Here is a 57,671-nt window from a genome sequence, read left to right as displayed (position 1 = left end):
GTCCGACGGCGGGGTGGTGTCCCGCAACCGCACCCTGATCTTCGCCTGAAGGGCGACCTCCCGGGCGTCGAAGGCCATCTGCGCCTCGGCGACGCTGGAGAACGACCGCCCCTCGCCGAGCGCCCCCTCGGCCAGGCGGGACAGGTGGAACACCCCGGTCACCATGTCGAGGCTCGGCATCGCCAGCGGCCGGCCCGATGCGGGCGAGAGAATGTTGTTGCTCGACAGCATCAGGATCCGCGCCTCGGCCTGCGCCTCGGCGGACAGCGGCAGGTGCACCGCCATCTGGTCACCGTCGAAGTCGGCGTTGAACGCCGTGCAGACCAGCGGGTGGATCTGGATGGCCTTGCCCTCGACGAGCTGCGGTTCGAAGGCCTGGATGCCGAGGCGGTGCAGGGTCGGCGCCCGGTTGAGCAGCACGGGGTGCTCGGTGATGACCTCCTCGAGCACGTCCCACACGACCGGGCGGGCCCGCTCGACCATCCGCTTCGCCGACTTGATGTTCTGCGCGTGGTTGAGGTCCACCAGGCGCTTCATCACGAACGGCTTGAACAGCTCCAGCGCCATCTGCTTGGGCAGACCGCACTGGTGCAGCTTGAGCTGCGGACCGACGACGATGACCGAACGGCCGGAGTAGTCGACCCGCTTGCCCAGCAGGTTCTGGCGGAACCGGCCCTGCTTGCCCTTGAGCATGTCGGACAGCGACTTCAGCGGGCGGTTACCCGGGCCGGTGACCGGCCGGCCGCGGCGGCCGTTGTCGAACAGCGCGTCGACGGCCTCCTGCAGCATCCGCTTCTCGTTGTTGACGATGATCTCGGGCGCGCCGAGGTCGAGCAGCCGCTTCAACCGGTTGTTCCGGTTGATCACCCGGCGGTACAGGTCGTTGAGGTCCGAGGTGGCGAACCGGCCACCATCGAGCTGCACCATCGGGCGCAGATCGGGTGGGATCACCGGGACGCAGTCGAGCACCATCCCCATCGGGGAGTTGCGGGTGTTCAGGAACGCGGAGACGACCTTGAGCCGCTTGAGCGCGCGGGCCTTCTTCTGCCCCTTGCCGCTGCGGATGGTCTCGCGCAGCGACTCGGCCTCGGCGGCCAGGTCGAAGTCGGCCAGCCGCCGCTGCAGCGCCTCGGCGCCCATACCGCCGTCGAAGTACGCACCGAAGCGGTCGCGCAGCTCGCGATAAAGCAGCTCGTCCGGCTCCAGGTCCTGGACCTTCATGTTCTTGAACCGGTCGAAGACGCGGTCGAGATCGTCGATCTTACGCTGCACCCGGTCCCGGAGCTGGCGCATCTCGCGCTCGGCCGACTCGCGGACCTTGCGTCGCGCGTCACCCTTGGCGCCCTCGGCCTCGAGCTGTGCGAGGTCGGCCTCGAGCCGCTTCTGCCGGACTTCCACGTCGGCGTTCTTCTTGTCCTCGAGCTGCTGCTTCTCGACGCCGATGCGGGCCTCGAGGGTCGGCAGATCGCGGTGGCGGGCGTCCGTGTCCACCTTTGTGATCATGTACGCGGCGAAGTAGATGACCTTCTCGAGGTCCTTCGGCGCGAGGTCCAGCAGGTAGCCGAGGCGGCTCGGGACACCCTTGAAGTACCAGATGTGGGTGACCGGCGCAGCCAGCTCGATGTGGCCCATGCGCTCACGGCGGACCTTGGCCCGGGTCACCTCGACGCCGCAGCGCTCACAGATGATGCCCTTGAACCGGACCCGCTTGTACTTGCCGCAGTAGCACTCCCAGTCCCGGGTCGGACCGAAGATCTTCTCGCAGAAGAGCCCGTCCTTCTCCGGCTTCAGGGTGCGGTAGTTGATCGTCTCGGGCTTCTTGACCTCACCGTGCGACCACTGGCGGATGTCATCCGCGGTGGCGAGACCGATGCGCAGTTCGTCGAAGAAGTTGACGTCCAGCAAGACTGTCGCCTGCTCTCTCTTTCTCGGTCGGGACGCTGGAGNCGGATGGAGCCGCCGGGGGCCTCGCCGCCCATCAGGGCGGGTGCGTCGGACCCCCGGCGTCCGTCAGACCTCCTCGACGCTGCTCGGCTCACGCCGGGACAGGTCGATCCCGAGTTCCTCCGCCGCACGGAAGACGTCCTCGTCGGTGTCACGCATCTCGATCTGCACGCCATCGCTGGAGAGCACCTCGACGTTGAGGCACAGCGACTGCATCTCCTTGATGAGCACCTTGAACGACTCCGGGATACCGGGCTCCGGAATGTTCTCGCCCTTGACGATCGCCTCGTAGACCTTGACCCGGCCCACGACGTCGTCGGACTTGATGGTCAGTAGTTCCTGCAGGGCGTAGGCGGCGCCGTAGGCCTCCAGCGCCCACACCTCCATCTCGCCGAACCGCTGGCCACCGAACTGCGCCTTACCACCCAGGGGCTGCTGGGTGATCATTGAGTAGGGACCGGTCGACCGAGCGTGGATCTTGTCGTCGACCAGGTGCAGCAACTTGAGGATGTAGATGTAGCCGACCGCCACCGGGTAGGGGTACGGCTCACCGGTCCGGCCGTCGAACAGCTTGGCCTTGCCGGAGGAGCCGATCAGCTGGATGCCGTCGCGGTTGGGCAGGGTGGAGTCGAGCAGACCGGTGATCTCCTCCTCGCGGGCACCGTCGAAGACGGGGGTCGCCACATTGGTGCCGGCCGAGGCGGCGTCCGCGCCGATGCCACGCAGCCGCTCCTTCCAGTCCTCGGTGCCGGAGTCGACCTGCCAGCCGGTCTTGGCCACCCACCCGAGGTGGGTCTCCAGGATCTGGCCGATGTTCATCCGCCGAGGCACACCATGCGGGTTGAGCACGACGTCGACCGGGGTCCCGTCCTCGAGGAAGGGCATGTCCTCGGCCGGGAGGATCTTCGCGATGACACCCTTGTTGCCGTGCCGGCCGGCAAGCTTGTCCCCGTCGGTGATCTTTCGCTTCTGGGCGACGTAGACCCGGACCAGCTCGTTGACCCCGGGCGGGAGCTCGTCGCCGTCCTCGCGGGAGAACACCCGCACGCCGATGACCTTGCCGGACTCACCGTGCGGCACCTTCAGCGAGGTGTCACGGACCTCCCGGGCCTTCTCCCCGAAGATCGCGCGCAACAGGCGCTCCTCGGGGGTCAGCTCGGTCTCGCCCTTGGGCGTGACCTTGCCGACCAGGACGTCGCCGGGCGAGACCTCGGCGCCGATCCGGATGATCCCCCGCTCGTCGAGGTCGGCGAGAACCTCCTCGGCGACGTTCGGGATGTCCCGGGTGATCTCCTCCGGGCCGAGCTTGGTGTCGCGGGCGTCGACCTCGTGCTCCTCGATGTGGATCGAGGACAGCACGTCGTCCTGGACGAGACGCTGGGACAGGATGATCGCATCCTCGTAGTTGTGCCCCTCCCACGGCATGAAGGCGACCAGCAGGTTCTTGCCGAGCGCCATCTCACCGTTGTCGGTGCACGGGCCGTCCGCGATGACCTGGCCGGCCCCGACCCGGTCGCCCTCGTTCACGATCGGCTTCTGGTTGATGCAGGTGCCCTGGTTCGACCGGCGAAACTTCGCCAGCCGGTAGGTGCGCCGGGTGCCGTCGTCGTGCATGACGGTGATGTAGTCGGCCGAGAGATCCTCGACCACCCCCGCCTGGGCGCAGACGACCACGTCGCCGGCATCCTTGGCCGCGCGGGCCTCCATCCCGGTGCCGACCAGCGGCGCCTCGGAGCGCAGCAGCGGCACCGACTGGCGCTGCATGTTGGAGCCCATCAGCGCGCGGTTGGCGTCGTCATGCTCGAGGAACGGGATCATCGCGNTCGCCACGGACACCATCTGCCGCGGCGAGACGTCCATGTAGTCGACCTCGTCCGGCGGGATGAACTCGACCTCACCGCCCTTGCGGCGGACCAGGACACGGTCCTCCGCGAACGAGCCGTCGGGCCGCAGCGGGGTGTTCGCCTGCGCCTTGACGTGCCGGTCCTCCTCGTCCGCGGTCAGCCAGTCGANCTGGCCGGTGACCCGGCCGTTCTCCACCTTGCGGTACGGGGTCTCGATGAAGCCGAACGGGTTGACCCGCGCGAACGTCGACAGCGAGCCGATCAGGCCGATGTTCGGGCCTTCCGGCGTCTCGATCGGGCACATCCGGCCGTAGTGGCTGGGGTGCACGTCACGGACCTCGAAGCCGGCCCGCTCCCGGGACAGACCACCGGGGCCGAGCGCGTTCAGGCGGCGCTTGTGGGTCAGACCGGCGAGCGGGTTGGTCTGGTCCATGAACTGCGAGAGCTGGCTGGTGCCGAAGAACTCCTTGATGGAGGCGACGACCGGCCGGATGTTGATCAGGGTCTGCGGGGTGATCGCCTCGACGTCCTGGGTCGTCATCCGCTCGCGGACGACACGCTCCATCCGGGCCAGGCCGAGGCGGACCTGGTTCTGGATAAGCTCGCCGACGGTGCGTATGCGCCGGTTGCCGAAGTGGTCGATGTCGTCGACCTCGTACTCGGCCGGGTCGGCACCCGCGTGCAGCTTGACGACGTACTCGATCGTGCGCACGATGTCGTTCTCGGTGAGGACACCGACGTCGTGGGCAACACCCAGGGAAAGCTTCTTGTTGACCTTGTAGCGACCGACCTTGGCGAGGTCGTAACGCTTCGGGTTGAAGAAGAGGTTCTCCAGCAGGGTCTGCGCCGACTCCCGTGTCGGCGGCTCACCCGGGCGCAGCTTGCGGTAGATGTCGAGCAGCGCATCGTCCTGGCCGGCGGTGTGGTCCTTCTCCAGGGTGATCCGCATCGACGGGAAGTCACCGAACCGCTCGAGGATGCGGGCCTNGTCCCAGCCGAGCGCCTTGAGCAGCACCGTGACGGACTGACGGCGCTTGCGGTCGATCCGCACGCCCACGGTGTCGCGCTTGTCGATCTCGAACTCCAGCCAGGCTCCCCGGGAGGGGATCACCTTGCAGGAGTACAGGTCCTTGTCGGAAGCCTTGTCGAGGCTGCGCTCGAAGTAGACCCCCGGAGAGCGCACGAGCTGACTGACCACCACGCGCTCAGTGCCGTTGATGACGAAGGTGCCCTTCGGGGTCATGAGCGGGAAGTCACCCATGAACACCGTCTGGCTCTTGATCTCGCCGGTGTTGTTGTTGGTGAACTCGGCCGTGACGAACAGCGGGGCCGAGAAGGTCATGTCCTTGTCCTTGCACTCCTCCACGGAGTACTTGGGCGGTTCGAACCGGTGGTCCCGAAAGGACAGTGACATCGAGCCGGAGAAGTCCTCGATCGGGGAGATCTCCTTGAAGACCTCCTCGAGACCCGAGGTGATCGGAACGTCGTCACGGCCGGAATCGATGGCCTCCTGCACCCGCTCCGCCCAGGCGTCACTACCGATCAGCCAATCGAAGGACTGCGTCTGAAGAGCAAGGAGATCCGGGACCTCGAGGGGCTCGATGATCTTAGCGAACGAGATGCGGGAGGAAGAGCGCGAGGCGGCCAAGGTGGTCCTTCCGGTGGCCTGATCGTCGGGCTGGCGTCGCGGACGTCAAGTATCCGTCGGGGAATGGTCAGGTGATCAGTGTCTCGCTACGGTTGTCAGGAACGGCGGCGGGGGGTGCCCCACCGGTGAGATGATGGCCGCGGGACGTGGAGGCCGACCCCCGGGCGTCCTGCGTAGCGGATGTGCGGCCGACAAGCCGACAACGGGCACGCGGAAGCCTCGCCACGGCATGTGCGCGCGGCGACACGAGTGTCCGCTGAGAACAACGGATCGGTGTATGGGCAAGGGTCTCGCTCAGGGTCCTCGGTGTGGCAGCCGTACAGCCGTGCCACACTCCGGCACGACCAGCGCGCCCCCACATCGTCCCGGACTGACCGCGAGTACCGCTCCGGACCACGTAACCGGAACCGCCTCGCGGTGCATACCAGCCCCCGAACAGGGCCGACCATCACCAACGGCACGACGTCGACGAGGCCGATACAACGAGAAGGGCAGCGCAAACTAGCAGTGTAGCCGAAGGGCACACCGCTGGCAAGGACCTGCGTGATGGGACCACGCAGGGAGGACGTAGCGCACCGCATCCGCTCCCGACGAGGGTTCGCAAACTTGATGGAACTCCGATCCACAGAGGCCGTCAACCCCCTTCGGAAAACGTCACGAACGGACCCGACCTGCCCATCTGTGCATCGGGCCGCCTGCGGTGGACCTTTCGGGCCTTCCAGACAGCACGTGCCGGGGCACCGCAGAGGGGTGCCCCGGCACGGGGGTGTCCGCCACGGCCACGCCGGGTGGCCGCAAGGGACGCCCCGTCCGGCGACGGGCATCGNCGGACGGGGCGTCCAGGGCAGCGGGGTGCTGCCAGTACTGCTCGGACTGCCGGTACTTACTTGACGGTGACCGTGGCGCCGGCGCCCTCGAGGGCCGCCTTCGCCTTGTCCGCCGCCTCCTTGGCGACCTTCTCCAGGACTGGCTTCGGAGCCCCGTCGACGAGGTCCTTGGCCTCCTTCAGCCCGAGGCTGGTCAGCGCGCGGACCTCCTTGATGACCTGGATCTTCTTGTCACCGACGGATTCAAGGATGACGTCGAACTCGTCCTGCTCCTCGGCGGCCGGCGCCTCGCCGCCCGCACCACCGGCGGCCGGAGCGGCGGCCACGGCGACCGGAGCCGCGGCGGNGACACCGAAGGNCTCCTCGAACTGCTTCACGAACTCCGAGAGCTCCAGCAGGGTCAGTTCCTTGAAGGCGTNCAGCAGCTCTTCGGTCGACAGCTTCGCCATGGTGGCGGTTCCTTCCTCGTCATGCCTGATTCGGGGTGGCCTGCTCGTGACTGCGAGCGACCTGATTGTGATCTCGGAGCGGCACCATGGTGGCGCCGCTCGGCTATTCGGCGGCAGCCTCGGCGGCCGGCTGCTCGGCGACGCCGGCGGACTGGCCTTCGCGCTGCTCGCGCAGCGCCTCGGCGAGCCGGGCCACCTGGGACAGCGGAGCGGCGAAGAGCCCGACGGCCCCGGCCAGCGTGCCCTTCATCGCCCCGGCCAGCTTCGCCAGCAGGACCTCGCGGGACTCAAGATCCGCAAGCTTGCGAATCTCGTCGGCGGTCATCGGCTTGCCCTCGACGAAGCCGCCCTTGAGCACCAGTGCCGGGTTCGCCCGAGCGAAGTCGCGCAGGCCCTTGGCCGCCTCGACCGGGTCGCCGCTGACGAAGGCGACGGCGGTCGGCCCGACGAACAGGTCGTCGAGTCCGGTGACCCCGGCCTGCTCCGCCGCAATCTTGGTCAGGGTGTTCTTGACCACGGAGTAGCGCGTGCCCTCGCCGAGGGCACGCCGCAGCTCGGTGAGCTGGCTCACCGTCAAACCGCGGTACTCCGTGAGCACCGCAGCGGTCGAGCCACGGAACTCCTCGACGATCTCCGCCACCGCGGCGGTCTTCTCAGCTTTCGCCATGGGGCTCCTTCGGGGTGTCGGCTGGTCATACGGAAACGCCCCTGGAACATGACGAACGCCCCGGCGCAGGCGCACGGGGCGTGAAGGGCGGCGGTGGCGCTACCGGGTGTGTCACCCGGCTGCGTGCATCCGTCACGGAACTTCCCGTCCGTCACCTGCGCGGGCCGCCCGGGGAACCCGGGGCCTTCGGCCGTCGGTCGAACCGGACGAGGAGTGGCCCTCGACGGGAACGGAGACGGCAACCAGCGGTCTTCGGTGTGGAACTGGATATCAGTGTACGCGACTGTTCGTCGCTGTTCTCGCCCCTGTTCGCTCGCCCGGCGGCCGCACGCATGGCTTCGTGCGGCGATGCCTCCGGACGAGCGAGAGCCGCCGGACGGCTCGGATCAGGCGGCGGCACCCTCGTCGAGAAGGTTGCGGGTGCGGTTCGGGTCGACCGGGATACCCGGGCCCATGGTGGTCGTGAAGGTGATCTTCTTCAGATACCGGCCCTTGGCCGCGGACGGCTTCACCCGGACGATCTCATCCAGGGCAACCGTGTAGTTCTCGATCAGCTGGGTGTCGGTGAAGTTCGTCTTCCCGATGACGATGTGCAGGTTACCCTGCTTGTCCACCCGAAAGTTGATCTTTCCGCCCTTGATGTCGGAGACGGCCTTGCCGATGTCCAGCGTCACGGTGCCGGTCTTAGGGTTCGGCATCAGGCCGCGGGGGCCCAGGACCCGAGCGATCCGACCAACCTTCGCCATCTGATCGGGCGTCGCGACGGTCGCGTCGAACTCCAGGAAGCCCTCCTGGATCCGGGCGACCAGGTCATCGCTACCGACGATGTCGGCCCCGGCCGCGCTCGCCTCAGCGGCCTTCTCCCCGGCTGCGAAGACAGCGACGCGGGGGGACTTCCCGGTGCCGTGCGGCAGGTTGACCGTGCCACGGACCATCTGGTCGGCCTTGCGAGGGTCGACCCCGAGCCGGATCGCAACCTCGACCGTCGCGTCGTACTTCGTCGTCGAGGTCTGCTGCGCGAGGCGGACCGCCTCCAGCGGGCTGTAGAAGTTCTCCGGGTTGATCTTCTCGGCCGCGGCACGGTAGGCCTTGCTGCGCTTCATACTGTCTGTCTCCTCGTGGTGATGGCGGACGGCCGTCGAAGGGACGCGGCGACGTGGACACATCCTGTCCACCCGGCACCTGCGCCCGGCCGCCCTCCCACTGGTCGGTCCGGTGGTGGGGGGAACGCGAGNGCGTACTACTCGCCGACCGTGATACCCATGGATCGAGCGGTGCCGGCGATGATCTTCTCGGCGGCCTCGATCGAGGTGGCGTTGAGGTCCGGGAGCTTGGTCTGGGCGATCTCGCGGATCTGCGCCGTGGTGAGCTTGGCAACCTTGTCCCGGTGCGGGGTGCCACTGCCCTTCTCCACGCCCGCGGCCTTGAGGATGAGCCGCGCGGCCGGCGGGGTCTTCGTGACGAAGGTGAAGGACCGGTCGTCGTAGACGGTGATCTCGACCGGCACGACGTTGCCGGCCTGCGACTCGGTCGCCGCGTTGTACTGCTTGCAGAACTCCATGATGTTCACGCCATGCTGACCCAGCGCGGGGCCGACCGGCGGCGCCGGGGTGGCCTTGCCGGCGTTGATCTGGAGCTTGATGATCGCAGTGATCTTCTTCTTCTTGGGAGGCATGTGCTCGTCTTCCTACCGGGGTTCTACGGAGCGGATCAGATCTTCGCGACCTGATTGAACTGCAGCTCGACGGGCGTCTCCCGACCGAAGATCGAGACCAGCACCTTCAGTCGCTGGGCGTCGAGGTTGATCTCGCTGATGGTCGCCGGGAGCGTGGCGAAGGGGCCGTCCATGACGGTGACGGACTCGCCGACCTCGAACTCCTGCACCCGGACGGTCTCGACCTTCTTCTCCTTCGGCACAACCGGGGCGAGGATCGAGAGGACCTCCTCCCGGCGCAGCGGGGAGGGCCGGTTGGTGAGCCCGACGAACCCGGTCACACCCGGGGTGTTACGGACCGCCGACCACGACTGATCGGTCAGATCCATCCGGACGTAGATGTAACCCGGGTACTTCTTCTGCTGGACAAGCTGCCGCTTGCCGTTCTTGACCACCGGGACCTCCTCGGTGGGCACCTCGATCTGGAAGATGTAGTCCTCCATGTTGAGGCTGGAGATCCGGGTCTCGAGATTGGTCTTGACCTTGTTCTCGTACCCCGCATAGGAGTGCACGACGTACCACTCGCCAGGCGCGTCCTCGATCGCCCGCCGCAGGTCGGCATCGTCGTCGTCGGCATCGTCGTCGGTCAGGGCCGGCGGCACCGTCCCGACCGCCGGGGAGACCGGGAAAGCACCCTCGGGGGTGGGATCGGCCTCGGCGGTGGGATCGGCCTCGGCGGTGGCGTAGACGTCGCCGAGCTCGGCGCCGGCGTCCGTGCTCGCCACCTCGTCGTGCTCGAACGCCGCGAGGGGATCGAGACGGGCGAGGGCCTCCCCCTGCTCGGAGGAGGCGTGCTCGGGCGACTGGGACACGCGGACGATCCTTACTCTCGTGAACACTTCTGCTGCTGTGGACCCGCGAAGCGGCGCTGCGCGGGCGTGGGGCCGGACGGGCAGCCAGCTCGCCGATGGGCAGCTCCAGCGACCACCGCCTGCTTCGGCCCCGGCCTGTCCGGCGGTGGGACCCGTCAGCCGAAGATCGCGAGGACCGCCTTCGTGAGGCCGAAGTCGAGGGTAGCCACGAACGCCGTCATCACGCTGACGAAGACAAGCACGACCAGCACATAGGTGATCAGCTCACTCCGCCCGGGGTAGACGACCTTCCGCAACTCCGCCATGACCTCGCGGATGAACACAAGTGGCCGATACCGACGTCGACCCGCGGCACGCGTAGCCCGCTTGGGGCGCGGTGCCGCGTCACGGGTATCGGTCGCCACTCAACNNNNCNCNCTCCGTCATCGAACCAGCGTCATCGAACCAGCCAACTGTCGAACAGCGCAGGGGCGACAGGACTCGANCCTGCAACCGCCGGTTTTGGAGACCGGTGCTCTACCAATTGAGCCACGCCCCTAGACACACACCCGGATCCTTGCGACCGCTACGCCACCATACCCCGGCTATGCGCTACGTAGCGCATAGCCCAGCCGCACGGCGATGTACCGGAATGGGTACCCGAGCGGATCGAGCATACCCCTTTGCCGCCTGGACTCCGCGTACGGCGATCGCGTCGAGGGGGTAGCGGGGGGCGAGGGGGCTGGCAGCCTGTCACGGAGGTTCGAATGGATGCGGCCGGACGGGCCGGAGGACCGTTGCCGGAGGGTCCGGACGGATCCCACGGTACGTCCGACGTGCATCCGACACGCGTGTGACAGCCGTGGCAGCATGGCGGCCATGAGCAGGATCTCGCACCGCATCGGGGGAATCGCCCCCTCCGCAACGCTCGCCGTCGACGCCACCGCCAAGGCGATGCGCGCCGCGGGCCGCGACGTGATCGGGTTCGGCGCCGGGGAGCCGGACTTCCCAACCCCGGACCACATCGTCGCCGCCGCCGAGAAGGCATGCCGTGAGCCCCGCATGCACCGCTACAGCCCGGCCGCGGGCCTGCCGGAGCTGAAGCAGGCCATCGCCGAGAAGACCGCCCGAGACTCGGGGGTGATCGTCTCGCCGAGCCAGGTCCTGGTGACCAACGGCGGCAAGCAGGCTGTCTACGCGGCGTTCGCGACGCTGCTCGACCCGGGGGACGAGGTGCTCCTGCCCGCCCCGTACTGGACGACCTACCCGGAGTCGATCCGGCTGGCCGGGGGTGTCCCGGTCGACGTCGTCACCGGTCCGGAAGCCGGGTACCGGGTGACGGTGGAACAACTGGAGGCGGCACGCACCCCGCGGACCAAGGTTCTGCTGTTCAACTCCCCGTCGAACCCGACCGGCGCCGTCCACACCCCCGAGGAGGTCCGCGCGATCGGACGGTGGGCCGAGCAGGCCGGGATCTGGGTCATCAGCGACGAGATCTACGAGCATCTGGTCTACGGCGAGACAAGGTTCGCCTCCGTTCTCGCCGAGGTACCTGAGCTCGCCGAACGCTGCATCATCGTCAACGGGGTCGCGAAGACCTACGCGATGACGGGATGGCGGGTCGGTTGGCTGGTCGGGCCGGCGGACGCCGTAGCCGCCGCGACCAACCTCCAGTCCCACGCGACGTCGAACGTCTCGAACGTCGCCCAGGCCGCCGCGCTTGCCGCGGTCGCCGGCCCGCTGGATGCGGTCGCCACGATGCGCACCGCCTTCGACCGCCGCCGGCAGACGATGCACCGCCTGCTGTCGCAGACGCCCGGGATCCGCTGCCCACTGCCCGACGGGGCGTTCTACTGCTATCCGTCGGTGCGGGACGTGCTCGGGCGCACCCTGCGCGGCCGTATCCCCACCACGTCCGCGGATCTGTGCCAGCTGATCCTCGAGGAGGCTGGGGTCGCGATCGTGCCGGGTGAGGCCTTCGGCACTCCCGGCTTCGCCCGGCTGTCCTACGCGCTGAGCGACGACGATCTCGTCAAGGGAGTCAGCCGCCTCTCCGCCCTGCTCGCCGAGGCGGCCTGAGGCCGCCGGGCGGCTCAGCGGCCGGACCTGCCGCGCGGCAGGCCTCAGCGCAGCCGGACGGTCGCCCGGGCCGCCATCAAGACCTTTTTTCCGTCGCATCGGGTGGTGAGATTCACCACCACCAGGTTGTCGTCGAGCTTCTTCTCGACCATGCCACGCACGGACACCGTCGCGCCGGCGCCGTCGTCGGGCACGATCACCGGGGAGGAGAACTTCACCCCGAACTCGACCACGGCGCCCGGGTCCCCGAGCCAGTCCGTGACCAACCGCGCGGCCGTCGCCATGGTCAGCATGCCGTGCGCCAGCACTCCCGGTAGGCCGGCCTCGGCGGCCGCCCGATCGCTCCAGTGAATGGGGTTGAAGTCGCCGGACGCACCGGCATACCGGACAAGATCATCCCGACGCAACGGGAAAAGTCGCTCCGGCAGCTCGGTGCCGACCTCGACGTCGTCGTAGCTCACCGTGGCGGTCATCGTTCTCCAGATCGTGAGGACGCCCGGGGTCGCCCGGAACGTGCGCAACGCGCGGTCGCCGGAGCCGAGCGGGGCCGGTGGGACTCCGACAACCCTGTCGGCAAAGGTGTCATTGGCGCCTCGGCGGAGCCGTCCCGCGCGAGACCAGCCCACACACGCCGGTGGCGACCTGCTCTCCGTAGATCGTGGCGAACTGGTAGTTGACGACGAGCACCTCGTTGGTCCCCACGGACCGGATGCCGGTCAGGGTCGAGGTGCAGATCAGCTCGTCGCCGGCCACCACCGGCCGAAGCAACACGAAACGTTCCTCGCCGTGGACGACCAGAGAGAAGTCGAGGCCGAGCTCCGGATCGTCGGTGGGCACCCCGAGGGTTCCGGGGATCACTGTGATGAGGAACGTGGGTGGAGCCACGAGATCGGGATAACCAGCGGCCTTCGCGGCCTCCAGATCGTGGTACAGCGGGTTGTCGTCCCCGATCGCTTCGGCGAACCTCCGGATGTGCTCGCGCCCGACCTGGAACGGGGCGGGGGAAACCGAGCTTCGTCCCACGAAGTCCTGATTGAGCGGCATCGCAACTCCGATCGCGCCATCAGCGGGATGACCAGGGTGTCTCTACGTGGTTACCACATCGCCCGCCATCGGTCGATAATCTTGGCTGGCATGCCAGGAAGCCGGCCAAGGACTTCCCTGACCGGCTACCGGTGCGGAACGTAGATACGTGCACGGAGGATTCAGCGACCCCGCCCGTCCAGGTGGGGACGGGCGCCCGGACGCGCCGATGGGCAGCCGCCGGAGCAACGTCAGCGCGTCTCGCGGTGCTCCGTGTGCTTGCCGCAGTTCGGGCAGAACTTCTTCAGTTCGAGGCGGTCCGGGTCGTTGCGACGGTTCTTGCGCGTGATGTAGTTCCGGTGCTTACACACCTGACACGCCATCGTGATCTTCGGGCGTACGTCAGTGGCGGCCACGGCGTGATGCCTCTTCCTAAGTCGGTTGCTGAACAGGTCAGGCGGCGCGGCAAACCGCGATCCCGCACGGGCTCCGCGGTAGGCCGCACACTGCTGGTAGCGGTGGCCGGACTTGAACCGGCGACACAGCGATTATGAGCCGCTTGCTCTGCCAGACTGAGCTACACCGCTAGGATGGTCCACCTGCTTGCGGCGGCCCGACCAACATCTTACCCCGCGGGAGGACCGGCGGACATCCCCCCGGACACGAACCCACCCGAAGGCGGAACGTGGAGCCCCTTTACGGAATCGAACCGTAGACCTTCTCCTTACCATGGAGACGCTCTGCCGACTGAGCTAAAGGGGCGAGGCCGCGGAGCTCAGGTTACACGACGACAGGNGGGGTTGGGTGNCCCCCNCNCCCACTTCGNCCCCGANCCCGCCGGTCCTCCCGGCGACCGGTCCTCCCGGCGACCGGCGTGAGGGCCCCCGCTGGCCCCGTCGGCGCTACGCCGGCCGGAAACGACCCCCCTGCCCTGACCGCCAGGTCCGCCCCATGACACGCCAGTACGCCCGACCCTCACTCCGTTCCATCGAAACATGCGGAGATTGCCGACGGGAACAACTATCCGTAGCGACCTACCTGGACGCCACTCACACTGATAGCTGTAAGTAATCTCTTCGATGCTTAGCGTGTGGAGCACCCGTTGGTGCGCCGCTGCCGGCGTGGCCAACCGCCTGGCGAGCCTCCCCAGCATCGCCTCCCGAGCATCGAGGGTTGCCCATGCGTCCTATGCACCGTTCCAGCCGGTATCCGACGACACGCGAGGTCCGGCCCGGTCCCACCGCCGGCGACACCGTGCCTACGACCACCACCCTGCCGACCACCACCCCCACGTCTGGCCACCCGGATGAAGAAGGCCACGGCCCTCCTCCGGGGTCGACGCGGCGGCGGGTCGACACCCGCCCGTCCCTGCTGCCAATCCCCCTCCCCCGGCGGGTGACGAGCATCGCGGCGCTGGCCATCACCGCGGGGGCGTTGACCGCGACCACCGGAGTCGCCCAGGGCGCGGTGCCGTCCCCGACCTGGCCACGGGGGATCGACGTGGCCTCCTGGCAGCATCCCGGCGGCGGCCCCATCGACTGGACCGCAGCGCGNGGCTCCGGCCTGAGCTTTGCGATCATTAAGGCCACCGAAGGACCGAACTACACCAATCCGTACTTTGCCGCGGACCGGGACGCGGCCGCCAAAGCCGGTCTGGTGGTCGGGGCCTATCACTACGCGCGGCCGGCGCGGCCGATCTCGACCGCGGTGGACCAGGCACAGCGCTTCATCACGGTGAGCGGGCTGACCCGCGCCGCCGGGCAGCTGGCCCCCGTGCTCGACCTCGAGGACGACGGAGGACTCGATCCCGCCGCGCTGGCCGCCTGGACGCGGGCGTTCCTCGAGAAGATCGAGACCGAGACCGGCCGGGCGCCCATCCTCTACACGTACCGCTCGTTCTGGACCAAGAAGCTGGCGGACAACCACAGCTTCGCCCGGTNTCCGTTCTGGTTCGCCATCTACAACAACAAGGCGACCCCGGGCTGGCTGCCCGGCGGCTGGACCAAGTGGGCGCTGTGGCAGTACACCTCGAGTGGAAATGTCCCGGGGATCATGGGAAATGTCGATCTGAACGTGCTGTGCTGCACGCTGACCGCGCTCGCCGCACAGGCCGACGGCACCCGCAGCGAGATCGAGAAGTGGTACGCGACCGCCGGGCTGACCCGCCTGGCCGTTGGGACGCCCGTCGACAGCGAACTGCCCGCCGGCGGTGGCGGTCGCTGGCAGCGTTACTCCAACGGCCTGGCCTTCTGGTCCGTGGCGACCGGCGTACAGGCCCTGCACGGATCCATCGCGACGAAGTTCCTGGAGCTGGGCGGAACGAACAGCTTCCTGCGCCGGCCGGTGAGCGGTGTCGAGTACGCCACGGCCCCGGAGACGCTTCAGGCGAAGTTCCAGGGTGGCTGGATCTACTGGCACCCGGCCATCGGCGCGCACGAGGTCCACGGCCGCATCCTGCGGACCTATCTGGGCCTCGGTGGCACGACGTCGAGCCTCGGGCTTCCGATCACCGACGAGTACTCGGTCCCGGGCGGACGGGAAAGCACCTTTCAGTTCGGCAAGCTCCGCTGGAGCGCGGCGACGAACGCGGTCACGACACTGCCGGCCGGCAAGAACGGCACCGGCAAGAGTGGCGTGGGTGTGGCGGGTGGCGCCGGCACCGCTCCCTGATCGTGTCCCGGGCCGGAGAGAACCGCCTCCGGCCCGACGGACACAACGATGGGTGACGGCGGCCTACCGTGGGTATCGCACCTACGCGGCGGAGAGGTGGTCGTATGACTACCGAACAACGACGGACCGCACCATGCGGGCAGAGCGATCCGCCGCGAGTACGACCGGGGAGGATGAGATGGCAGGAACACGGGTGGCACGCCCGCTGAACGGATGGCTCACCTTCGCCGCCGTCATCATGTTCATCGNCGGCTTCCACAACCTGATCTACGGCATTGCGTCCCTGCGCGACTACACCGTCGTGGTGAACAACCTCAACGGCGGGACCAGCGTGATCTACGCCGACACCACCTTCTGGGGCTGGTTGTGGATCGTGGTCGGCGTCGTCGAGATACTGATCGCCTTCGGCATCGCGGCCCGTAACGAGGCCGCCCGCTGGGGAGGGGTCGCAATCGCGACGATCAACGCCATCGGGCAGCTGGCGTTCCTTGCGGCGTTCCCGGTCTGGTCCGTCGTCATCATCGCGATCGACGTAGTCGTCATCTACGTACTGTGCACCTACGATGCTCCTCGGGCCAGAGCCGGGTACGAGGAGCCGTATCCGAGCGACCAGGCCGGGGTCTCCGCCGGGCGTGAGGCCGGAGTCGGTCGCCTCACCGAGACCGGTGGCACCCGGGTGACCTCCGGGGGCGGCGTCCGGCGCGAAGAGGGTCCGCGGCCGCCCACCAGCGGCTGAACGGCGGCTCGCGGTCAGGCGGTCAGCTCGCGGTTAGGGTGCCGGATCGGCCAGCCCCGCCCGCCAGGTGGCGCACCGCAGGGCGTAGTCGGTGAGATGACGGTCGGCGAAGACCCGGGCGTCCCAGTTCTCCGGCATCGCCTCGGCGAGATCACGCCAAAGGTAGGCCATGGCGGGTAGCCCGTCGGTCAGGAGCAGCGGACGGGTCTCGTAGGCCTCGCCTTCGAAGGCATCGAGGATCGCCCGTTCCCGTGCGGCAAGCCCCAGGAGGACGAGGCCGGCGGTGGCCCGATCCGGCCCGTCCGCCTCGGCCGTGGGCACGAGGCCCGGATAGAGCCGACCACGCAGCCGGGCGGCCCGCCAGCCGGTGACCGTGGCGGGCCCCACCTCGGGTACGCGTCCGATGAGCGCCCGCACGACCTCGGGGAACAGCAGCGTCCCGTAGACGAACAGCGGGACCGCGCGCTCCGCCTCAGCCGATGACATGAGGCAACGGTAGTGCCCCGGCCATGGCGGCCCATGGGTGACCGTCCACGGCCGGCATCCCGGCGGGGAACCGGTCCTAGAGTGAGCAGACGTGAACGACAACGCGGCGCTGGCCGCCCAGGTTCGGACTGCTTCCCAGCTGACCGGGACATTCCTGCTCCGGTCGGGCCGGACAAGCACCGAGTACTTCGACAAGTACCTCTTNGAAGCCGACCCGGCGCTGCTCGCTGCGGTGGTGGCCGGGCTCACCGAACTGGTGCCGCCCGGCGCGGAGATCCTCGCCGGACTCGAACTCGGCGGAGTGCCCCTCGTGACTCTGCTCTCCCAGCGCACCGGTCTGCCCGCCCGGTTCGTCCGGAAGAAGGCCAAAGAATACGGCACCCGACGCATCGCGGAGGGCGGCGACGTCACCGGACGCCACGTCGCCCTCGTCGAGGACGTGGTCACCTCCGGTGGTGCCGTGCTCGACGCGACCCGGGTACTGCGGGATGCCGGAGCGGTNGTGGAACACGTGCTCTGTGTGATCGACCGGCAGGAGGGCGGCCGGGAGAGACTCGCCGAGCTCGGTCTGACGTTGCATCCCGTCCTGACCCGGGCGGACCTGGAGGCCGCAGCCGCGGACACCTGACCGCCCGGCGACGAGGACCATCCGCGGCCGCACATCCACAGGCCCGGAGCGATGCTCCGGGCCTGTGGATCCGAGCCTGTGTAGAAGCATGATCCCCGGGAACTCCGGGATGGTGGCAGGTGATGGATTCGAACCATCGTAGGCTGAGCCGACGGTTTTACAGACCGCTCCCTTTGGCCGCTCGGGCAACCTGCCGTCGTAGAGGAGCATACCGGTCCCGACGGAGCATCGTGATGCCGCACCGCCCCGCTGCGGCCGCCGACGATCGATTACAACGGTGAGTAGCGGCTCACGAAACGAAGGCCGCGCACCACGATCACGCACAGCACTCGACTCCACACGATCCTCACCCACATCGAACCGACCAGGAGGTCCGCACACGTGGCAGATCCATCCTTCGACATCGTCAGCAAAGTTGACGCCCAGGAGATAGACAACGCCGTCAACCAGACGGTCAAGGAAATCCGGACCCGCTTCGACTTCCGTGACACCGGCGCATCCGCGACGCTGTCCGGCGAGTCGATTCTGCTTGTAGCGAACACGGACGAGCGGGTCAAGGCGGTGCTCGACGTACTGCAGGAGAAGTTCGTCAAACGCGGCATTTCCCTCAAGGCCCTGACCTTCGACGAGCCCAAGCCGTCGGGCAAGGAGTTCCGGTTGCCCGTCACCGTTCAGCAGGGCATCGCGGAGGACAAGGCCAAGGCCATCGCCAAGAAGATCCGGACGGATGGCCCGAAGGGGGTACAGGCCCAGATTCAGGGTGATCAGCTACGGGTGACCGGGAAGAAGCGCGATGACCTGCAGCGCGTGATCCAGATACTCAAAACCGAGGACTTCGAAGTTCCCCTCCAGTTCGTCAACTACCGCTGACGCGACGGAAAAGCTGGAGACAGGGTGCACCCCGCCCGATGGGGGGTTTCGGGCGGGGTGCTTGCGGCGGAACCTGGGGGGTTTGCTCCGCCGCGGTCCTGGTTGTGAACCGACGCCGTTTCGGCCGGCAGTTCGCGGTTAAAGCGTACTCCGAGTACTTCGGGGTGTTACCGCGACGACGCGCCGCGGACAACATCGTGGCCATCGGGCCCGGTCACCGATACGGATTCATGCGTGACATCTGTTCGAGACGCTCGATCCGCTCGTTCATGGGCGGATGGGTGGAGAACAGCTTCCCGACCCCCCCACCCCGGAACGGATTTGCAATCATGAGCGCGGCGGCGGGACCGAGCTTGGAGGTCTGCGGCAGGGGCCGCGCCGCGGTGCCGGCGTCCAGCTTGCGCAACGCGTTCGCCAGCCCGATCGGGTCACCGGTGAGCGTCGCGCCGGACTCGTCGGCCTGGTACTCCCGGGACCGACTGATCGCGAGCTGGATGATCGTCGCCGCGACGGGACCCAGGATCATCAGCAGCAGAAGCTCGAAGATGCCGGGACCGTCCTCATCGTTCCGCCCACCGAAAATAGCCAGGAACTGGGCCATGTTCGCCAGATAGACGATAACACTGGCGAGGGCACCGGCCACCGATGCGATCAGGATGTCCCGGTTGTAGACGTGGCTGAGCTCGTGACCGAGAACGCCGCGTAGCTCACGATCGTCCATAATCTCCATGATGCCCTCAGTGCAACAGACCGCCGCGTTTCGCGGGTTACGGCCGGTAGCGAAGGCGTTGGGCGCCCGGGTCGGGCTGAGGTACAGCCGCGGCATGGGCATCCGGGCATTGCGGGCGAGATCCCCGACGATCGCGTAGAGCCGGGGCTGCTCGACCTGCGTCACGGGATAGGCCCGCATGGCCCGCAGGGCTATCCGGTCAGAGAAGAAGTAGGCGAAGCCGTTCATACCGACCGCGAGCACGAGCGCGATGACCAGACCTCCGCGCCCGAACAGCGAACCCACCACGATGATGGCGGCGGACAGCACGCCCAGCAGCAGCGCGGTCTTCAGACCGTTGAAGTGGCGGNGTGGCATGGCGATCGAGNGTCCGTCCTGTCGAACCGGTACACCTGTCTCAACGCGACGGCGCTGGCCGAACGTTCCCGTCGGACGTGTGGCCGCCGCCCCCGACCCGTACGGCTGCCGGCCCGCGGCGGGCCTCGCCCGGTCGGTCGCCGGGCTCGTCCGGGACGGCTTCGCGCAGGCGTGCGACCACGGCCGGGGCGAGCAGCCCGACCCGTTCGAGCTCCTCCGCGGTGAAGATCGCCAATCGTCGGTACACGGCGGCGATCTGTGGATCCAGCCGGTCGAGCGCGGTCAGATGTGCCACGACGGTGCCGAGATCACCGCGTCGCACCGGTCCGGTCGNCGCCGACCAGCCGTCGGTCAGGGTGTTCGCCAGCGATGCCCGCAGCAGCGGACCGAGCGCCGCGGCCGGATCCGGCACGCCCGCCGCGGCCAGCACCTCGCCGGCAGCTGCCACCAGGGTGGTCAGGAAGTNCCCGCCGAGCACGAGAGAGGCGTGGTAGAGATCCCGCCGGTCATCCGCGACGGGCAGAGCGATGCCGCCGACGTCGGTGACCAGGCGGCGGGCCAGCCCCTCGGCCACGGGATCGGCGGTGATCCCGAACGGGACACCGACGAGGAGACCGGAGTCCTCGATGATCCCCGGCAGGGTCATGATCGGATGAAGCGCGATACGGGCCGCGCCCACGTCACCGCCTGCCGCCAGGACGCCCAGGCCGTGGCGCCCACTGAGATGCACGAGTGTCCGGCCGGGTCCGACGGCTCCCGCCGCGACCAGGTCCGTGACGACCGGCCCGATCGCGTCATCGGGCACGGAGACGAGGAGGACCTCGGCCCGCCCGGCGACCTCGGCCACCCCGCCGACCCCCGCGTCCGGAAACAGGTTCACGGCCCTCGATCGGTGCCGCGGCGAGCGCACTCCCACGGCCACCACCGGATATCCGGCCGCTGCCAGAGCGAGGCCCAGCGCCGTGCCGGCCCGGCCCGGCCCGACGATTCCCACCTTCTCCCGCGGCCCGGCCTCCCGCGGCCCGGCACTCGCCGCCGTGGACGAAGGTGCGGCGTCGGGTCGACCGTCATCCGGGCCGCTCGCGGCATCCGACTGCTCGTGCGGGCGATGCGTCATGTCCCGATGCTCCCCGTTCCGGAGCCGGCCGCTTCCGAGGGGGCCGCCCCTGATACCTGACCACCCGCCGACCCCGGCCGCCCGCACAGCCAGCATGCCCCGATGCCGGGCCTCACCGGACATACAGCCACAAGCCACCAAATAGCTACAATCGGTAACATCGCGGATCGGGCCAGGTCGCCGGCAAGAGCGAGCTCACCACTCCGGGCGCCCGACGTAAAGATCACCCTGTCGATTCCCTGACAGGCCGGGCCTCCCCCGAAATTGTGGAAAGCATTACCGGAAGCGCATTGAACCGGATCCGGCCGATCACCTCCATCGGGCGGTACACCCCTTCTGACCAGCGATATCAGGGTCAAGACACGCCAGCCGGACGATCGCAACGACAAAGACTATATACGTAGAGTTGGCAAACAATCACCATACGGCGCGACGGCTACGGAGACCGAGGTCGATCGTCGATCGTCGACGAGGATGGAGCGATCGAACTCGGCGGCACGGTGCGCGCGCATCATTGATACGGCCGGTAGGCTGGAACGGTACCCGAGGAGGTCACTGAAGGTGTCAGAGCAGGTCAGGGAGAGGGAGACCCGCCGGCTCGACCGGGTCGTCGTGCGCTTCGCGGGCGACTCCGGCGACGGTATGCAGCTCACCGGAGAACAGTTCACCAGCGAGACGGCAGCATTCGGCAATGACCTGTCGACGCTTCCGGACTTCCCTGCCGAAATCCGCGCCCCAGCCGGCACGCCGGCCGGTGTGTCCGGCTTCCAGCTACATTTTTCCGATCACGACATTCTCACCCCGGGTGANGCACCGGACGTACTGGTTGCAATGAACCCGGCGGCCCTGAAGGCGAATCTGAAGGATCTGCCGCCGGGGGCCAATCTCATTGTCAACACCGATGCATTCACCGGCGGCAACCTCAAGAAAGCCGGCTATACGACGGATCCGCTGACCGACGGCACGCTGGATGCCTACACGGTGCATCGGGTGCCGCTCACCTCGATGACCATCAACGCGGTGCACGCCGCCGAGGGTGTCGGCGCCGGGGTCAACAAGAAGGAGGCCGAACGAGCGAAGAACATGTTCGCCCTGGGCCTCATGAGCTGGCTGTACCACCGGCCGACCGAGAGCACCGTCGGCTTCCTGGAGAAGAAGTTCGCCAAACGGCCCGAGATCGCCGCGGCGAACGTCGCGGCCTTCCGTGCCGGCTTCAACTACGGCGAGACCACCGAGTCCTTCTCGGTCACCTACGAGGTGGCGCCGGCCCGGATGAAGGCTGGTACCTACCGACGGATCACCGGGAACACGGCATTGTCCTACGGTCTGATCGCCGCCGGCGAGCTGACCGGCCTGCCGGTGTTCCTCGGCTCCTACCCGATCACCCCGGCCTCGGACATCCTGCACGAGCTGAGCCGGCACAAGCGGTTCGGCGTGCGGACCTTCCAGGCCGAGGATGAGATCGCCGGCATCGGCGCCGCGCTCGGTGCCTCCTTCGGCGGATCACTCGGCGTGACGACGACCTCCGGCCCGGGTGTCGCGCTCAAAAGCGAGACCATCGGCCTCGCGGTCAGTCTCGAACTGCCGCTCGTGATCGTCGACATCCAGCGCGGCGGCCCGTCCACCGGCCTGCCCACCAAGACCGAACAGGCCGATCTACTCCAGGCGATGTTCGGCCGCAACGGCGAGGCTCCGGTTCCGATCGTCGCGCCGCGCTCCCCGGCGGACTGCTTCAACGCCGCGATCGAGGCCGCCCGCCTGGCTACCAAGTNCCGCACGCCGGTGTTCCTGCTCTCCGACGGCTACCTGGCGAACGGCTCGGAGCCGTGGCTGCTGCCGACCCGCTCGGAGCTGCCGGACCTGAGCGTCGCCTTCGCCACCGAGCCGAACCACACCGGGCCGAAGGGGCCGGAGTTCTGGCCCTACCTGCGTGATCCGGAGACCCTCGCCCGGCCGTGGGCAGTCCCCGGCACGGCGGGCCTGGAGCACCGCATCGGCGGCATCGAGAAGTCGGACGGCCAGGGTGCCATCTCCTACGATCCGGCCAACCACGACCGGATGGTGCGGCTGCGCGCGGCGAAGATCGACGGTATCGCGAACGATGTCGCGCCACTGGAGGTGGAGGACCCGTCCGGGCAGGCCCGGCTGCTCGTCCTCGGCTGGGGCTCCACCTACGGCCCGATCGCGGCCGGCTGCCGCCGGGTCCGCGCCAAGGGCATGCACGTCGCTCAGGCACACCTGCGTCATCTCAACCCCTTCCCCGCCAACACCGGGGACATCCTGCGGTCGTATGACAAGGTGCTGATTCCCGAGATGAACCTCGGGCAGCTAAGGACCCTGATCCGGGCCGAGTACCTCGTCGACGCGATCGGCTACAACCAGGTTCGCGGGCTGCCCTTCAAGGCCGCGGAGCTGGCGGGCGTCTTGGAGGACGTGATCAACCAGTGACCGTCACGACGAATCGCAGCGGCATCAGTAACCGGCTGCTCGACCTGGTGCCGGCCGCGCCGGCCCAGCAGAGCCGCAAGGACTTCACCTCCGACCAGGAAGTGCGGTGGTGCCCGGGATGTGGCGACTACGCCATTCTCGCCACCGTCCAGGGGTTCCTGCCTGATCTCGGGGTGGCCCGGGAGAACATCGTCTTCATCTCCGGAATCGGCTGTTCCTCACGGTTCCCGTACTATCTGCAGACGTACGGGATGCACTCCATTCACGGCCGGGCACCGGCGATCGCCACCGGGCTCGCCGCCTCCCGTCCCGACCTGTCGGTCTGGGTCGTCACCGGGGACGGCGACGCCCTGTCGATCGGTGGGAACCACCTGCTGCACGCGCTGCGCCGCAACGTCAACCTGAAGATCCTCATGTTCAACAACCGGATCTACGGACTGACGAAGGGGCAGTACTCCCCCACGTCCGAGATCGGCAAGATCACCAAGTCGACGCCGTTCGGCTCGCTGGACCGGCCGTACAACCCCGTGTCGCTGGCGCTGGGGGCGGAGGCCACGTTCGTCGGACGGTCCATCGACTCCGACCGGGCGCACCTGACCTCGGTGCTGCGCGCGGCCGCGGAGCACCCCGGCACCGCCTTCGTGGAGATCTTCCAGAACTGCAACATCTTCAACGACGGCGCCTTCGACCCGCTCAAGGACCGGACCAGCCGGGACGACGTGACGCTGAAGCTGGCCCACGGCGAGCCCCTCGTCTTCGGCACCGAGGGCGACAAGGCCATTCGACGGGCGCCGGACGGCAGCCTCGAGGTGGTCCCGGCGGGCAGCCCGGACGTCCTCGTCCACGACGCCTGGGCGGCCGATCCGAGCCAGGCGTTCGCGCTGTCCCGGCTCACCGGTGACTCGCACGGCGTCACCCCGATCGGCATCTTCCGCGACGTCGACGCGCCGACCTACGACGAGGCGTTGAACGCCCAGATCGCCGACGCCAAGACCCGCCAGGGCGACGGGGACCTGATGTCGCTGGTCGCTGGTGGGGAGACCTGGACCATCGAGTGATCTGAAAGCNGTCCGCTGATCTGATCAGCACTCCACAGCCCGTGGCCCGGCCGGCCGGGGCGTGCGCGCGGCCCCGCGCCCCAGACGGCCGGGCAGAGCCCGCATTACCACAGAACTATGTCATTGATAATGCCGCTTGGCAGCTATCTGCCGGGGAGTGCGCCACTCCGGCACCTTCCGGTAAGGTGACATCGCGCGTGGGGGTGCCGTGTGGCCCGGGGGGGCTCACAACACCGATGCAGCCGGAGGCGCAGTGCGGGTTCATCGAGCCCTATGCCCGCGGTCCGTGGCGAGTCCGCGTTCGCCCAGGGGCACCATCAACATGACCGTTCCGATCACGGCCGGTCGCGCCGGGCAACCCCGCGGCTCGGTCGGCGTCGTCGTCCGGACCGCTCCCGGAGGTCGCCGTGGGTAATCATTCGGCCGGTCGGCATTCACGCCAGCGCCAGGGAGCCGCCAGGCAGGCCACCGGCCGCCATTCGGCCGCGGCGCCGACGNCCTCCNCCGCGGCGGCCGCGTCGTTCCCACCGCCGACCCCGCCACGGCCCCCGGTCGCCCCACCCGGCGAGCTCGACACGATTACCGGCCCGCTGTCGGTGAGCACCTCCGCCCGCCGGGCCCGGGAGGCCACGGCCAGCCGGGTCGGCGATGCCGCCCAGCGTCGCCGGCCGCTGGACACGCTGTCCCGGACCGGCCGGCCACGGTTCGCCACGACAGCCACGACAGCCGCCGCCGGGGTGCAAGCCGGCGGCACCCTCGGCACCCTCTACAATCCCTTCCACGTTCCCGGGCCCGCCTCCCCCGCCGCGAGCCACCGGCCCGCCGACGTCCATCCGACGAACCCGTCCGCCGGGAGCCCCGGCCGGATGCCCGGCGCGCACCGGGCACCAGCCGATCGGCGAAGCAGCGGGCGGGTGCGGCTCGCCGCGGCGGGAACCGTCTCGCTCGCCGGGCTGTCCGCGCTGGTCGCCGGCGTAGCCCTGGGCGGCGATCCGACGGGCGCCACGACCGGCCCGAACGCCGGCGAGGCGCCTCGGGTCCAGTACACGGGCGGGACCGCCTTCGGTTCCTCCCAGACGCAGGCCTCCCGCGACCGTCCGCAGGCCGCCTTGCCCACTCCGTCCCAGGCGCTGCTGGCGCCGAGCACGAGCCAGTCCGGCCTGGGCGCCCACCCCGGTAGTCCGTCCGGGCGGTCAGGTTCCTCCCACGCCACCGGCGAGGCCTATCTGGGCCCCGGCACCTCGCCGATCCCGATCGTGCCACTGACGCCGCGGGACGAGCTCAGCTCACCCAGCACGAGCCCCACCGACCTGCGTACCATCGCGCCCAGTCCGACGGAGAGCGCCGGCGCGGCCACGACATCGCCGTCGCCGACCGACTCGTGGCCGTGGGGCGACCCGACCCCCTCAACGAGCCCGACGCCGACTTCGGCCGGTGGCTCCCTGCCGTTCCATCCAACGCCGATCGACGTCACTCCGCTGCTCGAGACATTCTTCGATACGCAGACCGGTGCCACGAAGGGCCACGCCGACCCAGCCAGAACCACATACACCTGTACGCAGTCCGCGAGCACCGCCACGGCGGCGGTCGCGTCGGGACACTGACCCAGGACGACCTGGCGACCTCGCGACCTGGCCGGATCTCACCAGATGCGGCCAGGTCGCCGGATTTCCGGGCGCTCCCCACACCACGCTCAGCCGGTGCGGTCAACCACGAAGTCCGCGAGGGACTCCAAGGCGGTCTTCGCCGGGTTGTCCGGCAACGACGCGAGGCATTCCCGCGCCCGGCTCGACCAGGAGATAAGTTCCGCCCGGGCCCGGGCCATGCCCACGTGGCCGCGTAGCAGATCGAGAGCCTCGCCCACCCGGTCCTCCGTGTTCCCGTCGCCGGGGGCGAATCCGGTGGTGATGAGCTCCCGGAGCCGTCCCGCCGCCCGGTCGTCGGCCTGCAGCGCGTAGAGCACCGGCAGGGTCGGGATTCCCTCCCGCAGATCCGTGCCGGGCGTCTTGCCGGAGTCCACCGGGTCCGAGGCAACGTCGATGATGTCGTCGGACAGCTGGAAAGCCACCCCGAAAAGCTCCCCGAAGGTCGCGAGGGTATCGACGGTGATCGGGTCCGCGCCCGCCAGCATGGCACCGAGCCGACCCGAGGTCGCGATCAGCGAGGCGGTCTTGTCCGTGATGACCCGCAGATAGTGCTCGACCGGGTCCTGCCCGGGCGCCGGGCCCACGGTCTCCCGGATCTGCCCCTCGCACAGGGTCGCGATCGTCCGGGCGAGGATGCGGGTCGCCTCCGGGCCGAGGTCCGCCGTGATGTCGGAAGCGCGGGCGAACAGGTAGTCCCCGGTGAGGATGGCGACCGTGTTCGTCCACCGCGTGTTCGCGGAGGCCGCTCCCCGCCGCCGCGGCGCCTCGTCCATCACGTCGTCGTGGTAGAGCGTCGACAGATGGGTGAGTTCGATCGCCACCGCCGCCGGCACCACGCCGACGGCCTCGGGATCGGCGAACTGCGCCGCCAGCAGCACGACGATCGGACGGAAACGTTTCCCCCCCGCGTCGACAAGATGGCGGGAGGTCTCGGTCACGAAGGCGGATTCGCTGCGCACCGACTCGCGCAGCAGATCCTCCACCCGGGCGAGACCCACCCGCACGGCCTTTTCCAGATCAGGATCGGTCCTGATCCCCACGACGTCCAGCCCGATAGCGCTCATACCACCGTCAGCGTACGAAGCCGGACGTCGCGGCGGTCGTCGCGAGGTCCAGGAGTGGCTGTGGCGCTACTCCCAGTACAAGAGTAGCCACGGTACCGATGGCGACCGCGGCGAAGGTCAGCGTCGGGCGGGTCACCACCACCGGTCCCTCGGCAAGCGGCTCGGAGAAGAACATCAGCACGATGACCCGCACGTAGAAGAAGGCGGCGATGGCGCTGCACACCAGTGCAACGACTACCAGCGGGGTGGCGTCCCCGGCGATCGCGGCCTGGAACACCGCGAACTTCCCGGTGAACCCGCTCGTCAGCGGGATCCCCGCGAGCGCGAGCAGCAGGAACGAGAACGTCCCGGCCAGCAGGGGCGAGGTCCTGCCGAGCCCCCGCCACTGGGACAGGTCGCCGGCCTCGCCGTCGCCGGTACGGACCAGGGAGACCACGGCGAAGGCGGCGATCGTCGTGAAGCCGTAGGTCACCAGGTAGAACATCGAGCCGCGCAGGCCGTCGGTGTTGGTGCCGGCGAGGCCCACCAGCAGGAACCCGGCGTGCGCGATCGCCGAGTAGGCCAGCATACGCTTGATGTCACGCTGGGTCAGGGCGAGCACCGCGCCGACCACCATGGTGAGGATGGCGATCGTCCACAGGATTGGTCGCCAGTCCCAGCGCAGCCCTCCGAAGGCGACGTAGAAGACCCGCAACAGGGCACCGAACGCGGCGACCTTCGTCCCCGCCGCCATGAACGCGGTAACCGGCGTCGGCGAGCCCTGGTAGACGTCCGGCGTCCAGGAGTGGAACGGCACGGCGCCGATCTTGAAGAACAGCCCCACCGCCAGCAGCGCGAGCGACAGATAGAGGTAGGTGTCGTTCGCACCGGCGTTGCTGACCGCGTCCGCGACCGCCCCGAGCTCCACGCTGCCGGCAAATCCGTAGGCGAACGCGACGCCGTAGAGGAAGAAGGCCGAGGAGAACGCCCCGAGCAGGAAGTACTTCATCGCCGCTTCCTGCGACAGCAGCCGACGGCGCCGGGCGAGCCCGGCCAGCAGGTACAGCGGCAACGAGAGGATCTCCAGCGCCACGAACATCACTAGCAGGTTGTTCGAGGCGACGAAGAGCATCATCCCGGTGACCGAGAAGACCATCAGCGGATACGCCTCGGTCTGCACGTCTGCCGAGGTCTGCTGCGCCGTCGATCCCTTCGAGCCCGGGGTGATCGCGGCCGAGGCCACAATAGCCCCGCCGGACGAGTCAAGCTGGCGTTCGGCCACCAGCAGCACCGACAGCAGGGCGAAGACCAGGATCGTGCCCTGCATGAACAAGGTCGGCGCGTCGATCGCCAGCGCACCGGAGGCGAGGATGGCCTGCCGGCCGTGCAGCACCGCCACGGCCACGAGCGCGGCGACGAAGCCCGCACCCGCCAGGATCGGTTGGAAGGTCCGCCGGGCCCGCTTCGTGGCGAAGGCGTCGACGAGCACCCCGACGAGCGCGACCCCGAACACGATCAGGATCGGGCTGAGCGAGGAGTACTCGATCGACGGCGGTGTGATCATCGGGTTCGATCCCTGCGCCAGGAGAAGGTCGGGTGTGGCGCTCACGAGTGGCCTCCGGACTCCGCGGCCACCGAGTGCGTCGGAGCCGGGTCAGACTTGCCGATATCGGCGTAGGTCGCCGTCACCGTCGGCGTGATGATGTCGAGCAGCGGCTTGGGGTAGACCCCGAGCGCGACGATGAGCGCGACCATCGGGGCGACGACGAGCTTCTCGCGCAGGCTGAGGTCGACCAGGACCTTGTTCTCCTCGTGCACCACCGGTCCGGTCATCGTCCGCTGGTAGAGGTACAGGATGTAGATCGCGGCCAGCACGATGCCGGTGGTCGCGACGATCGCCAGCGGCCTGTTCCGGGTGAACGTCCCCACCAGCACCAGGAACTCGCTGACGAAGCTGTTCGTTCCAGGCAACGCCAACGACGACAGTCCGGCGACGAGGAACACCCCGGCAAGCACCGGCGTCACCCTGGCCAGGCCGCCGTAAGCACCGACGTCACGAGTGCCGCGGCGCGCCACCAGGAAGCCCACGACCATGAAAAGCAGGCCGGTGGACAGGCCGTGGTTGACCATGTAAAGCACCGCGCCGCTGCCCGCCTGGGAGGTGAAGGCGAAGGTGCCCAGCGCGATGAAGCCGAAGTGGGCCAGCGAGGTGTAGGCGACCAGCCGTTTCATGTCCCGCTGCCCGATGGCGAGCAGGGCGCCGTAGAAGATGCCGATCACCGCCAGACCAAGCACCAGCGGGGCGAAGTAGTCGGCCGCGTCGGGAAACAGCGGGATGCAGTACCGGATCAGTCCGAACGTGCCCACCTTGTCCAGCACCCCGACCAGCAGCACCGCGCCGCCGGTGGGCGACTGCGCGCCGGCGTCGGGCAGCCAGGTGTGGAACGGGAACAGGGGGGCCTTGATGGNGAACGCCAGGAAGAAACCGAGGAACAGCAGCTTCTGCACCCCGGGGGTGATGTCCATCTGCCGCAGGGTGGCGAAGTCGAAGGTTCCGCTGCCGAGGTTGTCGGCGGAGACGACGTACAGTCCGATCACGGCAGCGAGCATCAGCAGGCCGCCAAAGAGGCTGTAGAGCAGGAACTTGACCGCCGCGTAGGAGCGCTGGGCCTGCTCCCGGACCGGGCCGTAGCTCCCGATGAGAAAGTACATCGGGATGAGCATCGCCTCGAAGAAGACGTAGAACAGGAAGACGTCGGTAGCGGCGAACACGCCGATCATCCCGGCCTCCAGCGCCAGCAGCAGCGCGAAGAACGCCGGGACCGACCGCCTGCTCCGCGTCCCGGCGCCGTCCACCCCGGCGCCGTCCACCCCGGCGCCGTCCACCCCGGCGCCGTCCACCCCGGCGCCGTCCACCCCGGCGCCGTCCACCCCGACGGCGGCCGCGCCGGTCGGATCCGTCGCACCGGTCGTCCCGCCATCCGCACCTGCCTCGTCCCAGGACGCCAGGACCACGACCGGCACCAGCAGCGCGGCAAGCAGGATCAGCACCAGCGAGATGCCGTCGGCCCCCACCGAGTAGGAGATGCCGAAGGTTTTGATCCAGTCGTAGGACTGGGCGAACTGGAAGCCGGCCTTGTCCGGGTTGTAGGCCGCGGTCGCAAGGACCGCGAGCACCAGAACCGCCAGCGAGAGCCCGAGGGTGAGCTGCTTGGCGAGGGTCGACAGCCGGCGGGGCAGAGCGGCGACGACCACCGCACCCGCGGCCGGGACGATCAACATGATCGTCAACCAGGGGACTGTGTGCATGTCAGCCCGCCCTCACCAGCAGCAGCGCGCCGACCACGAGGACGGCACCTCCCAACATCGACAGAGCGTAGGACCGGACGAAGCCGGTCTGGAGGCGGCGCATCCGCCCCGACAGGCCGCCGATGGCGGCGGCGCTGCCCCGCACGAGCCCGTCAACGCCGACGAGGTCCAGCCAGACCAGGAAACGGGTCAGGTACTGGCCGGGCCGCATCGCGACGGTCTCGTTGAAGGTGTTCGCGAACAGGTCGTGACGGGCGGCGACGGTGGCCAGGGTGACCTCGGAGTCCGGCGGGGCCGTCGCCTCGACCGGGCGCAGCTGGTAGCGCACATAGGCCCCGGCAAAGCCGCCGGCGGTGACCACCAGCGTGAGCAGGGTGAGGACGAGCGGCGAGAAGGTGTGGACNCCCTCGACCCCCGCCCCGGCGACCGGTTCGAGCCAGTCCTGCAGCGAATGGCCGAGGACGAACAGGCCACCGGCGAGGAGCGAGCCGACGGCCAGCAGGATCATCGGACCGGTCATCGACCCCGGGGACTCGTGCGGATGCCGAGCGTGCTCGCCCTCCGTCGTCCAGCGCGGCCTGCCGTGGAAGGTCATCAGAAACAGGCGGGACATGTAGAAGGCGGTGATGCCCGCGCCCAGCAGCGCGATCGAGCCGAGCAGGTATCCCGACGTCCCGCCCTTGTCGAAGGCGGTCTCGATGATCCGGTCCTTGGTGAAGAAGCCGGAGAACCCGGGGAACCCGATGATCGCCAGGTAGCCGACACCAAAGGTCACCCAGGTGATCTTCATATACCGCCAGAGCCCGCCGTAGTGACGCAGGTCCTGGTCGTCATTCATCGCGTGGATCACCGAGCCGGATCCGAGGAACAGACCGGCCTTGAAGAAGCCGTGGGCGAGCAGGTGCATGATGCCGATCGCGTAGCCGGCCGGTCCCAGCCCCACCGCGAGGAACATGTACCCGATCTGGCTGACTGTCGAGTAGGCCAGCACCTTCTTGATGTCATCGTAGGCACAGCCGATGACGCAGCCGATCAGGATCGTGACCGCCCCGATGATCACCACGACGGTACGGGCGGCCTGCGTCTCGTTGAAGATCGGCCCGGCCCGCACGATGAGATAGACCCCGGCGGTGACCATGGTCGCCGCGTGGATGAGCGCGGAGATCGGGGTCGGGCCCTCCATGGCGTCCGGCAGCCAGGCCTGCAACGGGAACTGGCCGGACTTGCCGCACGCAGCGAGCAGGAGCAGCAGCGCGATCGCGGTGATCGTGCCGTAACCGATGACGCCCGCGGCGGCCGAGCCGAACACGTCGGCGTAGCTCGTCGACCCGACGGTGGCGAACATGAACATGATCGCGAGCGCCAGCCCGACGTCCCCGACCCGGTTCATGTAGAAGGCCTTGTTCGCCGCGGTGGCGGCGGCCGGCTTGTACTCCCAGAACTTGATGAGCAGGAAGGACGACAGCCCGACCAGCTCCCAGCCGGCATAGAGCGACAGGAAGTTGTCGCCCAGGACGAGCAGCAGCATCGACGCCAGGAAGAGGTTCATGTAGGCGAAGAACTTCCGCCGGGCCGGGTCGTGCGCCATGTAGCCGATCGAGTAGATGTGGATCAGTGTCCCGACCCCGGTGATCAGCAGCACGAAGACGACCGAGAGCTGGTCGACCAGCAGACCGACGTCCACCCGGAAACCGTTGACCGGAATCCAGGAGTACAGCTGCTGGGACAGCGCCCGGTCGTCACCGGGGCGGTCGAGCAGGCCGGCGAACAGCACCAGACCGATCACGAAGCTGGCGGCGGAGGTCAGTGTGCCGAGCAGATGCCCGAACCCGTCGGTCCGCCGACCGCCGAGCAACAGCACCGCGGCTCCGGCCAATGGAAGCGCGATGAGCAGCCAGGTCAGCGAGAAGACCCCCGACGCGGCCGCATAATGGATCTTGCTGCCGCCATGTTCGGCGGCAGCGAGCAGAAGCGGGTCAGCGTTCATCGCGACTCCGCCGCGGATGCCATTGGCGATAATGCGTCACTGCAGTGTCGTCCGTTCTTCCGTGGCCGACGGCCGGTCGCAGCCGCGTTCCGGCGGCGGGAGCGGACCGGAGAGTCCACCCGACCCGGTCCGCGGTGGGAGTGCTGGTCAAGATCTGGTGCTCGCGCTCGTACTCGTGCTTGGCTGGGATCTAGTACTTCAGCAGGTTCACGTCATCCACCGACGCCGAGCGACGGGTTCGGAAGATGCTGAGGATGATGGCCAGGCCGATGACGACCTCGGCCGCGGCGACGACCATGACGAAGAAGGCCATGATCTGCCCGTCGAGGGTCCCGTGAATGCGGGAGAACGTGACCAGGGNCAGGTTCACGGCGTTGAGCATGAGCTCCACCGACATGAACACGACGATCGCGTTGCGCCGGACGAGGACCCCGACCGTGCCGATGGTGAACAGTAGCGCGGAGAGGATCAGATAGTTCGCGGGGTTCATCGACCGTCCCCCTTACCGGCGCCGACGGGCGCCGAGCCGTCCGCGTCCCGGGAGATGCCGCCGCCCGGCTCGTCGGGCGTCCCGGGGACGCCCCCGATGCCCGAGGCGCGCCCGCCGCCCGGCAACAGCCCTAGCGTGTCGGCGGAGTCATGCCGGGCGAAGACGCCCGGCCCGGGCAACGGGGTGACCTGACGGCCCTCGGTGAAGCGCCGCCGCATCCACTCCCGCTGGCTGATCCGGCCGCCTTCACGTTCCCGGTGGCCGAGGACCATCGTGCCGATCGCGGCGACGACGAGCAGCGCCGAGATCGCCTCGAAGACGAAGACGTAGTCGGTGAACAGCAGACGGCCGATCGCCTGGACGTTGCCGCCGGTGTTCGCCTCGGACAGGCCCTTGGCGCTCCCGCCGTCGATCGCCGAACCGATCGGGAAGGCCAGCAGGCCCGCGAAGCCGAGGCCGAAGACGATCGCGCCGAGGCGCTGACCACGGATGGTCTCCACCAACGAGTCGGACGAGTCGACCCCGACGAGCATCAGCACGAACAGGAACAACACCATGATCGCGCCCGCGTAGACGATGATCTGCACAAACCCGAGGAACGGTGCCTCCTGAATCAGGTAGAACACCGCGACGCAGAACAGGTTGGCCACCAGCAGCAACGCCGAGTGCACGGCGCTGCGGACCATCACCATGCCGAGTGCGGCCAGCACCGCGACCGGCGAGAGAATCCAGAAGGTCGCGGCCTCACCGGTGGAGGTGCTGGTGATGTCCCCCGCCGCGGCGAGGATCTCGTGGTTCATCGTGGTCGCTCCGAACCGGCGCCGTGGGCGGGAACCTCATCCGCCCGGGAGTGCTCGCCCGCCGTCCGCCGGGCAATGACGTCTGCTGCCTCCAGCTCCGCGGCCTGCCCCGCGACCTGCTCTTGCCCCGAGGCCTGCCAGGGCAGCGGGGCGTCGGGGTCGCGAGTGTAGTAGTCGGTCTCGCTGGAGCCGAGCCGCATCGGATGCGGCGGCGCCTCCATACCCTCGCGCAGCGGAGCGAGCAGCTGTTCCTTGGTGAAGATCAGATCCTGTCGGCTGTCGTCGGCGAGCTCGTAGTCGTTGGACATCGTCAGCGCCCGGGTGGGGCAGGCCTCGATGCACAGCCCGCACAGGATGCACCGCAGGTAGTTGATCTGGTAAACGCGGCCGTACCGCTCGCCCGGGGAGTACCGCTCGGCCTCGGTGTTGTCCGCGCCCTCGACATAGATCGCATCGGCCGGGCACGCCCAGGCGCACAGCTCGCACCCGACACACTTCTCCAGGCCGTCGGGATGCCGGTTGAGCTGGTGACGGCCGTGGAAACGCGGAGCGGTCTCCTTTTTTTCCTCCGGGTACTGCTCGGTCGTCGGCTTCTTGAACATCGTCCCGAAGGTGACGCCGAACCCCTTGTACGGGTCGAGGATCCCCATGACTCAACGCTCCTGACGCGGACCGGGGTCCGCGGGGATGACAGTGGACGACCCATTGGCCGAGGCACCGGCGGACACCGCCGGACGACCCCGTCCAGCGGCCTGCGGTGGGGGGGGCCACGGGATGCGGTCGAGGCTCGGCGCCTCGGCCAGCTTGCGCTGCTCGGCCTCCTCCAGCTCCCGTTGGNGCCTCGCGCCGCCGGGATCGATGAGCGCGACGATCAGCAGGATGCCGACGACCACGCCAAACCCGACGAGCCAGGGCGTGCGGTCGTCCACGTGCTTCTGGTAGACGCGGAAGGTCGCGACGGCCAGCACCCAGACCAGACCGACCGGGATGAGCACCTTCCAGCCGAAGCTCATGAACTGGTCGTACCGCAGCCGCGGCAGCGTCCCGCGCAGCCAGATGAAGAAGAACAGGAANGCCAGCAGCTTGAGGACGAACCAGATCAGCGGAACCCAGCCGGAGTTCAGACCGGACAGGCCGGGGNTGGGCGGAGGCTGCCAGCCCCCGAGGAACAAGGTCGTCGCGATCGCCGAGACGGTGACCATGTTGATGTACTCGGCCAGGAAGAAGAACGCGAACTTGATGGAGCTGTACTCGGTGTGGAACCCGCCGACCAGTTCGCCCTCGGCCTCGGGGAGGTCGAAGGGGGTCCGGTTCGTCTCGCCGACCATCGAGATGCAGTACAGGACGAACGACGGCACCAGCACGATGTACCAGCGACCCGACTGGCCCGCCACGATGCCGGAGGTCGACAGCGTGCCGGCGTAGATGAACACCGCGACGAACGCGAGCCCCATCGCGACCTCGTAGGAGATGATCTGCGCGGCCGAACGCAGCGAGCCGAGCAGCGGGTAGGTGGACCCGCTCGACCAGCCCGACAGAATGAGCCCGTAGACGCCGAGGGAGGCGGCTGCCAGCAGGTAGAGCACGCTCACCGGCAGGTCCGCCAGTTGCAGCGTGGTCCGCTCCCCGAAGATCGAGACCTCCGGGCCGAAGGGGATCACCGCGAAGGCGAGGAACGCCGGCACCGCGGAGACGATCGGCGCCAGGATGAAGATCGGCTTGTCGGCGAGTACCGGGATGAGGTCTTCCTTGAGCATCAGCTTGGCGCCGTCGGCGAGGCTCTGCAGCCAGCCCCTCGGGCCGTGGCGGTTCGGGCCGACCCGCTGCTGCATCTTCGCGACGACCTTGCGCTCGAACACGATCGCGAACAGCGTCATCAGCAGCAGGAAGGCGAACACCGCCACGGCCTTGAGCAGGATCAGCCAGAACGGGTCGTCGGCGAACGCGTGCAGGTCCGGATCCGCGGCCGCGGCCCAGACGAGCGTGGACGGGGTGGCGCTCATGCGCGGCCTCCGGGAGTGTCGTCCCCGGCGGGGGTGCCGTCCTCGGCAGGGGGATCGTCCTCGGCGGGGCCCACCCGGACGAGGACCCCGGCGTCCCCGGCGAGCGCCCGGCGCACGTGCGAGCCCGGCGAGTGGGTCGGCACCCAGACCACCCGGTCGGGCATCGCCGTGACCTCGACGGGCAGGGTGATCGAGCCACGGGAGGCCGTGATGGTCACCCGTCTCCCGGCCACGGCGCCGATCTCGGCGGCGGTCGCGGCGGACAGGCGGGCCACCGCCGGGCGCGCGGTGCCCGCCAGGTAGGGCTCGTCGGCCTGCAGAGCGCCGTCGTCGACGAGCTGGTGCCAGGTCGCGAGCACCGCCTCACCCACCCCCGCGACGGGCGGCTCGGCGATCGGCTCCGACGGTGCGGGCACCCGGCTCACGCCGTCGCCGGCCCGACCCAGGGCGCGCAGCTCGCGGGCGGCCGCGCCGGCGTCGGGCAGGCCGAGGTCGAGGCCCATCTCGGCGGCAAGCAGGTGCAACACCCGGACGTCTGGCAGGGCCGGGGTGTCCAGGGCCCGCTGGAACGGTCGCAGCCGGCCCTCCCAGTCGACGAACGAGCCGGCCTTCTCCGCCACCGGGGCGATGGGCAGAACCACGTCCGCGACCTCGGCGATCGACGACCGGNGCAGCTCGATCGAGACGCAGAACGGCATCCGGGCGAGCGTCGCGAGCGCACTCGCCGGATTCGGCAGGTCCTCCGCGTCAACGCCGGCGACGATCATCCCGTCGAGCCGCCCGGCCGCGGCGGCAGCCAGCATGCCGTCGGTGTCGCGGCCGGGCGCGCCGGGCAGCGGACCCCCCCAGACCTCCTCGACCTCGGCGCGCCCGGCGGCATCCGTGACCGGGCGACCGCCGGGCAGCAGCGAGGGAAGCAGTCCGGCCGAGACCGCGCCGCGGTCACCGGCCCGCCGCGGAACCCAGGCGAGCGAGGCACCCGTCGCCTCGGCCAGCCGGACGGCCGCGGACAGGGCCCCGGGGAACTCCGCGGCCCGCTCGCCCACCAGGATCACCGCCCCCGGCGCCCGCAGGGCCCGCGTGGTCGGTGCTTCCGGCCCGCCCCGGTCGGGGGCGGCGAGCGCGTCGAGGACGGCCGCCTCCTCGCCCGGCCGCGTCGGCACGAGGGTGCCGGCGAGCTTGGTCAGCCCCCGGCTCGCCAGGGGGGCGAGCGCGTGCACGGCCGCGGCGTGCTTGTCCACGGCCTTACGCAGCCGCAGGAAGACGATGGGCGACTCCTCCTCCGGTTCGAAGGCCACCAGGAGCACGGCCGGGGCGGCCTCGAGATCGGCGTAGGTGACGCCGATGCCGGTACCGGCGACGGCATACCCGAGGAACTGCTCCTCCTCGGCGGAGTGCGGCCGGGCCCGGAAGTCCACGTCGTTGCTGGCCAGCGCCACCCGGGTGAACTTCGCGTAGGCGTAGGCGTCCTCGCGGGTCAGCCGCCCGCCGGTGAGCACCCCGACCCCGCGCCGGTCCCGGCACTCGGCCAGCCCCCGCGCGGCGTACTTGAGCGCCTCGCTCCAGGAGACCGGGACGAGCTGCCCGGTGTCGTCGTCGCGGATCAGCGGGGTGGTGAGCCGATCGGCCGCGCGCGCGTAGGTGAAGGCGAACCGGCCCTTGTCGCAGTTCCACTCCTCGTTCACCGCCGGGTCGTCGCCGGCGAGGCGACGGGTCACCCTGCCCCGGCGGTGGTCGGTGCGCAGGGAGCAGCCCGACGCGCAGTGCTCGCACGCCGTGGGCGTGGAGACCAGGTCGAAGGGCCGGGCCCGGAAGCGGTAGGCGGCGCTGGTCAACGCCCCCACTGGGCAGATCTGCACGGTATTGCCGGAGAAGTAGGAGGAGAACGGCTGCCCGTCGCTCACCGCGACCTGCTCGGCGGCGCCCCGCTCGAACAGCTCGATGAACGGGTCCCCGGCGATCTGGGCGGAGAACCGGGTGCAGCGGGCACACAGCACGCAGCGCTCCCGGTCCAGCAGGATCTCGGTGGAGATCGCCAGCGGCTTCGGGTACACCCGCTTGGTCTCCTTGAACCGGGAGACCGCGCCGCCGTTCGCCATCGACTGGTTCTGCAGCGGGCACTCGCCGCCCTTGTCGCAGATCGGGCAGTCGAGCGGATGGTTGAGGAGCAGGAACTCAAGCGTGCCGGCCTGGGCCTTGCGGGCGACCGGCGAGGTCAGCTGGGTCTTCACGACCATGTCGGCGGCCACCGTCGTGGTGCAGGAGGCGACCGGCTTGCGCTGGCCCTCCACCTCGACGATGCACTGCCGGCAGGCTCCGACGGGGTCGAGGAGCGGATGGTCGCAGAACCGCGGGATCTCGATGCCGAGCAGCTCGGCCGCGCGGATGATGAGGGTGCCCTTGGGCACGCTCACCGACAGCCCGTCGATGGTGAGGGTGATGAGGTCGGGTGCGGCCGGCTGGGCCGGCTCGGAGGCGCGAGGCCTGGATGGGGCGACGGTCATGATGGTCAGTGCGCTCCCGCGTAGGCACCCGGGGCGGACGCGGGCGAGCCGTCGCCGGCCGTGGCGTCTCCCGGGGTGGGGTTCGGCTTCGTGGTCACCGCACTCACCGGGATGAACTCGTCCCGGAAGTACTTGATCCCCGAGACGATCGGGGAGGTGGCCCCGTCGGCCAGCGCGCAGAATGCCCGGCCGAAGATGTTGTCGCAGGCGTCGACGAGGGTGTCCACGTCCTCGGCGTCGCCTTGGCCCCGTTCCATCCGGGACAGGATCTGCACCATCCAGGTGGTGCCCTCGCGGCACGGAGTGCACTTGCCGCACGACTCGTGCGCGTAGAACTGGGTGAGCCGGCGGACGACCTTGAGCATGTCGACCGTGTCATCCATGATCATGAGTGCGGCCGTGCCAAGCAGCGACCCGGCCTCCTGCATGCCCTCGAAGTCGAGCGGCGCGTCGAGGTGCTCGGCGGTCAGCATCGGAGTGGACGACCCGCCCGGGGTCCACGCCTTGAGCCCGNGACCGCCCCGCACGCCGCCGGCCAAGTCGAGCAGCTCCCGCAGCGTGGTGCCCATCGGGGCCTCGTACTGGCCGGGCCGGGTCACGTGCCCGGACAGGCTGTAGATCTTCGGCCCCGGCGAGCGCTCCCGGCCCATTGACCGGAACCAGTCCACGCCGTAGTTCACGATGTACGGCACCGACGCGATCGTCTCGACGTTGTTGACCACCGTCGGGGAGGCGTACAGGCCGTGCGTCGCGGGGAACGGCGGGCGCAGCCGCGGCTGGCCGCGNCGGCCCNCCNGGGNGNCGAGCAGGGCTGTCTCCTCGCCGCAGATGTAGGCGCCCGCGCCGGAGTGCACGACGAGGTCGAGGTCGAAGCCGCTGCCGAGGATGTCCCGGCCGAGGTAGCCGGCCCGGTAGGCCTCGGCCACGGCGGCCTGCAGCCGACGGGCCGCGTGGATCAGTTCGCCGCGCAGGTAGACGAACGCCCGGCCGGCCCGCACCGCGTAGGCCGCGATGATGATCCCCTCGATGAGCGAGTGCGGGTCCGCCATCATCAGCGGCGCGTCCTTGCAGGTGCCCGGCTCCCCCTCGTCGGCGTTGATGACGAGGTAGTGCGGCCTGCCGTCGCCCTGCGGGATGAAGCCCCACTTCATCCCGGTGGGGAAGCCGGCGCCGCCGCGCCCCCGCAGCCCGGAGTCCTTCACCAGCTTGATGAGGTCGTCCGGGGCCATCGCGAAGGCGGTGCGCAGCGCGGTGTAGCCGTCGAGGCGGGTGTAGGTCTCGATCGTCCACGACTCCGGCGTGTTCCAGCGCCGGGTGAGGACCGGGGTGACGGGCATTGTCAGCTCCCCTTCCGTTCCGAGGAGGCCGGGGTCGTCGGCGCTGGAACCACCGCGGGCGGCGGCCCGGCAGGCGGTGGGGCGGCGGGCCGCGGCGCCGCCGCGTCGGCCACCACGCCGTGGGTGACCAGCGGCGCGGGCGCCTGCTCGGCGCTCCAGCCGGCCGCCTCGGCCACGAGGAGACCCACGACCGACGGCTCGCCGACCCCCGGGCCCGCGACGCCCTCCGGTCTCGGATCGCCGAACCCGGCGAGCTGGCGGGAGACCTCGGCGAACGAGCACAGCGGACCGCCGCGGGTCGGCGCCGGCCGCCGCCCCGCTCGCAGGTCCTCGACGATCGCCTGGGCGGAGTCGGGGTCGACCTGGTCGTAGAACTCGTAGTTCACCGTCATGACCGGTGCGTAGTCGCAGGCCGCGAGGCACTCGGCGTGCTCGAGGGTGATCGACCCGTCCGGCGTCGTCTCGTCATGGCCGACCCCGAGGAGCTTCGAGACCCGCTNGTAGACGTCCTCGCCACCGAGCAGCGCGCACGACAGGTTCGTGCAGACCGAGACGAGGTAGTCCCCGACCGGATGCCGCTTGTACATCGTGTAGAAGGTCGCCACCGCGCCGACCTCGGCCCGGGTGATGCCCAGCACGTCCGCGCAGAACGCGACGCCCTGCGCGGTCACGCACCCCTGCTCGGCCTGTACCAGGTGCAGCAGCGGGAGCAGGGCCGAACGGGATCGGCCGGCTGGGTACCTGGCGATGATCTCCTGCGCGGCCGCATGGGTCTCCGGCGAGAACGCCATCAACGATCAACTCCCCCGAGCACCGGGTCGACTGAGGCGACCCCGACGATCACGTCCGCCACCTGGCCGCCCTCGGTCAGCGCCGGGACGGCCTGCAGGTTGACGAAGCTTGGATCCCGCACGTGGACGCGGAAGGGTCTCGNGCCGCCGTCGCTGACCACGTGGTAGCCGAGCTCTCCGCGCGGCGACTCGATCTGGGTGTAGACCTGACCGGCCGGGACGCGGAATCCCTCGGTCACCAGCTTGAAGTGATGGATCAGGGCCTCCATCGAGGTCCCCATGATCTTCCGGATGTACGCGAGTGAGTTGCCCGTCCCGTCGGACCCGACAGAAAGCTGGGACGGCCAGGCGATCTTCTTGTCGGCGACCATGACCGGGCCGGGACGCAGCCGGTCCAGACACTGATCAACGATCTTGAGTGACTCGCCCATCTCCTCCAGCCGCACCAGGTAGCGGGCGAAGGAGTCGCCCTCCAGCGCGGTCGGCACGTCGAACTCGTAGGTTTCGTAGCCGCAGTAGGGCATGGTCTTGCGCAGGTCCCACGGCAGGCCCGCGGCGCGCAACACCGGGCCCGTGGTCCCCAGCGCGATGCAGCCGGCCGCGTCGAGAACGTTGACGTCGACCATCCGGGCCTTCCAGACTGGCTGGCCGGTGAGCAGCGCGTGATACTCCCTGATCCGCTTCGGCATGTCCGCGAGGAACGCCCGGATGGCCCGCTCGGCGCCGTCGGGGAGATCCTGGGCGAGGCCCCCGGGCCGGATGTAGGCGTGGTTCATCCGCAGCCCGGTGATGAGCTCGAGCAGGTCGAGGACCTTCTCCCGCTCCCGGAAACCGAAGATCATGGCGGTGGNGGCGCCGAGCTCCATGCCGCCGGTCGCGAGCCACACCAGGTGCGAGGCGATCCGCTGGAGCTCCATCACCATCACCCGGATCACCGTGGCCCGCTCGGGTACCTGCTCGGTGATGCCCAGCAGCCTCTCCACCGACAGGCAGTAGGCCGCCTCGTTGAACAGCGGCGAGAGGTAGTCCGCCCGGGTGAGGAAGGTGACCGCCTGAGTCCAGGTGCGGTACTCACAGCTCTTCTCGATGCCGGTGTGCAGGTAGCCGATGACGAGGCGGGTCTCGGTGACCGTCTCGCCCTCGATCTCCAGGACCAGGCGGAGCACCCCGTGGGNCGACGGGNGCTGCGGCCCCATGTTGACGACGATCCGCTCGTTCTCCTCCTCGCCGACGCCGAGGATCTGCTCCCAGTCGCTGCCGGTGACGGTGTAGACCCGCCCGTTCGCCGACTCGGTGAAGCCGGCCTCGTAGGCCGGATGCTCCCCGGGTCCGCCGACGGTCCCGGTCGGGCCCCCGACGCCGTTCGCGCCGTCGGGGGCCCCGGTGCCGTTGGGAGCCCCGGTGGTCAGATCGTCCGTGGTGGAGGAAGTCGACGTGTTGGTCGTCATAGCGAACCTCGGATGTCGCCTCGTGGGATGTCGCCTCGTGGGATATCGCCTTGGCGGTGCCGCCGGCCGGCCGGGGCCGGACGCGGGGTCACGAGTAGCTCCGGCGCTCGTCTGGCGGCGGGATCGTGGCACCCTTGTAGTCGACGGGGATGCCCCCCAGCGGGTAGTCCTTGCGCTGCGGGTGCCCGATCCAGTCGTCCGGCATCATGATCCGGGTCAGGCCCGGATGACCCGTGTAGACGATGCCGAACATGTCGTAGGTCTCGCGCTCGTGCCAGTCCGCGGTGGGCCACACCGAGGTCAGGCTCGGCACGGTGGGATCGGCGTCGGTGACGGACACCTCGACCCGGACCCGGCGACGGTGCGTCATCGAGGTCAGGTGGGCCACCGAGTGCAGGCGACGGCCGGTGACGTCGTCCGGGTAGTCCACGCCGGACAGCGAGGACAGCAGCTCGAACCGCAGGTCGGGGTCGTCGCGCAGGGTTTGCCCGACGGCGACGAGGCTCTCCCGGCGCACGTGGACGGTCAGCTCCCCGCGGTCCACCACCACCCGTTCGACGGCGTCGCCGAGCTGGGGGAAGGCACGTTCGAGCGCGTCGTAGACGGCGTCGGCGTCGGCGTCACCGAACGGGCGGGCGGTGGAGCTCAGGATCGGAACGGGCGTGACGAGCCCGCCGAACCCGGAGGTGTCACCGCTGTCACCGGCGCCGAACGCGTCCCGGCGCTGCCCACCCGGACCGCCGGGCACGCCGGCGGCGCCCGGTATCAGGTCGGCGGAGGCTGTGCTCTCGTCGCTCACTGCCTAGATCCCCCGATCCGGGCCGTCGACATCACCGATGCTCTCGGTGGTTGGACCGGGCCCGTGCGCCCGGGCCTCGTCACTCGGCTTGGGGTCGACCGGTATCCGCTTGGCGCGCCCGAACACCGACGGCGGCGCGAGGGCGGCGGGGCGGCGGGTGTCCAGGGCGGGTTCGACCGCCCCGCCACCCGTCGGCGCCGGCGCCCCGGCCGGGATCGAGAAGCGCTTGCGGTCGTTCACCGAGAGGGTCCGGGTGTCGAACGCGCCCTCCGGCAGACCGGCCCGGGCGGTGGCCACCTCGATGGGTTTCGGATACGGCGAGGAGCCGATCTTCGTGTGCTCGATCCGGCCAGAGATCGGGCCGGCGAGGATCTTCTCGTGCAGCTTGATGATGGCATCCATGAGCATCTCCGGCCGCGGTGGGCAGCCGGGGAGGTACATGTCGACCGGGACGATGTGGTCCACACCCTGCACGATCGCGTAGTTGTTGAACATGCCGCCGCTGCTGGCGCAGACACCCATCGACAGCACCCACTTGGGCTCGGGCATCTGGTCGTAGATCTGCCGCAGCACCGGCGCCATCTTCTGACTCACCCGGCCGGCAACGATCATGAGATCGGCCTGGCGCGGGCTGGCCCGGAAGACCTCCATGCCGAATCGGGACAGGTCGTAGCGGCCGGCTCCCGTCGACATCATCTCGATCGCGCAGCAGGCCAACCCGAAGGTCGCCGGCCACAGCGACGAGCGCCGTGACCAGTTGGCGAGCTTCTCGACGCTGGCGAGAAGCACACCGCCCGGCAGCTTCTCCTCTAGTCCCATTCCAGACCTCCACGCCGCCACTCGTAGGCGTACGCGACGAAAATGGTCGCCATGAACAACGCCATCGCGCCGAGACCGAATACCGCCAGACTGTCGAAGGCGACCGCCCAGGGGAAGAGGAAGATAATCTCGATGTCGAAGNCGATGAAGAGCATCGCGGTGTTGTAGTACTTCACCGGGAAACGCTGCGGTCCGGCCGGGGCCGGGGAGGGTTCGATCCCGCACTCGTATGCGTCGATCTTCGCACGGTTGAACCGGCGCGGGCCGATCAGCGCACCGGCCGCGACCGAACCGACCGCGAACAGGGCCGCGATCACGAGCAGAACGAGGATCGGCACATAGTTCGAGAGCATGCCGAACTCCTCTCCTTCGAGAGTTTGTTACCGGACGTTGGGGTGAAACGGCTCGCCGGTGAACGGACCGCGAACGGTCCGGACTCGGTCCGCGGAACCAGTGGCCATTTCGGACACGTCAGGCCGCGGGAGCGAGCCGGGTCATCGCGTTGATCAGCCGGTCCATCGCATCCCCTCCCCGGGGGTCGGTGAGATTTGCCATGATCTTGAGAACGAAACGCATGAGGACCGGTCTCGGCAACCCGTAGCGGGTACCGAACGCCATAATCGTCGGATTGCCGATGAGCTGGACGAAGAACCGGCCCAGGGTGTAATAGCCCCCGTACCGGGCCCGCATGAGTTCCGGGTACTGGCCGAGTGCCCGCTCCCGCGCCGGACCATCCGGGCGGGCGAGGGCCTGCACGGCGATCTCGGCGGCGTACCGACCGGATTCGAGCGCGTAGGCGATGCCCTCGCCGTTGAAGGGATTCACCATCCCGCCCGCGTCACCGACCAGCAGCACGCCGTCGCGGTAATGGGGGGTCCGGTTGAAGCCCATCGGCAGGGCGCTGCCACGCACCGGGCCGATGGCGTTGTCCTCGGTGTATCCCCACTCCGGCGGCAATGCGGCGAGCCAGCGGCGCAACAGGTCCCGGTAGTCGGTGTTCTGGAAGGCGTCCGTGGTGTTCAGCAGGCCGAGGCCCACGTTGCTCGTGCCGTTACCGACCCCGAAGATCCAGCCGTAGCCGGGCAGCAGTCGGCTCTCGCGCGGCCTGCCCTCCCACAGTTCCAGATGGGACTCGAGGAAGTCGTCGTGCGTGCGGGGGCTGCGGTAGTAGCGGCGGACCGCGACCCCGAGCGGCCGGTCCTCCCGGCGGCGGATACCGAGGGCGAGCGCGATGCGGGCGCTGTTACCGTCCGCCGCGACGACCAATGGCGCCCGGAACGTCACAGGTGCCCGGTCAGTGCCGGTCCTGGCGTGCACGCCGACGACCCGTCCGGTGCGCTCGTCGAGCAGCGGACCGGTCACGGCGGTCCCCTCGTGCAGCCGGGCACCAACCTTCACCGCGTGGCGGGCCAGCAGATCGTCGAAGTCAAGCCGCGGACGGACCAGGCCGTAGTCGGGCCAGCTCGCCAGCTCCGGCCAGGGCAACTCCAGGCGGACGCCGCCGCCAATGATGCGAAGCCCCCGGTTACGGGCCCATCCGGCCACGGGCGAGGTGTCGACACCCATGTCCACGAGGCTGCGGACGGCCCGCGGGGTCAGCCCGTCGCCACAGACCTTCTCGCGGGGGAAGGTCGTCTTCTCCAGCAGGAGCACGTCGAGCCCGGCGCTGGCGAGATGGTAGGCGGCCGAGGAGCCACCCGGACCCGCGCCGACCACGATGACGTCGGCGTCGGCCTTCGACCGGCCGGCCGCACCATCAGCCCTTGTCGTCGCCATGGTCACGAATTGCTCCGGATCTGCTAGACCACTCGTCCCGGGGGCGCCCCACCGGGGGCCCTCCACCTGTGTGCTCGTGAAATTCTTCACGAGCGTTCCCGGCGAGTGTAGGCCTTGCACAGGTCAATCGCACCAACCAGGATGCTGCGAAGAACGGACGGGTTGATTTCGTACACCCTATCGTTACCGTGAGCGATAGTTCGCGGCGCCGGACGCCCGCCGCCGGGGCTCGGCCGCCGATCGCCATCGTGAGCGGCGGGNAAAANCTTCGCCCNATCAGCCTGGATCAGGCCAGCTCACCCGCCTGGTGTCGGTCCGCAACACTCGCCCGGAGCGTGAAGCGCAACGGAGAAACCACGAAGCCGGGCCCCACCGCCCGCCGGTGGCCCATATTCGCCCCCGGGGTGGGATCAGCGCCCGTGCGGGGTAGTCCCTCCACAGGTCACCCGAAACGCGGTGGCTCGTCCGCGGTCGCCGCCGGTGTCCCGACGACACGGACGCATCATCACCCGAACGCCGTCACCCGAACACCGTCACCCAAAGCAGCACGGACTGGGAACGAGAGAACGCGATGACCACCGCAGAGACCGTCGTCATCCCCNCCCCCGACGGGCCCGCCCCGGCCACGCTCACCGAACCCGATGGTCCCGCACGCGGCGGCGTCGTCGTCCTCCACGAGGCGTTCGGCCTCACCGAGCACATCACCGATGTCTGCTCGAGGTTCGCGCGCGNGGGCTGGCGGGCCATCGCCCCCGACCTGTTCCACCGCGCGGGCTCGCCCGTCTTCGACTACGACGACCTCGCCTCCGCGGTGAAGATCCTCGATGAGCTCAACGGCACCGACCTTCTCGCCGACATCGACGCCGCGCTGGCCATCCTCGCCGAGGAGGGCACCGCCATCGACCGCTGCGCCGTCGTGGGCTTCTGCGTCGGCGGGAGCATCGCCTTCCAGGCTGCGGTGGCCCGGCCGTTCGGCGCCGCGAGCACCTTCTACGGTGGCGGGATCACCATGCGCCGCTTCGGGGAACCCGCCCAGCTGGATCTCGCCGACCGCCTGCAGGCACCGTGGCTCGGCCTGTACGGCGACCAGGATCCGAGCATCCTCGCTTCGGAGGTGGAGGACCTGCGGGCGGCGACACGGAAGGCGTCCGTGCCCGCCGAGATCGTCCGTTACCCACAGGCCGGGCACGGCTTCCACAACGACGCCCGCGCCGGCGCCTACCACGGCCCGTCGGCGAAGGACGCCTGGTCACGCATGCTGACCTGGTTCGACTCGCATGTTCCCGGCTGAGCCCACCCCGCCTGCCGTGGCGCCGGCCGGTCCAGCACCATGACCGGTCCAGCACCATGACCGGTCCAGGACCGTCAGTCCGGGGCGTGACCCCGGTGCAACGCCACCACGCCGCCGGTGAGGTTGCGCCAGCCGACCCGGGACCAGCCCGCCTCCCGCAGCAGGCNAGCCAGCTCCGCCTGGGCGGGCCAGGCCCGGATCGACTCGGCGAGATAGACATACGAGTCCGGGCTGTTGCTCACCGCGCGGGCCACGGCCGGCAAGGCCCGCATCAGGTACTCGACGTAGACCGTCCGCCAGAGCGCCCAGACCGGGCGGCTGAACTCGCACACCACGAGCATCCCGCCCGGACGGGTCACCCGACGCAGCTCGGTGAGGCAGCCGAACGTGTCGGCGACGTTGCGCAGACCGAACGAGATCGTCGTCCGGTCAAAGGTCTCGTCCCGGAACGGCAGCCGCAGCCCGTCCCCGGCGGTCAGCAGGATCCGCCCAGCCTCCCCCGGCAACGGCCGCGACGCCAGCCGACGCTGCCCGGCCCGCAGCATCCCCAGGGAGAAGTCACAGGCCACCACATCGGTCCCGGCGAGAGCGAAGGCTCGTGACGAGGTCGCCGTCCCGGCGGCGAGGTCGAGGACCCGAAGCCCCGGCCGCAGGTCCAGCGCGCCCGCCGCGGCGCGCCGCCAGGTCCGGTCGAGCCCGCCGGTGAGCACGGTGTTGGTCAGGTCGTACCGGTTGGCCACCCCGTCGAACATCGACGCGACGTCCCGCGGACGTTTGTCGAGTCCCGCTCTGCTCACCATGCCCCTTCCCCGCTCACCATGCCCCTTCCCCGCCGCCGAACCGCGCCGAGGCCGCCGCCGAGGCGTCGCGGGCGGCCCTCTCGACGGTGTCCCAGTCGGTGCTCTCGCCGATCCGCCGCAGCCGCGTGCGGGTCGGCTCGTCGCACAGCGCGCCCGCGACCCCGGCGGTGTACAGGTCGCGGGCCCGGGCACCGAGCCCTGCCGCGACCGCGTGCTCCGTCTCCAGATCGGTGCCGAACATAGCGGGATCGTCGGTGGCAAGCGAGCACGCGACCCCGGCCCGCAGCAACGCCGCCAAGGGGTGGTCGTCGAGGGATGCCACCGACCGAGTCCGCAGGTTGGACACCGGGCAGACGTCCAGCACGATCCCCTGATCGACCAGCCGTCGCATCAGCTCGGGGTCCTCGGCGGCCCGGATCCCATGCCGGATCCGCCTGGCTCCCAGCGCGTCGAGCGCGCCCCGTACGGACACCGGGCCCGCCGTCTCCCCCGCGTGCGGGACCGCGGCGAGCCCGCCGTCGGCGGCCAGTGCGAACGCCGGCGCGAACGGCTCGGGGGGATGACCGACCTCCGGTCCGCCGAGCCCAATGCCGACGACACCGCGATCGGCGAACCGCACCGCCCACCGCGCCACCTCCATCGCGGCCTCGACCGGCAGCACCCGCTCGATGTCCGGGGTGAGGCGCACCTCGACGCCATAGCGTTCCCGGGCCTCGATCGCCCCGTCGGCGTAGCCGTGGAAGATCTCCTCGACGCGGACCCCCCGATGGACCCGGAACCAGGGCGAGAAGATGCCCTCCAGGTAGACGGCGCCCGCCCGGGCCGCCTCGGCGGCGTAGTCGACGACCACCTGGCGGAAGTCGGCCTCCGTCCGCATCACGTGGGTGGTGAGGATCCAGGCCTTCAGGAAGTGGTCGAAGTCGCGGAAGCGGTAGAGGTCCGCGAGGCCCTCGACCGTGCGGGCAGGCAGCGCCTCGGAGTTGCGGCGCGCCATCTCCAGCAGGGTGGCGGGACGGACCGTGCCCTCCAGATGGACGTGGAGTTCGATCTTCGGCCCGGTCGGGGACGGGACCGCGAATCCGGAGGGGTCACTCACCCGGTCACTGTATGGTGCGCCCGGCTACGCGGAGATGAGCGGTAGCGCGGTGGAGGAGAAGTGCGAGGCCACCCGGTCGTCAACCGGGTCCTGCGCCGGGTCGCGGTGCACGACGAGGTGCTGGTAGCGGGTGTCGCGCTGAGCGGGGATGCGGCCGGCAGCACGGATCAGGGAGATCAGCTCCGACCGGTTGGTGCGGTGGCGCGCCCCGGCGGAGGAGACGACGTTCTCCTCCAGCATCACCGAGCCGAGGTCGTCGGCGCCCATGTGCAGGGTGAGCTGGCCGATCTCCTTGCCGGTGGTCAGCCAGGAGCCCTGCAGGTGCGTGATGTTGTCGAAGAACAGCCGCGCGACCGCGACGAGGCGGAGGTACTCCAGGGTCGTCGCCTGGGTGCGCCCGCCGAGATGATTGTTCTCCGGCTGGTAGGTCCAGGGGATGAACGAACGGAACCCGCCGGTCCGGTCCTGGACGTCCCGGATCATCGTCAGGTGTTCGATGCGCTCGGCGTTCGTCTCCCCCGTGCCCATCATGAAGGTGGCGGTGGATTCCAGGCCGAGGTTGTGGGCGGTCTCCATCACGGACAGCCAGACGTGACCGGGCTCCTTCAGCGGAGCGATCGCCTGCCGGGGCCGTTCGGTGAGAATCTCCGCTCCCGCGCCCGCGAAGCTGTCCAGGCCCGCGTCCCGCAGCCGGGTAATGACCTCGGGAAAAGTCAGATCGGACGTCCGGGCGATGTGCACAACCTCGCTGGCGCCCAGCGAGTGCAGCGCCAACTGGGGATATGCCTTCTTGATGGCGGCAAAGGTACGCTCATACCACTCGATGCCGAAGTCGGGATGGTGCCCGCCCTGCAGCATGATCTGCGTGGCGCCGAGCTCGACCGCCTCCCCGCACTTGGCGACGATGTCCTCGACGTCGCGGACCCAGCCCTCGGCATGCTTCGGAGCGCGGTAGAAGGCGCAAAACCGGCAGGCGGTCACGCAGACATTCGTGTAGTTGATGTTCCGGTCGATGATGTACGTCGCGATGCCATCGGGGAAACGGCGCCGACGGACCGTGTCCGCCGCGCCGCCGAGCGCGTGCAGCGGCGCCCTCGTATAGAGGAGCAGCGCCTCCTCCGCGGAGATACGCCCGCCGGCTGCGGCCCGGTCCAGCACAGACCGGATCTCGCCACCACCCCGACCCACCGGAATCTCACCATCGACATCCATACGGCCCTCCCCGCGTAGCGCCTTCGGCGCGACGCGGGGACCCCTGGCATCGGGCGCCGTTCGGGGTCTCCGTCGAATCACCTTCGGCGATCCTCCCAGGGTAGCCGTCGGAGCCTTCNGCGCGACGCGGGGACCCCTGGCATCGGGCGCCGTTCGGGGTCTCCGTCGAATCACCTTCGGCGATCCTCCCAGGGTAGCCGTCGGAGCCTTCGGCGCGACGCGGGGGATGAACGGTCAGTGTCCGGATCGCGTCCTCGGNTCCACCGGGCTGGAGCCACCACGGGTGGCGTCAGTGTAGCCGGCTGTCGAGGAGCCGGCCGGGCTGGCGGGACCGGCGTCGTGGTGACCGTGGCCGCGGCTGGTGAGCTTCGCCTGGAGCTGCTTGATCTTGGCCCGGTTCTCCGGCCGGTTGGCCGCGGCCTTGGCCTTGTTGACCATCTCCTTGGTCTTCGGGCTGTGTAGGAAGTCCGTGATCTTGTTCGAGAAACTGGCCATGACAACGGTGTACCTATCCGGGCAGGGGTTTACGCCTGCCGGTCACCCGTTCGACGACCCGCCCGAGGAGCCGCCGAACGTGTCCCTCACCCGGTTCCACAGGCTGTCGAGCTGGTCATGGGTGTCATCCTTGACGGACGTGACGACCTTGTTCCACAACCGCTGGCGCTGTTCGTCGACCATCAAGGCGATCTGGTCCGCCGCGGAGAGCAGCAGCAGGACGACAAGAACGAACAGGATCGTGCGCTTGAAAGGGATCCGCAGCCGGAACCGACGCCGGGGACGCGGTCGCGGCACCGATTCGGCGTAGGGAGCCGGCGCGCGTCCGCGCGGCGCCGGCCGCGCCTCGGCCACCCGCGGGGCCGGGGCAGGCGCGGGACCCGCGGGCGCCGACGGGGGCCGCTGCTGGGCCACGGGGCGGGGCCGGGCCGGCGCCTGGGGAGACGGTGCCGCCTCCGCGGCACGGCCGGCGTAGGGCTGACCGGCGTAGGGCCGACCGGCGTAGGGCCGACCCGCGTGGGCCTGGTCCGGGTAGGGCTGACCGGCGTGCGGAGAATCCACCCGGGGCTGGCCGCCGTGCCTCGGGCGGGCGTCCGGCGCCGGCGGCGGATGGCCCCCCTCGCCGGAATTGTCGAAACCCGATCGGTGGNCGTTCCCGTCGGCCTCATCGTCGTACTGGACGAATCCGCCGCGGCGCCGTCGACGGGCCCGCGGCACCCCGTGCCGCGGGCCCGCGGCACGGTCGGCGGCCGGTGGCGGTGCCAGCGCGGGTGGCGGCACAGGCGGACCGGCCGGCGGGGGCCTGTCGCGGGCCGAGTCGTTCCACCAACGGTCGCCGCCGAGGGGCCGGGGCTCATTCTCCCACCAGCGCCGCTGTTCATACGGGGTCGCAACGTGGGTCGGATCCGGCCAACCGGCCCCGGCACCCCCGGCGAGCGCGGCCGCCCCAGCCCCGGCGGTACTGCGCCCCCGTGGCCAGGTCCCGTCGAGCAGTGCGGTCGCGGCGTCCCGCGCGTCACCGGCCCGGCCGCGTTCGCCGAGTAGGGTGAGCAGCAGGTTCTCGGTGGAGGGCCGGTCCCGGGGGTCGCGGGCGAGCGCGGACCGGACGATCGGCGTGAGATCCGGCGGCATGGCCCGCAGGTCCGGCTGACCCGTCAGGATCTTCTCCGACATCTCCAGGTAGGTGCCGTGGCCGTAGGGGTGACCGCCGGTGGCCGCGTAGCCGATCAGCAGTCCCCAGGCGAAGACGTCGACCGCCGGACCGAGCGCAGCGCCCTCCATCTGCTCGGGCGCCATCCAGCCGACCGAGCCGAGGACCAGACCCGTCTGGGTGCGGCCCTTCGTCATGTCGAGCGTGCGGGCGATCCCGAAGTCGATGACCCGGGGGCCGGAGTACGACAGCATGACGTTGCTCGGTTTGAGATCCCTGTGCACGATGCCGGCCCGGTGGATGGCGGTGAGCGCGGACGCCACGCCGACCGCCACGCCCTGCAGTGTCGACAGCGGCAGCGGACCGGACTCGGTGACGGCCTGATCAAGCCGGACGCCGTCGATGTACTCCGTGACCAGATAAGGACGACGCGCGTCGGGATCGGCGTCGAGTACCTGGGCGGTGCAGAAGGGCGCGACCCGCCGAGCGGCCGCCACCTCGTCCCGGAAACGTGCCCGGAATTCCGGGTCGGCGGCGAGGTCCGACCTGATCACCTTGATCGCAACGAACTTCTCGGCCGCGTCCTGGGCGAGGAACACCGTTCCCATCCCACCCGCGCCCAGCCGACCGACGACCTGGTAAACACCGATCGTGGTCGGATCATCGGGATGCGGCGCCTCGGCCGGATATCCGCCGATAGGCGAAACCCGACGCGCCGATCGTTCCGTCACTGTTCTCCCGCCCGTGTTATACCTCCGGCCGCGGCCCAGGTACCGTTCCGGCCTGGGAGCCGTCACCGGTGCCGCAATTGTCTCCCCGTGCAGGGAGATGAACCCATCATCACGCCACAGTCCGTCGTCGCCCAGTCCCTACGGGCATCCGCAACGGCGCGGAAGTCACGCTAACCCTCTCGAGTAAATCGATGTCGAGCGTTGTCCGCCAGCCGACGCGGCGGATCCGATCGTTCCCGCCAGCCGTATCCGAGGAGACCGCAGGTGGTCGACAACAACCACAGGTGGTCGACGACTCACCATTCCGCGGATGAAGGCGGGTGAGGTGTGTCTCCGGCAGGATGAGGGAGGGAACATCCACTGCTACCGACCGGCTGCCCCGACAGCGCCGGTCGGCCGCCAAGCCTAGGGAGTCACCCGTGGTCACGCAGTCCGCCGATGCGCACCAGCCCGCGAACGCGGTCACGGAGACCGACCCCGCGGCCGGAGCGAGCGTCACCGGCGCCGTGCGGTCGGGGACGTCCCCGGTCGACACCGACGTCGACATGCTGATCGTAGGCGCCGGTCCGGCCGGTCTCTACGGCGCCTACTACGCCGGATTCCGCGGCATGTCGGTCGCGCTCATGGACTCGTTGCCCGAGGCCGGCGGTCAGGTCACCGCGATGTACCCGGAGAAGGTGATCTACGACATCGCGGGTCTGCCGGCCGTCCGGGGGCGGGAACTGATCGACGCCCTGTTGATCCAGGCGAACCAGTTCTCCCCCACCTACCTGCTGGGCCAGCAGGCCGCCGAGCTGGCCCACAAGCCGGACGCCGTGGTGGTGACCAGCAGCCAGGGCCTTCGGGTACGCGCCAAGGTCGTCGTCATCACCGGCGGTCTCGGCACCTTCGCCCCCCGCCCGCTGCCCACCGGCACCGCGCATCTGGGCCGCGGCCTGGTCTACTTCGTGCCCAAGCTCGACGTCCACACCGGCCAGGACGTCATCGTGGTCGGCGGCGGGGACAGCGCCTTCGACTGGGCGCTGGCCCTGGAGCCGATCGCCCGCTCGGTCACCCTCGTGCACCGGCGGGACCGGTTCCGGGCGCATATGTCCACAGTCGAGCGGGTCGAGGCGTCCTCCGTCGAGATCCTGACCTTCACCGAGGTCGCCATGGTCCACGGTGAGGAGTGGATCGAGAAGGTCGAACTGGTGCAGACCCGCACCGGCGACCGACATGTCCGACCCGCGCAGGCGGTCGTCGCCGCGCTCGGATTCACCGCCGACCTCGGACCGCTGACCCGCTGGAATCTGACCATTGACAAGCGGCACATTGTCGTCGACCCGACGATGGCGACCGGGGTCGAGCGGATCTTCGCGGCCGGCGACATCACCGAGTACCCGGGGAAGGTCCGCCTGATCGCGACGGGTTTCGGGGAGGCCGCGACGGCGGTCAACAACGCGGCGCCGCTGGTGGACCCGTCGGCAAAGATCTTCCCGGGGCACAGCTCCGACGACGGCACCGGCGGCTGAGCGCCCGGCGGGCGTGGCCGACAGACGTGGCCGACGGATGCGGCCGTTTCCGACCGGGCACCGGCGGACCCGCGGCGCACACTGGGAACATGCGCGGTCTACTGGTGATCGGTCACGGATCCCGGCGGGACGAGGCGAACGCGACGGTTCGGGAACTCGCCCACCGGCTCCTGGTCGATCCCGGCCATGTGGTCGATCCCGGCCATGCCGCCGCGCCATGGACGTGGGGGGCGGTCGAAGCCGCCTTCCTTGAAATCGCCCAGCCCGACATCGCCACCGGGTACGCCACGCTGGCCGACGCGGGATGCACCGAAATCGTCGCCTACCCGTTCTTCCTGTTCGACGGCAACCACACCCGCCGGGACATCCCGGCGGCACTGGAGGGCGCCCGGTGCCGGCACCCGACGACCCGATGGGTGCTGTCGGAGCCGCTCGGGCTGCACGCGAGCGTCGTCGACGCGGTCCGCGCGCGACTCGACGACACCCTGCGTCTCCTGGTCCGCGAAGCCGATGCCGCCACCCTGAAGATCAACCCCCAGGCGAGCCGGTGGACCGGCTGGTGACGACGAAGTCCGCGACGGCGGCCGCGAGCGGATGGACCCCGGGTTCGGTGGGCACGATGTCCACCCGCATGCCCGCCGCCGCGCAGGCCAGCGCGCTGCGTCGACCCATCGCCGCGATGAGCAGATCGGGCGGGAGAGGTCCGTAGATCTCGGCGGTGCCGCGGGCGGCGGTGGACGACGCGAAGACCGCGACGTCGAAGTCGCCATGCCGGAGCTCCTCGGCGATCCGGGGATCCGGCTCGGCGGTCACGTCGGTGAGCAGCGGCACCCGGCGCAGGGAACACACCGCGTCCGGCGGGTCCGCCGCGCCGGCGATCAGCACCCGCGACGAGCCGGTCGGACCGGCGGGACCGGCGGGACCGGTCGACGATGGATCCGCGGACAGCGGATCCGTGGACAGCTCGGCGACGGGCACCGAGGCGAGGCCCAGGCCGTCAAGCGCTTCCGCGGCGTCCTCGCGGGCCGCGACGAGAGTCAGGCCGGCCAACGCCCGCACGTCGGTGCCGGCTCGACGCAGCAGGGTCACCACGGCGGCGACCTCGTCCGCATCGGCCAGCAGCAGGCCGCCCGCTCCCGGCAGCGCCGCCACCAGCGCGGCACCGGCGTCCTCGACCGGCGCGGGCCGGGCAACGACGGTCTCGACCGCATCCGCGCCCAGCTGCCGCAGCCGGCGAGCCAGCAGACCCGGCCGCGGCCGGGTACGGGCCACGAGTACCCGGATCCCGGTGAGCGGCCCCGCCTCCAAGGCCAGCGCGTCCCGGCGCGCCGCGACCTCTCCGACCACGATCACCGCGGGAGACCGCACACCGGCCGCGATCGCGTCGATCGCCAGCGCGTCCAGGGTGGTCCGCAGGACCCGCTGCGCCGGGGTCGCCCCGCGCTCGATGACCGCGACCGGCGTCGCCTCGGGGCGACCGCCGGTGAGCAGCGCGTCGGCGATGTCCATGAGACGCGCCACCCCCATCAGGATGACGATGGTCGCCCGGGAGGCCGCGAGAGCGGCCCAGTCCACCGTCGACTCCGGATGGCCGGGTGGCAGGTGCCCCGAGACGATGGCAACTTCCTGCGCGAGACCACGATGGGTGACCGGGATGCCGGCACAGGCGGGTACGGCCAGCGCCGAGGTGACGCCGGGCACGACGGTGCACGCGACCCCCGCCGCGGCGCAGGCCTGCGCCTCCTCGCTGCCTCGCCCGAGCATGTAGGGATCGCCGCCCTTGAGGCGGACGACGCGCGCACCGGCGCGCGCCCGGTCGACGAGGACCGCGTTGATCTCCTCCTGGGTCCACGACGGGGCGGCCGGGCTCTTGCCCACGTGGATGATCTCGGCGCCGGCCGGGGCGGCGCCGAGGAGGACGGCCGCGGCGAGCCGGTCGGTGACCACGACGTCCGCGTTCGCCAGCACCTCACGGCCGCGAACGGTGAGCAGACCGGGATCGCCCGGACCCGCGCCGACCAGCCAGACCTCACCCACACTTCGCCCGTCCGTCACGGCGTGCACCGTACCTGCTCGGTTGCCTTCGAACACCGGCAGCCGGCAGGCCCGAGGAGGTCAGTGGATGCCGCACTCCGTCTTGATCGAACCGACCCACCGGCCCTCCCGGCCGGCGCCCCGCCGGGTGCACGGCCAGCAGCCGACCGAGTCGTAACCATCGGAGAGGAGCGGGTTGACGATGACGCCGTGCTCGGCCACGTAGCGTTCGACGTCCTCGTCGGTCCAAGCCGCGAGCGGGTGGATCTTCACCTTGCCCCGTCGGGCGTCCCAGTCGACGACCCGGAGCTTCGCCCGGCTGGGCGACTCCGCCCGCCGCGACCCCGCGGCCCAGGCACGGTAGGGCGCCAGGGCCCGATCCAGCGGAACGACCTTGCGCATCCGGCAGCACAGGTCCGGGTCGGTCCGGTAGAGGTCCTGGCCGTAGACGGCGTCCTGGCCGACGACGGTGAGCTGCGGACGGGCGCTGATGATCGGCAGGTCGTAGGTTCCGGCCACCGCGTCCCGGGTACCGACGGTCTCGGGGAAGTGATAACCGGTGTCGATGAAAACCACGGGGACGTCGGACCGAATCCGGGCGAGCATGTCCACGAGGATCGCCTCAGCCATCGAGGCGGCGATCGCCAGCTTCGTCCCGAATTCCCCGACCGCCCAGCGCAGGATCTCCTCCGCCGGCGCGCCCTCGAGGTCGTCCCCGGCCCGCAGCGCCCGGGCCTGCAACGCGGCATCCATCAGCTCGTCTCCTCGTCGTCACGCAACCCGGCTCCGGCGACGCCGCAGGCGGATGCCGCGGTCGTCCACCGGGCAGCCGCCCGGGTGCTGTCCATTGCCGATCACCGTGCCGCCTGCTCTTCCGCCGCGCCGAACGCCCCGCCCGTGATGACGGCGGTCCCGCCCGAGGCGACCGCGAGGGCCGTCAGGCTCAGCCGGAAGCCCCGCAGGCAGGACCGGCACGCCCAGTACCCGTGACCATGTCCCGCGCCGGAGCCCTCCGGCGGCGTGTCCGGGACGATGTCCTCCTCGCCGCAATACGGGCAGTAGAAGGGCACCACCCGCTCACCGCTAGCCATCTGCGGCACCGAGCGCCGTCAGTTGGGCCTCGTCGGCCCGCTCCGCCCAGTCCGCGAAGCTCTCCCCCGCGGTCCGGTCCGCCCGGTAGGTCTCCAGCACCGCGACGACGTAGTCGACGAGGCCGTCGGCGGTCACCTTCAGACCACGCGACTTGCGGCCCAGCCGCGACCTGGTGCCCAGGTGCCCGCCGAGGTGGACCTGGAAGCCCTCGACCATCTCACCGGTGGCGTCGTCCGGTACCAGGGAGCCCTTGAGCCCGATGTCGGCGACCTGAAAGCGGGCGCAGGCGTTGGGGCAGCCGTTGACGTTGATCCCGATCGGCTCGTCGAAGTCGGGCAGCCGGCGTTCGAGCTCGTCGATGAGGTCGCGGGCCCGACCCTTGGTCTCGACGATCGCCAGTTTGCAGAACTCGATACCGGTGCAGGCCATCGTGCCGCGCCGGAACACGCTCGGGCGGACCACCAGGTCGAGCGCACCGAGTTCGGCCTCCAGCGCGTTGACGTCCGCGTCGGCGACATCGAGGATGACGAGCTTCTGCGTCGTCGTGGCGCGGATGCGGCCCTGCCCGAACCGGTCGGCGAGGTCCGCCACCGCGCTCAGCGTGGTCCCGCTGAGCCGACCCGCCCGCGGTGCGAACCCCACGGCGTTGCGGCCGTCGCGCTGGCGGTGCACCCCGATGTGGTCGCGCCCCTCGCTGCGCGGCGGGGCCGGCGGCGGGCCATCGGGCAGCGCCGAAGCCAGGTACTCCTTCTCCAGAGTCGCGCGCACCCATTCGGCGCCCATGTCCGCGACCAGGAACTTCAACCGGGCGCGGGTGCGCAGCCGTCGGTAGCCGTAGTCTCGGAACAGCGATACGACGCCGTGCCAGACCTCGGCAACCCGCGCCGGCGGCACGAACGCGCCCAGCCGCACGCCGAGCCGTGGGTTCGTCGACAGACCGCCACCGACCCACAGGTCGTAGCCGGCTCCCAGCTCCGGATGGACGACCCCGACGAACGCGATGTCGTTGATCTCGTGCAACGTGCAGTGGTCGGCGCAGCCGGAGATGGCGCTTTTGAACTTACGGGGCAGGTTGGCCAGCGTGGGGTCGCCGACGAACCGGCGGACGACCTCGTCGATCGCCTCGCTCCCGTCGATGATCTCGTCACCGTCGACCCCGGCGAGCGGGCAACCGAGGATCACCCGGGGGGTGTCGCCACAGGCCTCGGCGGTGGTCATGCCGGCGTTCTCCAGCGCCGCCCAGATCGCCGGCACATCCTCGATCCGGATCCAGTGGAGTTGGATGTTCTGCCGGTCGGTGACATCAGCGACGTCCCGGCCGTAGCAGGTGGAGACGTCGGCGATCACCCGGAGCTGATCCGAGGTCATCCGGCCGCCGTCGAGCCGGATGCGCTGCATGAAGTAGGAGTCGTCCAGTTCCT

General features: G+C 69.8%; 47 protein-coding genes, 4 tRNA genes and 2 pseudogenes (2 of these 53 only partly in view). 10 read left to right on the top strand and 43 right to left on the bottom strand.

Features of this window, described 5'->3' with window-relative positions; all coding sequences use genetic code 11:
• From CED_RS02410 to CED_RS02370, 9 genes are all read right to left on the bottom strand, one after another.
• Positions 1-1,905, bottom strand: partial view of a DNA-directed RNA polymerase subunit beta' gene (locus CED_RS02410; protein WP_035908461.1) — the start only. Its footprint begins 1,983 nt before the window's first position; the window shows 1,905 of its 3,888 coding nt (coding positions 1-1,905); the start codon lies at positions 1,903-1,905; its stop codon lies beyond the left edge, outside the window.
• Between the two features lie 105 nt (positions 1,906-2,010).
• Positions 2,011-5,436 carry a DNA-directed RNA polymerase subunit beta gene (gene rpoB, locus CED_RS02405; RefSeq protein WP_035908460.1) on the bottom strand — a complete coding sequence of 1,142 codons (3,426 nt, stop codon included), beginning with the start codon at positions 5,434-5,436 and terminating at the stop codon, positions 2,011-2,013.
• Between the two features lie 883 nt (positions 5,437-6,319).
• Entirely contained in the window at positions 6,320-6,712 is a 393-nt protein-coding gene (gene rplL / locus CED_RS02400) for a 50S ribosomal protein L7/L12 (protein ID WP_035908459.1), read from the bottom strand.
• 103 nt (positions 6,713-6,815) lie between these two features.
• Positions 6,816-7,379: a 50S ribosomal protein L10 gene (rplJ, locus tag CED_RS02395; protein ID WP_011435030.1), complete on the bottom strand. Its 564-nt coding sequence runs from the start codon at positions 7,377-7,379 to the stop codon at positions 6,816-6,818.
• A gap of 386 nt (positions 7,380-7,765) precedes the next feature.
• Positions 7,766-8,482 (bottom strand): 50S ribosomal protein L1, encoded by a 717-nt coding sequence (rplA, locus tag CED_RS02390; RefSeq protein ID WP_023839793.1) that lies wholly within the window; start codon positions 8,480-8,482, stop codon positions 7,766-7,768.
• A gap of 137 nt (positions 8,483-8,619) precedes the next feature.
• Entirely contained in the window at positions 8,620-9,054 is a 435-nt protein-coding gene (rplK, locus tag CED_RS02385) for a 50S ribosomal protein L11 (RefSeq protein ID WP_011435028.1), read from the bottom strand.
• Between the two features lie 35 nt (positions 9,055-9,089).
• A complete protein-coding gene (nusG, locus tag CED_RS02380) occupies positions 9,090-9,905 on the bottom strand; it encodes a transcription termination/antitermination protein NusG (protein WP_035908458.1) in 816 nt (271 codons plus the stop codon).
• Between the two features lie 155 nt (positions 9,906-10,060).
• Positions 10,061-10,309, bottom strand: a complete 249-nt coding sequence (gene secE / locus CED_RS24970) for a preprotein translocase subunit SecE (RefSeq protein ID WP_011435026.1) — start codon at positions 10,307-10,309, stop codon at positions 10,061-10,063.
• A 61-nt stretch (positions 10,310-10,370) separates the two neighbouring features.
• A tRNA-Trp gene (locus CED_RS02370) sits at positions 10,371-10,443 on the bottom strand.
• 311 nt (positions 10,444-10,754) lie between these two features.
• On the opposite strand from CED_RS02370, the gene CED_RS02365 reads away from it, so the two are divergent.
• Entirely contained in the window at positions 10,755-11,963 is a 1,209-nt protein-coding gene (locus CED_RS02365) for a pyridoxal phosphate-dependent aminotransferase (RefSeq protein WP_011435025.1), read from the top strand.
• Between the two features lie 44 nt (positions 11,964-12,007).
• Here CED_RS02365 and CED_RS02360 read toward each other — a convergent pair whose 3' ends face one another.
• The 5 genes from CED_RS02360 to CED_RS02340 form a co-directional block, all read right to left on the bottom strand.
• Positions 12,008-12,436 carry a MaoC family dehydratase gene (locus tag CED_RS02360; protein WP_011435024.1) on the bottom strand — a complete coding sequence of 143 codons (429 nt, stop codon included), beginning with the start codon at positions 12,434-12,436 and terminating at the stop codon, positions 12,008-12,010.
• A 109-nt stretch (positions 12,437-12,545) separates the two neighbouring features.
• On the bottom strand, positions 12,546-13,007 hold the full coding sequence (locus CED_RS02355) for a MaoC family dehydratase N-terminal domain-containing protein (RefSeq protein ID WP_011435023.1): 462 nt from the start codon (positions 13,005-13,007) through the stop codon (positions 12,546-12,548).
• Between the two features lie 230 nt (positions 13,008-13,237).
• Positions 13,238-13,369 carry a 50S ribosomal protein L33 gene (gene rpmG, locus CED_RS02350; protein WP_070131962.1) on the bottom strand — a complete coding sequence of 44 codons (132 nt, stop codon included), beginning with the start codon at positions 13,367-13,369 and terminating at the stop codon, positions 13,238-13,240.
• 127 nt (positions 13,370-13,496) lie between these two features.
• Positions 13,497-13,573 (bottom strand) — tRNA-Met (locus tag CED_RS02345).
• 99 nt (positions 13,574-13,672) lie between these two features.
• Positions 13,673-13,748: transfer RNA gene (locus CED_RS02340), tRNA-Thr, on the bottom strand.
• A gap of 417 nt (positions 13,749-14,165) precedes the next feature.
• Here CED_RS02340 and CED_RS02335 point away from each other — a divergent pair.
• Entirely contained in the window at positions 14,166-15,656 is a 1,491-nt protein-coding gene (locus tag CED_RS02335; protein WP_035908457.1) for a GH25 family lysozyme, read from the top strand.
• Positions 15,657-15,834: 178 nt separating this feature from the next.
• The gene (locus CED_RS02330) at positions 15,835-16,392 is read left to right on the top strand and encodes a hypothetical protein (RefSeq protein WP_035908553.1); all 558 of its coding nucleotides are present in this window, start codon (positions 15,835-15,837) and stop codon (positions 16,390-16,392) included.
• A gap of 33 nt (positions 16,393-16,425) precedes the next feature.
• Here the strand turns inward: CED_RS02330 and CED_RS02325 are convergent, their stop codons facing one another.
• On the bottom strand, positions 16,426-16,878 hold the full coding sequence (locus tag CED_RS02325) for a gamma-glutamylcyclotransferase family protein (protein WP_011435020.1): 453 nt from the start codon (positions 16,876-16,878) through the stop codon (positions 16,426-16,428).
• A gap of 91 nt (positions 16,879-16,969) precedes the next feature.
• Between CED_RS02325 and pyrE the strand changes: the two genes are divergently transcribed.
• Positions 16,970-17,506: an orotate phosphoribosyltransferase gene (pyrE, locus tag CED_RS02320; RefSeq protein WP_035908456.1), complete on the top strand. Its 537-nt coding sequence runs from the start codon at positions 16,970-16,972 to the stop codon at positions 17,504-17,506.
• 110 nt (positions 17,507-17,616) lie between these two features.
• On the opposite strand, the gene CED_RS02315 is transcribed toward pyrE, so the two are convergent.
• Positions 17,617-17,701, bottom strand: a tRNA-Tyr gene (locus CED_RS02315).
• A 186-nt stretch (positions 17,702-17,887) separates the two neighbouring features.
• Between CED_RS02315 and CED_RS02310 the strand changes: the two genes are divergently transcribed.
• The gene (locus tag CED_RS02310; RefSeq protein WP_011435018.1) at positions 17,888-18,376 is read left to right on the top strand and encodes a YajQ family cyclic di-GMP-binding protein; all 489 of its coding nucleotides are present in this window, start codon (positions 17,888-17,890) and stop codon (positions 18,374-18,376) included.
• A 214-nt stretch (positions 18,377-18,590) separates the two neighbouring features.
• Here the strand turns inward: CED_RS02310 and htpX are convergent, their stop codons facing one another.
• A complete protein-coding gene (htpX, locus tag CED_RS02305) occupies positions 18,591-19,463 on the bottom strand; it encodes a zinc metalloprotease HtpX (RefSeq protein WP_035908455.1) in 873 nt (290 codons plus the stop codon).
• A 40-nt stretch (positions 19,464-19,503) separates the two neighbouring features.
• Positions 19,504-20,580, bottom strand: a complete 1,077-nt coding sequence (locus tag CED_RS02300; RefSeq protein WP_035908551.1) for a Rossmann-like and DUF2520 domain-containing protein — start codon at positions 20,578-20,580, stop codon at positions 19,504-19,506.
• A 561-nt stretch (positions 20,581-21,141) separates the two neighbouring features.
• On the opposite strand from CED_RS02300, the gene CED_RS02295 reads away from it, so the two are divergent.
• Together CED_RS02295 and CED_RS02290 are read left to right on the top strand one after the other, a co-directional pair.
• Entirely contained in the window at positions 21,142-23,028 is a 1,887-nt protein-coding gene (locus CED_RS02295; protein WP_035908454.1) for a 2-oxoacid:acceptor oxidoreductase subunit alpha, read from the top strand.
• Entirely contained in the window at positions 23,025-24,086 is a 1,062-nt protein-coding gene (locus CED_RS02290; protein WP_011435014.1) for a 2-oxoacid:ferredoxin oxidoreductase subunit beta, read from the top strand. The genes CED_RS02295 and CED_RS02290 overlap by 4 nt, the downstream gene beginning before the upstream one ends.
• Before the next feature lie 1,693 nt (positions 24,087-25,779).
• On the opposite strand, the gene CED_RS02280 is transcribed toward CED_RS02290, so the two are convergent.
• The 16 genes and pseudogenes from CED_RS02280 to CED_RS02205 form a co-directional block, all read right to left on the bottom strand.
• Entirely contained in the window at positions 25,780-26,796 is a 1,017-nt protein-coding gene (locus CED_RS02280; RefSeq protein WP_011435012.1) for a polyprenyl synthetase family protein, read from the bottom strand.
• Positions 26,797-26,803: 7 nt separating this feature from the next.
• A complete protein-coding gene (gene nuoN / locus CED_RS02275) occupies positions 26,804-28,339 on the bottom strand; it encodes an NADH-quinone oxidoreductase subunit NuoN (RefSeq protein WP_011435011.1) in 1,536 nt (511 codons plus the stop codon).
• Positions 28,340-28,380: 41 nt separating this feature from the next.
• Positions 28,381-30,084 (bottom strand): NADH-quinone oxidoreductase subunit M, encoded by a 1,704-nt coding sequence (locus CED_RS02270; RefSeq protein ID WP_035908453.1) that lies wholly within the window; start codon positions 30,082-30,084, stop codon positions 28,381-28,383.
• 1 nt (position 30,085) lies between these two features.
• Entirely contained in the window at positions 30,086-32,071 is a 1,986-nt protein-coding gene (gene nuoL, locus CED_RS02265; protein ID WP_011435009.1) for an NADH-quinone oxidoreductase subunit L, read from the bottom strand.
• A gap of 190 nt (positions 32,072-32,261) precedes the next feature.
• Complete coding sequence (gene nuoK, locus CED_RS02260) at positions 32,262-32,561, bottom strand: NADH-quinone oxidoreductase subunit NuoK (RefSeq protein WP_035908452.1); 300 nt, start codon at positions 32,559-32,561, stop codon at positions 32,262-32,264.
• On the bottom strand, positions 32,558-33,361 hold the full coding sequence (locus CED_RS02255) for an NADH-quinone oxidoreductase subunit J (RefSeq protein WP_011435007.1): 804 nt from the start codon (positions 33,359-33,361) through the stop codon (positions 32,558-32,560). The genes nuoK and CED_RS02255 overlap by 4 nt, the downstream gene beginning before the upstream one ends.
• Positions 33,358-34,011 (bottom strand): NADH-quinone oxidoreductase subunit NuoI, encoded by a 654-nt coding sequence (gene nuoI / locus CED_RS02250; protein WP_011435006.1) that lies wholly within the window; start codon positions 34,009-34,011, stop codon positions 33,358-33,360. Before nuoI ends, CED_RS02255 begins: the two co-directional genes overlap by 4 nt.
• 3 nt (positions 34,012-34,014) lie before the next feature.
• The gene (gene nuoH, locus CED_RS02245; protein WP_035908451.1) at positions 34,015-35,364 is read right to left on the bottom strand and encodes an NADH-quinone oxidoreductase subunit NuoH; all 1,350 of its coding nucleotides are present in this window, start codon (positions 35,362-35,364) and stop codon (positions 34,015-34,017) included.
• Positions 35,361-37,868: an NADH-quinone oxidoreductase subunit G gene (locus CED_RS02240; RefSeq protein ID WP_035908450.1), complete on the bottom strand. Its 2,508-nt coding sequence runs from the start codon at positions 37,866-37,868 to the stop codon at positions 35,361-35,363. Before CED_RS02240 ends, nuoH begins: the two co-directional genes overlap by 4 nt.
• A 5-nt stretch (positions 37,869-37,873) precedes the next feature.
• Positions 37,874-39,205, bottom strand: a pseudogene (gene nuoF, locus CED_RS02235) (NADH-quinone oxidoreductase subunit NuoF).
• 2 nt (positions 39,206-39,207) lie between these two features.
• Positions 39,208-39,996 carry an NADH-quinone oxidoreductase subunit NuoE gene (gene nuoE, locus CED_RS02230; RefSeq protein WP_035908448.1) on the bottom strand — a complete coding sequence of 263 codons (789 nt, stop codon included), beginning with the start codon at positions 39,994-39,996 and terminating at the stop codon, positions 39,208-39,210.
• Positions 39,996-41,444 (bottom strand): NADH-quinone oxidoreductase subunit D, encoded by a 1,449-nt coding sequence (locus tag CED_RS02225; protein ID WP_035908447.1) that lies wholly within the window; start codon positions 41,442-41,444, stop codon positions 39,996-39,998. The genes nuoE and CED_RS02225 overlap by 1 nt, the downstream gene beginning before the upstream one ends.
• Positions 41,445-41,532: 88 nt before the next feature.
• On the bottom strand, positions 41,533-42,243 hold the full coding sequence (locus CED_RS02220; RefSeq protein WP_011435000.1) for an NADH-quinone oxidoreductase subunit C: 711 nt from the start codon (positions 42,241-42,243) through the stop codon (positions 41,533-41,535).
• Between the two features lie 3 nt (positions 42,244-42,246).
• Positions 42,247-43,062, bottom strand: a complete 816-nt coding sequence (locus CED_RS25985) for an NADH-quinone oxidoreductase subunit B family protein (RefSeq protein WP_011434999.1) — start codon at positions 43,060-43,062, stop codon at positions 42,247-42,249.
• Positions 43,053-43,415: an NADH-quinone oxidoreductase subunit A gene (locus CED_RS02210; protein ID WP_035908444.1), complete on the bottom strand. Its 363-nt coding sequence runs from the start codon at positions 43,413-43,415 to the stop codon at positions 43,053-43,055. Before CED_RS02210 ends, CED_RS25985 begins: the two co-directional genes overlap by 10 nt.
• A gap of 118 nt (positions 43,416-43,533) precedes the next feature.
• The gene (locus tag CED_RS02205; RefSeq protein ID WP_011434997.1) at positions 43,534-44,838 is read right to left on the bottom strand and encodes a geranylgeranyl reductase family protein; all 1,305 of its coding nucleotides are present in this window, start codon (positions 44,836-44,838) and stop codon (positions 43,534-43,536) included.
• Positions 44,839-45,409: 571 nt separating this feature from the next.
• On the opposite strand from CED_RS02205, the gene CED_RS02200 reads away from it, so the two are divergent.
• Positions 45,410-46,129 carry a dienelactone hydrolase family protein gene (locus CED_RS02200; protein ID WP_035908442.1) on the top strand — a complete coding sequence of 240 codons (720 nt, stop codon included), beginning with the start codon at positions 45,410-45,412 and terminating at the stop codon, positions 46,127-46,129.
• 74 nt (positions 46,130-46,203) lie between these two features.
• Here the strand turns inward: CED_RS02200 and CED_RS02195 are convergent, their stop codons facing one another.
• The 5 genes from CED_RS02195 to CED_RS02175 form a co-directional block, all read right to left on the bottom strand.
• Positions 46,204-46,926 (bottom strand): demethylmenaquinone methyltransferase, encoded by a 723-nt coding sequence (locus CED_RS02195; protein ID WP_035908547.1) that lies wholly within the window; start codon positions 46,924-46,926, stop codon positions 46,204-46,206.
• Between the two features lie 16 nt (positions 46,927-46,942).
• Positions 46,943-48,025, bottom strand: a complete 1,083-nt coding sequence (gene add, locus CED_RS02190) for an adenosine deaminase (protein WP_011434994.1) — start codon at positions 48,023-48,025, stop codon at positions 46,943-46,945.
• A gap of 24 nt (positions 48,026-48,049) precedes the next feature.
• Positions 48,050-49,237 (bottom strand): cyclic dehypoxanthinyl futalosine synthase, encoded by a 1,188-nt coding sequence (gene mqnC, locus CED_RS02185; RefSeq protein WP_011434993.1) that lies wholly within the window; start codon positions 49,235-49,237, stop codon positions 48,050-48,052.
• A gap of 234 nt (positions 49,238-49,471) precedes the next feature.
• Positions 49,472-49,732 (bottom strand): hypothetical protein, encoded by a 261-nt coding sequence (locus tag CED_RS02180; protein WP_035908441.1) that lies wholly within the window; start codon positions 49,730-49,732, stop codon positions 49,472-49,474.
• Positions 49,733-49,774: 42 nt separating this feature from the next.
• The gene (locus CED_RS02175; protein ID WP_035908439.1) at positions 49,775-51,613 is read right to left on the bottom strand and encodes a serine/threonine-protein kinase; all 1,839 of its coding nucleotides are present in this window, start codon (positions 51,611-51,613) and stop codon (positions 49,775-49,777) included.
• A gap of 545 nt (positions 51,614-52,158) precedes the next feature.
• Here CED_RS02175 and CED_RS02170 point away from each other — a divergent pair.
• Positions 52,159-53,124 (top strand): NAD(P)/FAD-dependent oxidoreductase, encoded by a 966-nt coding sequence (locus CED_RS02170; protein WP_011434990.1) that lies wholly within the window; start codon positions 52,159-52,161, stop codon positions 53,122-53,124.
• Between the two features lie 89 nt (positions 53,125-53,213).
• Complete coding sequence (locus CED_RS02165) at positions 53,214-53,687, top strand: sirohydrochlorin chelatase (RefSeq protein WP_011434989.1); 474 nt, start codon at positions 53,214-53,216, stop codon at positions 53,685-53,687.
• Here the strand turns inward: CED_RS02165 and cobA are convergent.
• From cobA to CED_RS02145, 4 genes and pseudogenes are all read right to left on the bottom strand, one after another.
• A complete protein-coding gene (gene cobA, locus CED_RS02160) occupies positions 53,653-55,179 on the bottom strand; it encodes a uroporphyrinogen-III C-methyltransferase (RefSeq protein ID WP_011434988.1) in 1,527 nt (508 codons plus the stop codon). The two genes, CED_RS02165 and cobA, sit on opposite strands and share 35 nt — an antisense overlap.
• A 60-nt stretch (positions 55,180-55,239) precedes the next feature.
• A complete protein-coding gene (locus tag CED_RS02155) occupies positions 55,240-55,911 on the bottom strand; it encodes a phosphoadenylyl-sulfate reductase (RefSeq protein ID WP_011434987.1) in 672 nt (223 codons plus the stop codon).
• Between the two features lie 101 nt (positions 55,912-56,012).
• Positions 56,013-56,249, bottom strand: a complete 237-nt coding sequence (locus CED_RS02150) for a hypothetical protein (RefSeq protein WP_011434986.1) — start codon at positions 56,247-56,249, stop codon at positions 56,013-56,015.
• Positions 56,242-57,671: pseudogene (locus CED_RS02145) on the bottom strand (nitrite/sulfite reductase) (it continues 280 nt past the right edge of the window). Before CED_RS02145 ends, CED_RS02150 begins: the two are co-directional and overlap by 8 nt.

It is taken from the genome of Frankia sp. CeD, assembly GCF_000732115.1.
GTDB classification, from domain to species: Bacteria; Actinomycetota; Actinomycetes; order Frankiales; family Frankiaceae; genus Frankia; species Frankia casuarinae.
Note: the sequence above shows the minus strand (reverse complement) of the source record. Positions and strands in the feature narration are given on the sequence as shown.

What these genes read in the sequence shown, in the direction of transcription:
- rplA (WP_023839793.1), bottom strand. Translation starts at nt 8,482, where the DNA reads ATGAAGCGCAGCAAGGCCTACCGTGCCGCGGCCGAGAAGATCAACCCG.
- CED_RS02365 (WP_011435025.1), top strand. Translation starts at nt 10,755, where the DNA reads ATGGCGGCCATGAGCAGGATCTCGCACCGCATCGGGGGAATCGCCCCC.
- CED_RS02255 (WP_011435007.1), bottom strand. Translation starts at nt 33,361, where the DNA reads ATGAACCACGAGATCCTCGCCGCGGCGGGGGACATCACCAGCACCTCC.
- CED_RS02170 (WP_011434990.1), top strand. Translation starts at nt 52,159, where the DNA reads ATGCTGATCGTAGGCGCCGGTCCGGCCGGTCTCTACGGCGCCTACTAC.
- CED_RS02155 (WP_011434987.1), bottom strand. Translation starts at nt 55,911, where the DNA reads ATGGATGCCGCGTTGCAGGCCCGGGCGCTGCGGGCCGGGGACGACCTC.
- nuoN (WP_011435011.1), bottom strand. Translation starts at nt 28,339, where the DNA reads ATGATCACACCGCCGTCGATCGAGTACTCCTCGCTCAGCCCGATCCTG.
- CED_RS02165 (WP_011434989.1), top strand. Translation starts at nt 53,214, where the DNA reads ATGCGCGGTCTACTGGTGATCGGTCACGGATCCCGGCGGGACGAGGCG.
- CED_RS25985 (WP_011434999.1), bottom strand. Translation starts at nt 43,062, where the DNA reads ATGGGACTAGAGGAGAAGCTGCCGGGCGGTGTGCTTCTCGCCAGCGTC.
- CED_RS02360 (WP_011435024.1), bottom strand. Translation starts at nt 12,436, where the DNA reads ATGACCGCCACGGTGAGCTACGACGACGTCGAGGTCGGCACCGAGCTG.
- nuoI (WP_011435006.1), bottom strand. Translation starts at nt 34,011, where the DNA reads ATGGGGATCCTCGACCCGTACAAGGGGTTCGGCGTCACCTTCGGGACG.
- mqnC (WP_011434993.1), bottom strand. Translation starts at nt 49,237, where the DNA reads ATGGATGTCGATGGTGAGATTCCGGTGGGTCGGGGTGGTGGCGAGATC.
- CED_RS02205 (WP_011434997.1), bottom strand. Translation starts at nt 44,838, where the DNA reads ATGGCGACGACAAGGGCTGATGGTGCGGCCGGCCGGTCGAAGGCCGAC.
- CED_RS02355 (WP_011435023.1), bottom strand. Translation starts at nt 13,007, where the DNA reads ATGCCGCTCAATCAGGACTTCGTGGGACGAAGCTCGGTTTCCCCCGCC.
- CED_RS02150 (WP_011434986.1), bottom strand. Translation starts at nt 56,249, where the DNA reads ATGGCTAGCGGTGAGCGGGTGGTGCCCTTCTACTGCCCGTATTGCGGC.
- rplJ (WP_011435030.1), bottom strand. Translation starts at nt 7,379, where the DNA reads ATGGCGAAAGCTGAGAAGACCGCCGCGGTGGCGGAGATCGTCGAGGAG.
- CED_RS02280 (WP_011435012.1), bottom strand. Translation starts at nt 26,796, where the DNA reads ATGAGCGCTATCGGGCTGGACGTCGTGGGGATCAGGACCGATCCTGAT.
- CED_RS02325 (WP_011435020.1), bottom strand. Translation starts at nt 16,878, where the DNA reads ATGTCATCGGCTGAGGCGGAGCGCGCGGTCCCGCTGTTCGTCTACGGG.
- rpmG (WP_070131962.1), bottom strand. Translation starts at nt 13,369, where the DNA reads ATGGCGTGTCAGGTGTGTAAGCACCGGAACTACATCACGCGCAAGAAC.
- rplK (WP_011435028.1), bottom strand. Translation starts at nt 9,054, where the DNA reads ATGCCTCCCAAGAAGAAGAAGATCACTGCGATCATCAAGCTCCAGATC.